At 69.7% G+C, this 56,951-nt stretch carries 48 protein-coding genes and 2 tRNA genes (2 of these 50 cut by a window edge); 19 read left to right on the top strand and 31 right to left on the bottom strand.

The features are described 5' to 3' along the window. Nucleotides 1-225: the 3' portion of a DUF4031 domain-containing protein gene (locus ABD212_RS15500; protein WP_344096277.1), read on the top strand. 51 nt of this gene lie to the left of the window's left edge; the window shows 225 of its 276 coding nt (coding positions 52-276); its start codon lies off the left edge, out of view; its stop codon occupies nucleotides 223-225. Nucleotides 226-237: 12 nt separating this feature from the next. Here ABD212_RS15500 and ABD212_RS15495 read toward each other — a convergent pair whose 3' ends face one another. Beyond that, a complete protein-coding gene (locus ABD212_RS15495; protein WP_344096275.1) occupies nucleotides 238-2,742 on the bottom strand; it encodes an Rne/Rng family ribonuclease in 2,505 nt (834 codons plus the stop codon). 306 nt (nucleotides 2,743-3,048) lie between these two features. On the opposite strand from ABD212_RS15495, the gene ABD212_RS15490 reads away from it, so the two are divergent. Next, nucleotides 3,049-3,651: a vitamin K epoxide reductase family protein gene (locus ABD212_RS15490; protein ID WP_344096273.1), complete on the top strand. Its 603-nt coding sequence runs from the start codon at nucleotides 3,049-3,051 to the stop codon at nucleotides 3,649-3,651. Between the two features lie 54 nt (nucleotides 3,652-3,705). Here ABD212_RS15490 and ndk read toward each other — a convergent pair whose 3' ends face one another. From ndk to ileS, 4 genes are read right to left on the bottom strand one after another with little or no spacing between them, the layout of a single operon-like run. Next, on the bottom strand, nucleotides 3,706-4,119 hold the full coding sequence (ndk, locus tag ABD212_RS15485; RefSeq protein WP_344096271.1) for a nucleoside-diphosphate kinase: 414 nt from the start codon (nucleotides 4,117-4,119) through the stop codon (nucleotides 3,706-3,708). Between the two features lies 1 nt (nucleotide 4,120). After that, on the bottom strand, nucleotides 4,121-4,552 hold the full coding sequence (locus ABD212_RS15480; protein ID WP_344096269.1) for a DUF4233 domain-containing protein: 432 nt from the start codon (nucleotides 4,550-4,552) through the stop codon (nucleotides 4,121-4,123). Further along, nucleotides 4,549-5,901 carry a bifunctional folylpolyglutamate synthase/dihydrofolate synthase gene (locus tag ABD212_RS15475; protein WP_344096267.1) on the bottom strand — a complete coding sequence of 451 codons (1,353 nt, stop codon included), beginning with the start codon at nucleotides 5,899-5,901 and terminating at the stop codon, nucleotides 4,549-4,551. The genes ABD212_RS15480 and ABD212_RS15475 overlap by 4 nt, the downstream gene beginning before the upstream one ends. Beyond that, the gene (ileS, locus tag ABD212_RS15470) at nucleotides 5,898-9,497 is read right to left on the bottom strand and encodes an isoleucine--tRNA ligase (protein ID WP_344096264.1); all 3,600 of its coding nucleotides are present in this window, start codon (nucleotides 9,495-9,497) and stop codon (nucleotides 5,898-5,900) included. The genes ABD212_RS15475 and ileS overlap by 4 nt, the downstream gene beginning before the upstream one ends. Before the next feature lie 277 nt (nucleotides 9,498-9,774). On the opposite strand from ileS, the gene ABD212_RS15465 reads away from it, so the two are divergent. From ABD212_RS15465 to ABD212_RS15455, 3 genes are all read left to right on the top strand, one after another. Continuing rightward, nucleotides 9,775-9,975, top strand: a complete 201-nt coding sequence (locus ABD212_RS15465) for a helix-turn-helix domain-containing protein (RefSeq protein WP_344096262.1) — start codon at nucleotides 9,775-9,777, stop codon at nucleotides 9,973-9,975. A gap of 66 nt (nucleotides 9,976-10,041) precedes the next feature. Then, complete coding sequence (locus ABD212_RS15460; protein ID WP_344096260.1) at nucleotides 10,042-11,382, top strand: MFS transporter; 1,341 nt, start codon at nucleotides 10,042-10,044, stop codon at nucleotides 11,380-11,382. 4 nt (nucleotides 11,383-11,386) lie between these two features. After that, the gene (locus ABD212_RS15455) at nucleotides 11,387-12,046 is read left to right on the top strand and encodes a pentapeptide repeat-containing protein (protein ID WP_344096258.1); all 660 of its coding nucleotides are present in this window, start codon (nucleotides 11,387-11,389) and stop codon (nucleotides 12,044-12,046) included. Nucleotides 12,047-12,335: 289 nt separating this feature from the next. Here ABD212_RS15455 and ABD212_RS15450 read toward each other — a convergent pair whose 3' ends face one another. Continuing rightward, complete coding sequence (locus ABD212_RS15450) at nucleotides 12,336-12,728, bottom strand: endonuclease domain-containing protein (protein WP_344096256.1); 393 nt, start codon at nucleotides 12,726-12,728, stop codon at nucleotides 12,336-12,338. Nucleotides 12,729-13,426: 698 nt separating this feature from the next. Between ABD212_RS15450 and valS the strand changes: the two genes are divergently transcribed. Beyond that, nucleotides 13,427-16,006: a valine--tRNA ligase gene (gene valS, locus ABD212_RS15445; protein ID WP_344096254.1), complete on the top strand. Its 2,580-nt coding sequence runs from the start codon at nucleotides 13,427-13,429 to the stop codon at nucleotides 16,004-16,006. Nucleotide 16,007: 1 nt separating this feature from the next. Next, nucleotides 16,008-16,256, top strand: coding sequence for a hypothetical protein (locus ABD212_RS15440; protein WP_344096251.1), 249 nt, complete (start codon nucleotides 16,008-16,010; stop codon nucleotides 16,254-16,256). On the opposite strand, the gene ABD212_RS15435 is transcribed toward ABD212_RS15440, so the two are convergent. From ABD212_RS15435 to ABD212_RS15425, 3 genes are read right to left on the bottom strand one after another with little or no spacing between them, the layout of a single operon-like run. Further along, nucleotides 16,253-17,557: an MFS transporter gene (locus ABD212_RS15435; protein WP_344096248.1), complete on the bottom strand. Its 1,305-nt coding sequence runs from the start codon at nucleotides 17,555-17,557 to the stop codon at nucleotides 16,253-16,255. The two genes, ABD212_RS15440 and ABD212_RS15435, sit on opposite strands and share 4 nt — an antisense overlap. Beyond that, nucleotides 17,557-17,769, bottom strand: a complete 213-nt coding sequence (locus tag ABD212_RS15430; protein WP_344096246.1) for a hypothetical protein — start codon at nucleotides 17,767-17,769, stop codon at nucleotides 17,557-17,559. Before ABD212_RS15430 ends, ABD212_RS15435 begins: the two co-directional genes overlap by 1 nt. 1 nt (nucleotide 17,770) lies before the next feature. Next, nucleotides 17,771-18,409, bottom strand: a complete 639-nt coding sequence (locus ABD212_RS15425; RefSeq protein WP_344096243.1) for an ArsR/SmtB family transcription factor — start codon at nucleotides 18,407-18,409, stop codon at nucleotides 17,771-17,773. Between the two features lie 105 nt (nucleotides 18,410-18,514). On the opposite strand from ABD212_RS15425, the gene ABD212_RS15420 reads away from it, so the two are divergent. Beyond that, nucleotides 18,515-20,566: a M3 family metallopeptidase gene (locus ABD212_RS15420; RefSeq protein ID WP_344096241.1), complete on the top strand. Its 2,052-nt coding sequence runs from the start codon at nucleotides 18,515-18,517 to the stop codon at nucleotides 20,564-20,566. 6 nt (nucleotides 20,567-20,572) lie between these two features. On the opposite strand, the gene ABD212_RS15415 is transcribed toward ABD212_RS15420, so the two are convergent. The 7 genes from ABD212_RS15415 to ABD212_RS15385 all read right to left on the bottom strand — a co-directional run bounded on the left by ABD212_RS15415 (nucleotide 20,573) and on the right by ABD212_RS15385 (nucleotide 26,780). Continuing rightward, the gene (locus tag ABD212_RS15415; RefSeq protein WP_344096239.1) at nucleotides 20,573-21,682 is read right to left on the bottom strand and encodes an epoxide hydrolase family protein; all 1,110 of its coding nucleotides are present in this window, start codon (nucleotides 21,680-21,682) and stop codon (nucleotides 20,573-20,575) included. 47 nt (nucleotides 21,683-21,729) lie between these two features. Next, on the bottom strand, nucleotides 21,730-22,998 hold the full coding sequence (gene clpX / locus ABD212_RS15410) for an ATP-dependent Clp protease ATP-binding subunit ClpX (protein WP_344096236.1): 1,269 nt from the start codon (nucleotides 22,996-22,998) through the stop codon (nucleotides 21,730-21,732). 209 nt (nucleotides 22,999-23,207) lie between these two features. Beyond that, entirely contained in the window at nucleotides 23,208-23,927 is a 720-nt protein-coding gene (locus ABD212_RS15405) for an ATP-dependent Clp protease proteolytic subunit (protein ID WP_344096234.1), read from the bottom strand. A 32-nt stretch (nucleotides 23,928-23,959) separates the two neighbouring features. Further along, nucleotides 23,960-24,544 (bottom strand): ATP-dependent Clp protease proteolytic subunit, encoded by a 585-nt coding sequence (locus ABD212_RS15400; RefSeq protein ID WP_344096232.1) that lies wholly within the window; start codon nucleotides 24,542-24,544, stop codon nucleotides 23,960-23,962. A gap of 90 nt (nucleotides 24,545-24,634) precedes the next feature. After that, nucleotides 24,635-25,120 (bottom strand): tetratricopeptide repeat protein, encoded by a 486-nt coding sequence (locus ABD212_RS15395; protein WP_344096230.1) that lies wholly within the window; start codon nucleotides 25,118-25,120, stop codon nucleotides 24,635-24,637. Between the two features lie 67 nt (nucleotides 25,121-25,187). Further along, nucleotides 25,188-26,621: a trigger factor gene (gene tig, locus ABD212_RS15390; RefSeq protein ID WP_344096228.1), complete on the bottom strand. Its 1,434-nt coding sequence runs from the start codon at nucleotides 26,619-26,621 to the stop codon at nucleotides 25,188-25,190. Between the two features lie 85 nt (nucleotides 26,622-26,706). Beyond that, nucleotides 26,707-26,780, bottom strand: a tRNA-Pro gene (locus tag ABD212_RS15385). A 234-nt stretch (nucleotides 26,781-27,014) separates the two neighbouring features. Between ABD212_RS15385 and ABD212_RS15380 the strand changes: the two genes are divergently transcribed. Further along, nucleotides 27,015-27,088, top strand: a tRNA-Gly gene (locus ABD212_RS15380). 168 nt (nucleotides 27,089-27,256) lie between these two features. Here the strand turns inward: ABD212_RS15380 and ABD212_RS15375 are convergent. The 4 genes from ABD212_RS15375 to ABD212_RS15360 are packed head-to-tail and all read right to left on the bottom strand — an operon-like array spanning nucleotide 27,257 to nucleotide 34,459. Next, on the bottom strand, nucleotides 27,257-27,928 hold the full coding sequence (locus ABD212_RS15375; protein ID WP_344096226.1) for an ABC transporter ATP-binding protein: 672 nt from the start codon (nucleotides 27,926-27,928) through the stop codon (nucleotides 27,257-27,259). Then, nucleotides 27,925-28,998: an ABC transporter ATP-binding protein gene (locus tag ABD212_RS15370; protein WP_344096224.1), complete on the bottom strand. Its 1,074-nt coding sequence runs from the start codon at nucleotides 28,996-28,998 to the stop codon at nucleotides 27,925-27,927. Before ABD212_RS15370 ends, ABD212_RS15375 begins: the two co-directional genes overlap by 4 nt. Beyond that, nucleotides 28,995-31,763 (bottom strand): FtsX-like permease family protein, encoded by a 2,769-nt coding sequence (locus ABD212_RS15365; RefSeq protein ID WP_344096222.1) that lies wholly within the window; start codon nucleotides 31,761-31,763, stop codon nucleotides 28,995-28,997. The genes ABD212_RS15370 and ABD212_RS15365 overlap by 4 nt, the downstream gene beginning before the upstream one ends. Then, nucleotides 31,760-34,459: an FtsX-like permease family protein gene (locus tag ABD212_RS15360; protein ID WP_344096220.1), complete on the bottom strand. Its 2,700-nt coding sequence runs from the start codon at nucleotides 34,457-34,459 to the stop codon at nucleotides 31,760-31,762. Before ABD212_RS15360 ends, ABD212_RS15365 begins: the two co-directional genes overlap by 4 nt. Nucleotides 34,460-34,625: 166 nt before the next feature. Here ABD212_RS15360 and ABD212_RS15355 point away from each other — a divergent pair, with 166 nt between their 5' ends. After that, entirely contained in the window at nucleotides 34,626-35,528 is a 903-nt protein-coding gene (locus tag ABD212_RS15355) for an alpha/beta fold hydrolase (RefSeq protein ID WP_344096218.1), read from the top strand. 3 nt (nucleotides 35,529-35,531) lie between these two features. On the opposite strand, the gene ABD212_RS15350 is transcribed toward ABD212_RS15355, so the two are convergent. Genes ABD212_RS15350 through ABD212_RS15340 form a run of 3 tightly spaced genes read right to left on the bottom strand, consistent with a single transcriptional unit; the run spans nucleotide 35,532 to nucleotide 38,586 of the window. Beyond that, nucleotides 35,532-35,891, bottom strand: coding sequence for an A1S_2505 family phage non-structural protein (locus ABD212_RS15350; RefSeq protein ID WP_344096216.1), 360 nt, complete (start codon nucleotides 35,889-35,891; stop codon nucleotides 35,532-35,534). Nucleotide 35,892: 1 nt separating this feature from the next. After that, the gene (locus tag ABD212_RS15345) at nucleotides 35,893-36,432 is read right to left on the bottom strand and encodes a gamma carbonic anhydrase family protein (RefSeq protein ID WP_344096214.1); all 540 of its coding nucleotides are present in this window, start codon (nucleotides 36,430-36,432) and stop codon (nucleotides 35,893-35,895) included. Between the two features lie 9 nt (nucleotides 36,433-36,441). Continuing rightward, nucleotides 36,442-38,586, bottom strand: coding sequence for an acyltransferase family protein (locus tag ABD212_RS15340; RefSeq protein ID WP_344096212.1), 2,145 nt, complete (start codon nucleotides 38,584-38,586; stop codon nucleotides 36,442-36,444). Nucleotides 38,587-38,758: 172 nt separating this feature from the next. Between ABD212_RS15340 and ABD212_RS15335 the strand changes: the two genes are divergently transcribed. Further along, a complete protein-coding gene (locus ABD212_RS15335; protein WP_344096209.1) occupies nucleotides 38,759-39,241 on the top strand; it encodes a Dps family protein in 483 nt (160 codons plus the stop codon). Nucleotides 39,242-39,296: 55 nt separating this feature from the next. On the opposite strand, the gene ABD212_RS15330 is transcribed toward ABD212_RS15335, so the two are convergent. Then, nucleotides 39,297-39,971, bottom strand: coding sequence for a response regulator transcription factor (locus ABD212_RS15330; RefSeq protein WP_344096206.1), 675 nt, complete (start codon nucleotides 39,969-39,971; stop codon nucleotides 39,297-39,299). Between the two features lie 20 nt (nucleotides 39,972-39,991). Next, nucleotides 39,992-41,398: a sensor histidine kinase gene (locus ABD212_RS15325; protein WP_344096204.1), complete on the bottom strand. Its 1,407-nt coding sequence runs from the start codon at nucleotides 41,396-41,398 to the stop codon at nucleotides 39,992-39,994. Nucleotides 41,399-41,659: 261 nt separating this feature from the next. On the opposite strand from ABD212_RS15325, the gene ABD212_RS15320 reads away from it, so the two are divergent. The 3 genes from ABD212_RS15320 to ABD212_RS15310 are packed head-to-tail and all read left to right on the top strand — an operon-like array spanning nucleotide 41,660 to nucleotide 44,762. Beyond that, a complete protein-coding gene (locus tag ABD212_RS15320) occupies nucleotides 41,660-43,144 on the top strand; it encodes a phytoene desaturase family protein (protein ID WP_344096201.1) in 1,485 nt (494 codons plus the stop codon). Further along, complete coding sequence (locus ABD212_RS15315) at nucleotides 43,141-43,638, top strand: hypothetical protein (protein ID WP_344096199.1); 498 nt, start codon at nucleotides 43,141-43,143, stop codon at nucleotides 43,636-43,638. Before ABD212_RS15320 ends, ABD212_RS15315 begins: the two co-directional genes overlap by 4 nt. 5 nt (nucleotides 43,639-43,643) lie before the next feature. Further along, the gene (locus ABD212_RS15310; protein WP_344096196.1) at nucleotides 43,644-44,762 is read left to right on the top strand and encodes an HTTM domain-containing protein; all 1,119 of its coding nucleotides are present in this window, start codon (nucleotides 43,644-43,646) and stop codon (nucleotides 44,760-44,762) included. Nucleotide 44,763: 1 nt separating this feature from the next. On the opposite strand, the gene ABD212_RS15305 is transcribed toward ABD212_RS15310, so the two are convergent. From ABD212_RS15305 to ABD212_RS15285, 5 genes are read right to left on the bottom strand one after another with little or no spacing between them, the layout of a single operon-like run. Further along, nucleotides 44,764-46,269 carry an amidohydrolase gene (locus ABD212_RS15305; RefSeq protein ID WP_344096194.1) on the bottom strand — a complete coding sequence of 502 codons (1,506 nt, stop codon included), beginning with the start codon at nucleotides 46,267-46,269 and terminating at the stop codon, nucleotides 44,764-44,766. After that, nucleotides 46,266-46,907 (bottom strand): FMN-binding negative transcriptional regulator, encoded by a 642-nt coding sequence (locus ABD212_RS15300; protein ID WP_344096191.1) that lies wholly within the window; start codon nucleotides 46,905-46,907, stop codon nucleotides 46,266-46,268. The genes ABD212_RS15305 and ABD212_RS15300 overlap by 4 nt, the downstream gene beginning before the upstream one ends. 9 nt (nucleotides 46,908-46,916) lie before the next feature. Next, a complete protein-coding gene (locus ABD212_RS15295; RefSeq protein ID WP_344096187.1) occupies nucleotides 46,917-47,930 on the bottom strand; it encodes an Fpg/Nei family DNA glycosylase in 1,014 nt (337 codons plus the stop codon). A 9-nt stretch (nucleotides 47,931-47,939) separates the two neighbouring features. Continuing rightward, the gene (locus tag ABD212_RS15290; protein WP_344096185.1) at nucleotides 47,940-48,485 is read right to left on the bottom strand and encodes a ribose-5-phosphate isomerase; all 546 of its coding nucleotides are present in this window, start codon (nucleotides 48,483-48,485) and stop codon (nucleotides 47,940-47,942) included. A 22-nt stretch (nucleotides 48,486-48,507) separates the two neighbouring features. Further along, nucleotides 48,508-49,722, bottom strand: a complete 1,215-nt coding sequence (locus ABD212_RS15285) for a ferrochelatase (RefSeq protein WP_344096183.1) — start codon at nucleotides 49,720-49,722, stop codon at nucleotides 48,508-48,510. A gap of 142 nt (nucleotides 49,723-49,864) precedes the next feature. Between ABD212_RS15285 and pepN the strand changes: the two genes are divergently transcribed. From pepN to ABD212_RS15265, 4 genes are all read left to right on the top strand, one after another. Further along, nucleotides 49,865-52,408 carry an aminopeptidase N gene (gene pepN, locus ABD212_RS15280; protein WP_344096181.1) on the top strand — a complete coding sequence of 848 codons (2,544 nt, stop codon included), beginning with the start codon at nucleotides 49,865-49,867 and terminating at the stop codon, nucleotides 52,406-52,408. Between the two features lie 66 nt (nucleotides 52,409-52,474). Continuing rightward, nucleotides 52,475-53,548, top strand: coding sequence for a mechanosensitive ion channel family protein (locus tag ABD212_RS15275; RefSeq protein WP_344096180.1), 1,074 nt, complete (start codon nucleotides 52,475-52,477; stop codon nucleotides 53,546-53,548). After that, a complete protein-coding gene (locus ABD212_RS15270) occupies nucleotides 53,545-54,033 on the top strand; it encodes a globin (RefSeq protein ID WP_344096177.1) in 489 nt (162 codons plus the stop codon). Before ABD212_RS15275 ends, ABD212_RS15270 begins: the two co-directional genes overlap by 4 nt. 30 nt (nucleotides 54,034-54,063) lie before the next feature. Continuing rightward, nucleotides 54,064-55,734 carry an FAD-binding dehydrogenase gene (locus ABD212_RS15265; RefSeq protein ID WP_344096175.1) on the top strand — a complete coding sequence of 557 codons (1,671 nt, stop codon included), beginning with the start codon at nucleotides 54,064-54,066 and terminating at the stop codon, nucleotides 55,732-55,734. Between the two features lie 8 nt (nucleotides 55,735-55,742). Here ABD212_RS15265 and ABD212_RS15260 read toward each other — a convergent pair whose 3' ends face one another. Further along, the gene (locus ABD212_RS15260) at nucleotides 55,743-56,321 is read right to left on the bottom strand and encodes a TetR/AcrR family transcriptional regulator (protein ID WP_344096173.1); all 579 of its coding nucleotides are present in this window, start codon (nucleotides 56,319-56,321) and stop codon (nucleotides 55,743-55,745) included. A gap of 66 nt (nucleotides 56,322-56,387) precedes the next feature. Between ABD212_RS15260 and ABD212_RS15255 the strand changes: the two genes are divergently transcribed. Then, a protein-coding gene (locus ABD212_RS15255) for a hypothetical protein (protein WP_344096171.1) crosses the window boundary here: on the top strand, nucleotides 56,388-56,951 show its 5' portion. It continues 555 nt past the right edge of the window; only the first 564 of its 1,119 coding nucleotides appear in the window; its start codon is at nucleotides 56,388-56,390; its stop codon lies off the right edge, out of view.

The raw sequence follows: 56,951 nt of genomic DNA, 5'->3' as shown, positions 1-56,951 counted from the left end.
GCGCATCTGGTCAGCGACAGCGACCTCGAGGAGCTGCATGAATTCGCGGCCGCCAACGGCATCCCGCGCCGCGGATTCGACCTCGACCACTACGACGTGCCCGAGGAGTCCCACGCTCGGCTCATCGCCGCCGGCGCCGTGCACGTCGACGGTCACGAGCTCGTCCGCCGTCTCATCGCCTCCGGACTGCGGGTGACCGCCAGGGAGCGCCGCGGCGCCCGCTGACGATCGTCCCGCTCAGTCCTCGCTGGGGACGTGCGCGACCGGGGTCCCGGTGAGCGCGGCCGTCGTCACGCGACGACGCGAGCGCCCCTGGCCCGGCGCCTTCGGCTCGGGAAGCGCGCTCAGCACGGAATCCAGCAGCAGGTCCGCCTCGGTCTTCGGCTTGGGTGCCGCCTCCGAGCGCTTCTTCCGCGGCTTCTTCGCGCGCTCGCCGGGCGCTGCCACCGGGACGTCGGCGACGGCTGCCGCCTCGTCGTGGTGGTGGATCGTGGATGCCGCGATCTGCGCGAGCGCCGACTTCACGCCCTCGGTGATCACATGGGTGCCGTTCGAGGTGCCCGCAGGCGACGGCGCGCCGCCGCGGGGCCGGCGGGCCGCGGGGGCGCTTCCGGTCAGGGGCACGCGATGCTTGACGACCGGGTCGTGGTGCACGACGACTCCGCGGCCCGCGCAGACCTCGCAGGGCTCGCTGAAGGTCTCGAGCAGGCCGAGGCCGAGCTTCTTCCGGGTCATCTGGACGAGTCCGAGCGAGGTCACCTCGGCGACCTGGTGCTTGGTGCGGTCACGACTCAGGCATTCCACGAGACGGCGCAGCACGAGGTCCCGGTTGGACTCCAGCACCATGTCGATGAAGTCGACGACGATGATGCCGCCGATGTCGCGCAGTCGCAGCTGGCGCACGATCTCCTCGGCGGCTTCGAGGTTGTTCTTCGTCACGGTCTCTTCGAGGTTGCCGCCCGAGCCGACGAACTTGCCGGTGTTGACGTCGACGACCGTCATCGCCTCGGTGCGGTCGATCACGAGAGACCCGCCAGAAGGCAGCCACACCTTGCGGTCGAGCGCCTTCTCGATCTGCTCCGTCACACGGAACTCGTCGAACGGGTCGTTCTCGCCCTCGTAGGCGATCACGCGCTCGAGCAGGTCGGGGGCGACGCTCTCGACGTATTTGGTGATCGTCTGATGCGCGTCCTCGCCCTGGATGAGCACCTTCGAGAAGTCCTCGTTGAAGACGTCCCTGACGATCTTCACGAGCAGGTCGGGCTCGGAGTGCAGCAGGGCGGGCGCCTGGATCGTCTCGATCTGGCGGCTGATGTGCTCCCACTGGCTGGTGAGCCGCTGGACGTCGAGGGTCAGCTGATCCTCGGTGGCGCCTTCGGCGGCGGTCCGGACGATGACACCCGACGACTCGGGCAGCACCTCCTTCAGGATCTTCTTCAGCCGTGCGCGCTCCGTGTCGGGGAGCTTGCGCGAGATGCCGTTCATCGCGCCGCCCGGGACGTACACCAGGTATCGCCCCGGAAGCGAGATCTGGCTCGTCAGGCGGGCGCCCTTGTGTCCGACGGGATCCTTCGTCACCTGCACGAGCACGCGGTCGCCCGACTTGAGTGCGAGCTCGATGCGGCGCGGCTGGTTGCCCGTCTCGACGGCATCCCAGTCCACCTCGCCGGAATACAGCACGGCGTTTCGTCCGCGCCCGATGTCGACGAACGCCGCCTCCATGCTGGGAAGGACGTTCTGCACGCGTCCCAGGTACACGTTGCCGATGAGCGACGCGTCCTGGTTGCGGGCGACGTAGTGCTCGACCAGCACGTTGTCCTCGAGGACCGCGATCTGGATGCGGCCGTTCTTGGAACGGACGATCATGACGCGGTCGACGGATTCCCGGCGCGCGAGGAACTCGGCCTCGGTGACGACCGCCCGGCGCCGGCCGGCTTCGCGTCCGTCGCGCCGGCGCTGCTTCTTGGCCTCGAGGCGGGTCGAGCCTTTGATGCGCTGCGGCTCGGTGATCAGCTCGACGGCCCGACGGCGCGGCGGCGGAGTCGGCTCGGGTTCTTCGGATGCCGCGTCCCGACCCTCGGGTCGGCGACTGCGGCTGCGGCGCCGGGCGGTGGCCGAGGGCGCATCGCTCTCGACGACCGGCCCGGGGCGAGCCGGAAGCGGGGCGATCTCGGGCGCATAGAAGACGAGCTGCGTCGAGACCTGCGAGACGAACGTCTCAGGAAGGAGTCCGAGGCTGACCGCTGTCACCGGACCGGAGTCGGCGGACGCGTCGGCGTCCACCGTCGCGTCGAGGTCATCGGTCGCGGAGCTTGTCGAAGCGTCCGGGGCGTCGGGCTCTTCCACAGCCTCAGGGACCGACTCGGGCTCGGCCGCCGCTACGGACTCGGAGACCGCCGCCGACTCCGGCTCGGAGACCGCCTCCGACTCGCCGTCGGGCTGCTCCACAGCCTCAGGGATCCACTCCGGCTCGGACACCGCCTCCGACTCGGCGTCGGGCTGTTCCACAGCCTCAGGGATCCACTCCGGCTCGGAGACCGCCTCCGTCTCGGGCGCCGTCCCGGGCTCTGGCGCCGTCCCGGACTCGAGCTCGGCGCCTGACCCTTCGACAGGTTCAGAGACCGAGTCGGACTCGGGGACCGACCCCTGCTCGGGCGCCGACGTCGGGTCGGCGGGACCCTGCGCTAGCGGGGCATCCGATTCTGTCTGGGGGTTGAATTCTGCATCTGTGTCATCGGCCATCACTGGCGTACTCCCTGCGGGGGCGACACCGCGCGTCGCCCGGCGAAATCTCGTGCGGCGCCGCACCTGCGGTGCCGCGAACTCACTCGGTCTGCAGCTGGTTCCGGCTCATGGCGGGGGAACTCGAACTGCCAGGGGCATTCGTTGCCCTGAAGTCTTCGGTTGATGTGTACGGCGGCGCGGCCGCGACGCATCGACCACCATTATCGCACTTTCACGCCTCGATTGCTCGCGAGCGCCACGGGGCGACATTCGGAGGGACGGGATCGCGGCATCCGAACAGCCCGGAATGTCATAATCCGAGGCATGCCATCGCCGCAGACTCACACCCGCCCGACCGTCATGGCCGTCTGGCTGATCATCGCCGGCGTGGTGGGGTGGTGGGCGGCATTCTGGCTCCTCATGGAGCGCCTGCACCTGCTGGCCGACCCGAACGCGATCGCATCGTGCGACTTCAGTCCTCTCGTGCAGTGCACGGCGAACCTGGAGTCGTGGCAGGGCCGCGTGTTCGGCTTCCCGAACCCGATCCTGGGGCTCGCCGGCTGGGTCGCTCCCATCGTCGTGGGCTTCGCGATCCTCGCGGGGGCGCGCTTCGCCCGGTGGTTCTGGTGGCTGTTCGAACTCGGCGTCACGCTGGCGTTCGTGTTCGTGATCTGGCTCATCAGCCAGAGCATCTTCGTGCTCGGCACCCTCTGCCCGTGGTGCATGGTCACTTGGGTGGTGACGATCCCGACCTTCTACGTCGTGACGCTGCACGTGCTGCGAGCGGGCCTGCTGCCCGCGCCGGCGGGCCTCCGCAAGGGTGCCGAGACGCTGATGGGATGGGTGCCGCTGCTCGCCGTGGTGAGCTACGCCGTCATCGCCGTCGTCGCGCAGCTCCGCCTCGACGTGCTCGGGCGGGTGTTCTGAGCACAGTCGATCCCGCCGATCCGGGTTTGGAGACGGTCGCCTTCGGCGTCCGACTCAGAACCAGATGTCGAGCTCCCGTGCGGCGGACTCGACGCTGTCCGACCCGTGCACGAGGTTCTGCTGCACCCTCAGACCCCAGTCGCGGCCGAGGTCGCCGCGGATCGTACCCGGCGCTGCGGTCGTCGGGTCGGTGATGCCGGCGAGTGAGCGGAAGCCCTCGATGACCCGGTTGCCCGCGACGCGGATCGCCACGGACGGCCCGGACATCATGAAGTCGAGCAGCGGCTCGTAGAAGGGCTTGCCCTCGTGCTCGGCGTAGTGACGCTCGAGCACGTCACGGTCGGGTTCGACGAGGCGGATGTCGACGAGGGAGTATCCCTTCGCCTCGATGCGGGCGAGGATCGCGCCGGTGAGGCCGCGGGCGACGCCGTCGGGCTTGATCAGGACGAGGGTCTCTTCGGTGGCCATGTCAATCTCCGTTCGCCATTCCTGGCTCGTTCGGGGGGTTTGCGGCGAGCTGCGCATTGCGCCGATCGAGGGCCGCTCCCTTGATCGTGGCATACCCGTACATGCCACCGAAAATGACGGCGACGATCGCGAGCGCGGGCACGAGGAACGCACCCAGCGCGACGATCACCTGCAGCAGCCATCCGACCCAGATTCCCCAGGGGTAGCGCAGCACGAGGGTCGTGAGCACCATCAGCAGCGCCACGACGACACCGGCGACGATCCCCCACCACGACGGGATCGATTCGGGGAGCACTTTGAGCCCGTAGATCACGAGGCCGCCGAGGAAGACGATGATCGACTCGAATCCGAGCACGATCGCGCCGAGCGATTCGGCGGCGCCTCGGGCGCGCCGCTGCCGGCGCGCCGGGTCGGGCGTCGGGGTCGCGGTCACGCTTCGTACCCTGCCTTCCAGTCCTGCGCGGTCGCGAGCGCGAGCGCTTCGCCGGCGAGGACGACCGAGCCGGCGACGATGACAGCGCGTCGATCGGATGCCGCGGCCCAGGCGCGCGCCGCTTCGGCGGCGTCGGCGACATCCCGGTGCACCGTCACCGCTACGTCGTGGGACTCCGCCAGGTCCGCGATGTGGTCGGCGTCGTCGGCGCGTTCCGAGTCGGGCGCTGTCGCGAACACGTGCGCGGCCACCGGCACGAGCTCGGCGACGATTCCTGCGGCATCCTTGTCGGCGAGGATGCCGAGGATGACGCCCCACTCGTCGAAGTCGAACGACTCGCGCAGGGCCGTGACGAGGGCGCGAGCGCCGTGAGGATTGTGCGCGGCATCCACCAGCACCGTCGGGCTGATGCCCACGAGCTGGAGTCTCCCGGGCGAGGTCGACTGCGAAAGCCCCTCGGCGAGTATGTCGCCGGGGATCGGGTGCGCCGCTGCGCCGATGAGCGATTCCACCGCGGCGATGGCGAGCGTCGCATTGAACCCCTGGTGCCCGCCGTACAGCGGCAGGTACTCGTCCTCGTACCTGCCGGCGAGCCCGCGAACCGAGATGAGCTGCCCTCCGACGGCGAGCCGCTGCGCCGTGAGCGCGAAGTCCGTGCCCTCGAAGGCGATCGTCGCACCGCGCTCGGCCGTGGCGGCTCGCAGCACCGCCTCCGCCGCGGCATCCTGTCTCGCCGACACGACGGCAGCGCCGTCCTTGATGATCCCGGCCTTGACGGTGGCGATCTCGCGGATGGTGTCGCCGAGCCGGTCGGCGTGGTCCACGTCGATGGGCGCGAATACGGCGACGTCGCCGTCGGCGGTGTTCGTCGAGTCCCAGGCTCCGCCCATGCCGACTTCGAGCACGAGCACGTCGATCGGCGCATCCGCGAAGGCGACGAAGGCGAGGACCGTGAGCAGCTCGAAGAAGGTCAGCGGCGCATCACCTGCCGCAACGAGTTCGGCGTCGACGATGTCGACGATCGGGGCGATCTCGTCCCAGGCGTCGGCGATCGCCTCGTCGGCGATCGGCTCGCCGTCGACCATGATCCGCTCGGTGAACCGCTCCAGGTGCGGGCTCGTGAACAGGCCGGTGCGCAGGCCGTGGGCGCGCACGAGGCTCTCGATGATGCGGCTCGTCGAGGTCTTGCCGTTCGTCCCGGTCACGTGCACCACCCGGTAGGTGCGCTGCGGGTCGTCGAGCAGCTCGAGCACTCGGCGGGTCCGCTCCACGCGCGGCTGCACCCACCGCTCGCCCTGGCGTTCGAGCAGAGCCGAGTAGACGGCGTCGGCCCGGTCCCGGTCGTTCATTTCGTCTCGCTCCGCGGTTCTTGAGCGAGGGGCGCGGCCCCGAGACGAAGGGCGCTCTGCTCATCGCGTGCCGGCGCCCCGATCCTGGTGACGGCGACGTGGAAGCCGCCGCGGTTCGCGTACGCGCCGGGTGCGACGTAGCCGACGTACTCCGGATCCGCGCCGAATACGAGCGGGTGCCACACGTCGGGCGGTGCGTCAGCCGGAATGTGCACCCCGTGGCCGTTGACGAGCACCGCGTGGTCGAGGGCGAGGGTCTCGCCGGCGACATCCGCGACGTCGAATGCCGCCGAGACGGCGCCGGCATCCTCGTGGTTCGTGAAGAGCAGCTGCAGCCGGATGCGGTCGCTCACGTCGAAGCCGGCGGCCTTGCGGGTGTCCTGCACCGAGCGGATCACATCGCGTGCGAGTCCCTCGGCCTCGAGCTCGGGTGTCGTGGTCGTGTCGAGCAGGACGAATCCACCGCCCGGCAGCAGCGCGAGAGCCTCGCCCGCGGGCCGGCCCGTCGTCTCGAGGATCAGTTCGTACTCCCCCGCCTCGAGGTCGATGGCGCCATCCGCAGTCTGCACCGCCACCGTCCCGTCGACCGTCGACCAGGCGCCGGACCTGGCCGCCTGGATCGCCTGCTGCACGCGCTTGCCGAGGCGAGGACCGGCCGCCCGCGCGTTCACCGAGAGCCGGTTCGTGATGCCGTAGGACGCTGCCGTCTCACCCTCGAACTCGACGAGCTCGACGGATTTGACGTTGAGCTCGTCCCGCAGGATGTCTTCGAACTGGGCGAGGGAGGCGGCATCCGGAATCACCACCGTGAGCCGCGCCAGCGGAAGGCGCACCCGCCTGCCCTCGCGCTTGCGCAGGGCGTTGGCGACCGACGAGACCTCGCGGACGGCGTCCATCGCGGTGCGGATGTCGTCTGCCGCGGGATATGCGGCCGCGTCGGGCCAGTCGGCGAGGTGGACGCTGCGACCGCCCGTGAGTCCCTGCCAGACACGGTCGGCGACGAGTGGCACGAGCGGCGCCGCGACGCGCGTGAGCGTCTCGAGCACCGCGTAGAGCGTGTCGAACGCCTCGCGACTGCGCGGGTCGTCGGAGACGCCCACCCAGAACCGGTCGCGCGAACGGCGGATGTACCAGTTCGTGAGCGCCTCGGTGAACTCGCGCAGCTTCGCGGCGGCCATCGTCGAGTCGAGCCCCTCCAGGTCCTCGGCGACGCCGCGCACCAGGTCGCCCGTCAGCGCCAGGATGTAGCGGTCGAGCACGTCGGTCGAGTCGGTCCGCCACGTGGCCTCATAGCCCTCCGGCGTTTCGTCTCGCCCGGGTCGCCCACCGAACGGGAGCGCGGCGTTGGAGTAGGTGGCGAAGAAGTACCACGCGTTCCACAGCGGCAGGAGGAACTCGCGCACTCCGGCGCGGATGCCCTCCTCGGTGACGATGAGGTTGCCGCCCCGAAGCACGGAGCTCGACATCAGGAACCACCGCATGGCGTCGGAGCCGTCCCGGTCGAACACCTCGGACACGTCGGGATAGTTGCGAAGCGACTTCGACATCTTCAGGCCGTCGCTGCCCAGGACGATGCCGTGACAGGACACCCCGGTGAACGCCGGGCGGTCGAACAGCGCGGTCGACAGCACGTGCATGAGGTAGAACCAGCCGCGCGTCTGGCCGATGTACTCCACGATGAAGTCCGCAGGCGAGTGCTCGTCGAACCACTCGCGGTTCTCGAACGGGTAGTGCACCTGCGCGAACGGCATCGAGCCGGAGTCGAACCACACATCCAGGACGTCCTCGATGCGGCGCATCGTGCTCTTCCCGGTCGGATCGTCGGGGTTCGGGCGGGTGAGATCGTCGATGTACGGGCGATGCAGGTCCACCTCGCCCTCGACGTTGCGCGGCAGACGGCCGAAGTCGCGCTCGAGGTCCGCGAGCGATCCGTAGGCGTCGACGCGGGGGTACTCCGGGTCGTCGCTCTTCCACACCGGGATCGGCGAGCCCCAGTAGCGATTGCGGCTGATCGACCAGTCGCGGGCGCCCTCGAGCCACTTGCCGAACTGGCCGTGCTTGACGTTCTCGGGCACCCACGTGATCTGCTCGTTGTTCTCGATCAGCCGGTCCTTGAACGCCGTCACCCGCACGAACCAGCTCGAGACCGCCTTGTAGATGAGGGGGTTCCGGCAGCGCCAGCAGTGCGGGTAGGAGTGCTCGTAGCTGGCCAGCCGCAGCAGGCGCCCCTCCTGCCGGAGGATGCGGACGAGCGGGGTGTTGGCGTCCATCCACAGCTCGCCGGCGACATCCGTCACCTGCGGCAGGAACCGTCCGCCGTCGTCGAGGCTCATGATGAGCGGGATGCCGGCGGCCTCGGTCACCCGCTGGTCGTCCTCACCGAAGGCCGGGGCCTGGTGGACGATGCCCGTGCCGTCCGCAGTGGTCACGTAGTCGTCGACGAGGATCCGCCAGGCGGTGGCGGTCCCCCAGGTCGCGGCATCCGCGTAGTAGTCGAACAGGCGGTCGTAGGTGACGTCCTCGAGCTCCGCACCGAGGATGGTCTGCACGACCGCGTCGCGCGCGGCATCCGCCGACTCGTACCCGAGGTCCTTCGCGTAGTTCGGCAGCAGCTCCTCGGCCAGCAGGTATCGGTGCGAGGTGGCCTCGAGGGGGTCGTCGGCGTGACCGCCCGCATCGCGATGCACGTCGGCGGCGCCTGCGGGACCGCCGGGAACGACGACATAGCGGATGCCGGGGCCCACCGCCAGCGCCAGGTTCGTCGGGAGGGTCCAGGGGGTGGTCGTCCAGGCCAGGGCGCGCACCGCGGTCAGGCCCAGGGCCTCGGCCTTTGCGCCGGTCAAGGGGAACGTGACGGTGACGGACGGGTCCTGGCGCATCTTGTAGACGTCGTCATCCATGCGCAGCTCATGGCTCGACAGCGGGGTCTCGTCGCGCCAGCAGTACGGCAGGACCCGATAGCCCTCGTATGCGAGTCCCTTGTCGTAGAGCGTCTTGAACGCCCAGAGCACGCTCTCCATGTAGCCCGTGTCGAGGGTCTTGTAGCCGCGCTCGAAGTCGACCCAGCGGGCCTGACGCGTGACGTAGTCCTCCCATTCGTGGGTGTAGGCGAGCACCGACTCGCGTGCCCTCGAGTTGAAGGAGTCGATGCCCATGGCCTCGATCTCGGCCTTCTCGGTGATGCCGAGCTGCTTCATGGCCTCGAGTTCGGCCGGGAGGCCGTGGGTGTCCCATCCGAAGACCCGGTCCACGCGCTTGCCCCGCATCGTCTGGAAGCGTGGGAAGAGGTCCTTGGCGTAGCCGGTCAGCAGGTGCCCGTAGTGCGGGAGGCCGTTGGCGAACGGCGGGCCGTCGTAGAACACCCACTCCTCGGCGCCGTCACGCTGCGCGATCGACGCGCGGAAGGTGTCGTCCTGCTTCCAGAATGCGAGCACCCCGCGCTCGATGTCGGGGAAGCGCGGGCTCGGGACGACGGCCTCGACACCGACGGCGGCTGAGCCGGGCTCGTCGGCGGGGCCTGAGCCGTTCTCGGCGTCGGCGCCGAAGGCGTTCGTCGACGGGGTGCCTGAGCTTGTCGAAGGGCGTGGATAGGTCATGTCACTCCAGCAGGTTGCGATGCTTCCTGCGAGGACGATCCCCCGATCGGGAACCGCGGTACCACCCCGCGTGCCTCGTGGTCCTCGACGAGCTCATGGACCGCGGGCCTCTCTCACTGCGGCTGTGACGGGCCTGACCCGTTCGGTTCTACTGACCGGACGCCGACGTGACTGGCATCCCGCGTTCTTCCGAAGACTCCCCGGTGATGGCCGGATCGCTGTCGATCGCCCCAGTCTATCGGCACGCCGGCGGCCCGCGGGGTACCACGCCACGGGCGTGCCCGCCGATCCGCTCAGTCCTCGCGAGCGCGAGGTGCTCTCGCTCGTCGCCGAGGGGATGGCCAACAAGCAGATCGCCCGCGCCCTGGGCATCACCGAGCGCACCGTCAAAGCGCACCTCGGCAGCGCCTACCGGCAGATCGGGGTCGGCGACCGGACCAGCGCGGCGATGTGGCTGCGCGATCATCCCGTCACCTGAGTCGCCCCGGGCCGGTGATTTCTGGATCGGATCCATCAAGCCCGAGTGGTGGCAGGATGGTTGCTCGTGTCCGCTGCTGCAATCCCGCAATCGCCGTCCCTCGTCCCCACCCGCCGCGTCGCCTGGGCGTCCATGGTCGGCACGTCCCTCGAGTCGTTCGACTTCTACGTCTTCGCCTACTTCGCGGCGTTCTTCGTCGGTCCGCTCTTCTTCGACCCACTGGGCGAGTTCGGCGGCACCCTCGCAGGATTCAGCACGATCGCGATCGCGTTCATCGTGCGCCCGATCGGCGCTGCGCTGTTCGGGCACATGGGAGACCGCCTCGGGCGCCGGACGACGCTGCTGTGGACCGTCGGCATCATGGGCATCGCAACCGGCGCGATCGGACTCCTGCCGACCTACGCCCAGGCGGGATGGCTCGGCGCAGTTCTCCTCGTGCTGCTGCGCATCGCGCAGGGACTGTCACTCGGCGGCGAATGGGGCGGCTCGATCCTCCTGGCCACGGAGCACTCCGGACCCGTGAAGCGTGCGTTCTACGCCTCGGTCCCCCAGCTCGGATCCCCCGTCGGCTCGATCCTGTCGGCCGCGGTGTACATCGCGATGACCGTGGCGCTGCCGGCCGACGCGCTGGCGGCGTGGGGCTGGCGCATCCCGTTCCTGCTCGCGCTTCCGCTGCTGGCCGTGTCGCTCTACCTCCGCTGGTCGATCACCGAGACGCCGGTGTTCGAGGAGGTCGTGGCGGAAGACCGCCGCGACCGGGTGCCGTTCCTCGCGATGTTCCGCTCGCGTCCGGCGGCCATCGCCATCGCGATCGGAGCAGCGCTGCTCGGCATCGGCTCGTACTCGCTCATGAACACCTACACCGTGAACTACGGCGTCGAGCAGCTCGGCTTCAGCTTCCAGGACCTCCTCGTCGCCACGACGATCGGAGGTCTTCTGCAGCTCGTGACCATTCCCCTCTTCGGCGCCTGGGCGACGCGGATCGGCTCGGCCCGGGTCGTCTTCTGGGGTGCGCTCGGGACGCTCCTCATCGCCTTCCCGATGTACTACCTCCTGCAGTTCGCCACGTTCCCGATCCTCGTCGCGACCATGATCATCGGGGGCATCCTGCCGACGATGGCGTGGGCGGCGCTCGGCGGCCTCATGAACGACCTCTTCCCCGACCATTTCCGGTATTCGGCCCTGTCGATCTCGTACGCGGTCGCGGCGACGGTCAGCGGATTCGTTCCCGCGGTGACACTCGTCATCGGCGGCGCGACCGACTTCGCCTGGTGGCACCCCGGGGTCGTGCTCGCGATCCTCTCCGCGATCACGCTCGTGGCGGCGTGGGCCGCTGCCCGTCGTCCGATGGAGCCCGAGTCCGGGCCAGAGTCGGCGCGCGCACCGGAGCGCGCACCGGTAGCCTGACCCGATGACACGTCGCGAGCAGGGGCCGGCCGCGCCGCGGGTTTCGGCTCCGGACCTTCCCCGGGAGCTCTCCGACGGCGGTCCCCCGACCCGGGGGGCGGAATCGTTCCAGGTCCGTTGGACGACGCTCGAAGCGGTGACGGATGCCGCGCACAGCGCGATTGCCGAGTGCGCGTTCGACGGGGTGACCGTCGATCGCCTCGACGTCGGCGGCGCGTCGCTGGTCGACGTCGAGCTCTCCGGGCTGCGGGCGACGGCCCTGGCGGGCCGGAGTGGCCGGCTGCGGCGAGTGCGGTTCACCGGCGGACGGATCGGGACCCTGGACCTCGCCGACGCCGAAGCCGACGAAGTCGAGCTGCGCGGCATCCGGATCGACTACCTCTCGCTCGCCGGCGCCCGCGTCGAGGACCTGATCGTCTCGGGTTGCACATTCGGCACGCTCGACATGCCGCAGGCGCGGCTGTCGCGGGTCGCGTTCCACGACTCGCGCGCCGACGAGGTCGACACCCGTGGCCTGCGGTGCGAGCACGTCGATCTGCGCGGGCTCGAGGCGGTCTCGTACCTCGATCCGGCGGGACTCCGCGGCGCGACGCTCTCGCCCGCCCAGATCGAGCAGCTCGCACCGTCGCTCGCGGCTGCGCTGGGCATCCGCGTGGAGCCCTGACCCGCGCGTTCGACGTTCGTCGGCGACACCCGGGCGGCTGCTCCTCGGGATGACGTGCGTCAGCGCCTACGACGCCGGCGGCTCCTCCGCTCGCCGGGGGTACGGCCGTGCGGAGGTCCGGCGCGCCGCCGGCCGTCCCTCCAGAGGCCTATGCCCCTCCGCCCGCCGGAGGGTGGCAAAGCTGCCAAGGGATGCAGGGCGCCACGGCTCGGCTGACGGCCGCGAATCGTGCCGCTCGGCGACGCTCGGCCGTCGCCCGACCTGGGCGCTTCTTCCACCAACGCCCCGGTCAGACCGCTCGATGCAGACCCTGGGCCACCGCCCGCGTGATGAGGTCCTGGACCGACGGCCAGTCGTTCACCATCTGGTCGAACCCGACTCGGATGACGTGGTACCCGAGCAGCATCAGCTGCGCGTCGTGCGTGATGTCAGACGTGCGCTGCGCTCCGACGTGATGCCCGCCATCGATCTGGAGCACAAGCCGCGCGCCGATCAGGAAGTCCACCCGATGACCCGCGATCCACGCCTGCGGCACGATGGAGATCTTCATCCAGCTCAGTCGCGGTACGTTCTCGACAGGATCCTCGAGCGAGTCCGGATGCCGCGGAACCGGCGGTTGCGCCCAGTGCACGGTCGTGCCCTTCGCGACCTTGATCCGGCCGGCGTGGGCTCGGGCACCCACGTGCACGCCGCCGCGCTTCAGAACCCAGAGATCGAGCCGACGTGCCTGCGTCGCACAGGTCAGTACGACCCCATCTCGGGCTGCCGCGATAAGGAGTGAGGATCGGCTCCGGGAGTCGAGATCCACCTTCGTCGGATGCGTACGAGCTCACCCGACGCGACGGCTTCTCGATGAGACCCGCTTTGACGCCCTCGCGGACGAGGCAGGCGCTGGGCACGATCGTTCCACGCGATCGCACGAGCTTCACGACATCCATCCCCGCATCCTGTGCAGGGTTACGCGCCCGGGCGACGGCTGCTCGACGGGTGGTGTATGAAATGCGCGGAGTGGTCGGTGGGGAGGACGGGTGATCTTGCCTTCCCTACACCGACCGCCCCTCCGCCGGACGGAGGGCTAGCGGCGGCGGGAGGGCGCACTGGGCCCTACCGGACCTCCGCCGACGCGAGACCCTCCGGTGGGCGGAGGATGGCAGAAGGAACCGGCGCCGGACACTCCCCAGCGGGCAGCCGACCCGAACCGATGCCCGACACTCCCGAGCGGAGACCCAACCCGACGGCCGACGCTCCCGCCCGGAGGGCACACCGCGCCTGCGGGTCCGATCCCTCACCGCGCCCACAGCCACCGCCGGGTAGAATCGAGCGACATCCCACACTCAGGCACGCTCACACAGTGCCGCACATATCGCCCCAGGAGATCCCATGGCCGACACGCTCATTCCCGACAAGCCCGCCCTCGAGGGTCTCGAAAGCAAGTGGGATGCCGCATGGACCGAGCAGGGGACCTACCTGTTCGACCGCATCCGCGCCGCCGAAACCGGCCGGGCGGGCGTCTACTCCGTCGACACGCCGCCGCCGACGGCCTCCGGCTCGCTGCACATCGGCCACGTCTTCTCGTTCACCCACACCGACCTCAAGGTGCGCTTCGAGCGGATGCGCGGCCAGACCGTGTTCTATCCGATGGGCTGGGACGACAACGGCCTGCCGACCGAACGCCGCGTGCAGAACTACTACGGCGTGCGGTGCGACCCCTCGCTGCCCTACGACCCCGACTTCACTCCCCCGCACGAGGGCGGTGACAACAAGAGCAGCAGGGCCGCCGACCAGGTGGCGATCAGCCGCCGCAACTTCATTGAGCTGTGCGAGAAGCTCACCGTCGAGGACGAGCAGCACTTCGAGGCGCTCTTCCGCCAGCTCGGCCTGAGCGTCGACTGGACCCAGACCTACCGGACGATCTCGGACGACACCATCCGCACCAGCCAGCTCGCCTTCCTGCGCAACCTCGAGCGCGGCGAGGCGTACCAGGCGCTCGCCCCCACGCTCTGGGACATCGACTTCCGCTCCGCGATCGCGCAGGCCGAGCTCGAGGATCGCGACCAGCCGGCGGCGTACCACCGTGTCGCCTTCCACAAGACCGATGGTTCCGGCGACGTGTTCATCGAGACCACGCGACCCGAGCTGCTGGCCGCCTGCGTCGCGCTGGTGGCGCATCCGGATGACGAGCGATACCAGCCCCTCTTCGGCTCGACGGTGCGAACCCCGCTCTTCGATGTCGAGGTGCCGGTGGTCGCCCACACCCTCGCCCAGCCCGACAAGGGAACGGGCATCGCCATGATCTGCACCTTCGGCGACGTCACCGACATCATCTGGTGGCGCGAGCTCGATCTGCCCAACCGCACGATCCTCGGTCAGGACGGCCGGATCATCGCCGACGCGCCGGATGCGATCGTGTCGGATGCCGCGCAGGCGGCGTACGCGGAACTCGCGGGCAAGACCGTCTTCAGCGCCAAGAAGCGCGTCGTCGAGCTGCTCCAGGAATCGGGAGAGCTGATCGGCGACCCGAAGCCCTTCACCCACGTCGTGAAGTTCTACGAGAAGGGCGATCGCCCCCTCGAGATCGTCTCGACGCGCCAGTGGTATGTGCGCAACGGCGCCCGTGAGGAGGCGTTGCGCGAGAAGCTCATCGCGCTCGGTCGCGAGGTGTCGTGGCATCCCGATTTCATGCGTGTGCGCTTCGAGAACTGGACGAACGGCCTCACCGGCGACTGGCTCGTGTCACGTCAGCGCTTCTTCGGCGTGCCCATCCCGATCTGGTACGGCCTCGACGAGAACGGCGAGCGGGATTACGCCCGAGTCCTCACACCCGAGCTCGACGCGCTGCCGATCGATCCCACGCACGATGTCCCGGCCGGATACACGCCCGACCAGCGCGGCGTGCCGGGTGGATTCGAGCCGGAGCTCGACATCTTCGACACCTGGGCGACCTCGTCGCTCACCCCGCAGCTCGCAGGCGGCTGGGAGCGCGACGCCGAGCTGTGGAGCCTCGTCGCGCCGTTCGACGTGCGTCCGCAGGGGCAGGACATCATCCGCACGTGGCTCTTCTCGACGATGCTGCGAAGCGCTCTCGAGGACGACCGAGCGCCGTGGTCGGATGCCGCCATCTCGGGCTTCATCGTCGATCCCGACCGCAAGAAGATGTCGAAGTCGAAGGGCAACGTCGTCACCCCCGCAGACATCCTGTCCCAGCACGGGTCGGATGCGGTGCGTTACTGGGCGGCCTCGAGCCGCCTCGGCACGGACGCCGCGTTCGACCCGCAGAACCCGACTCAGGTCAAGATCGGCCGCCGGCTCGCGATCAAGGTCCTCAACGCGGCGAAGTTCGTGCTGTCGTTCCCGGTGCCGGAGGGCGCCGAGATCACCCACGCCCTCGATGCCAGCATGCTCGCGACCCTCGACGGCGTCGTGCGCGAGGCGACGAAGGCGCTCGACGCGTATGACCACGCCCGCGCCCTCGAACTGACGGAGTCGTTCTTCTGGACGTTCTGCGACGACTACCTCGAGCTCGTGAAGGAGCGCGCTTACGACCGCACCGACGTCGGGCAGGCGTCGGCCGCCCTCGCGCTGCGGACCGCCCTCGCGACGCTGCTGCGGCTGTTCGCGCCGGTCCTCGCGTTCGCCTCGGAGGAGGCCTGGTCGTGGTTCAACGACGGCTCGGTGCACACCACGGCGTGGCCCGAACCGCTCGGCATCGACGGCGACCCTGCGGTGCTGGTGGCCGTCAGCGAGGCGCTGATCGGCATCCGGCGTGCCAAGACCGAGGCGAAGGCGTCGCAGAAGACGGCAGTGACCCGGATGACGATCGCGGCGACGGCCGAATCCGTCGCATCGCTCGTCCTCGCCGAGGGCGACCTGAAGGCTGTCGGGCGCATCCAGGAACTCGACTACGTGAACGCCGGCGCCACATCGGTCGCGAGCTTCGAACTCGCCCCGCAGGAGGCCTGACGTGCAGCTCGGCACTCGCTGGACCCTCGGCGCACAGCCGCCGTCATCGGTGCCCGAGGCGCTGCGCGATCAGATCGCCGCCGTCGAGTCATCGCTCGGTGTCGACCCGCTCGGGCAGCCGGCGCCGCGCTGGACTCTCACGTGGCTGGAGGGACGCCCGATCGCCGAGCTCGACACCGGTGTGATCGTCACACTCGATGCCGACGGCGAGGCGGTCGTCCGCCACGACGACGAGGACGAGTTCGCCTAGGAGGCTCGGGCGTCCACTTCGGCGCCGGCCTGCCGCGTGCCGACGAGGAGCAGGCGGATGGCGACGAGCGCCGCGATGAGGACCACCCCGGCGCCGATCAGCATCGGCAGCCGCAGGCTGTAGCGCGCCACCCAGCCGCCGAGGACGGTCGCGATGGGGAACAGTCCCCACGTGAACATGCGGATGATGCCGAGCACACGCCCGAACAGATGCGCGGGGACGATCTGCTGGCGGAGGGCTCCCCACGGCACGTTCCAGATCGAGATCGCGAAGGCGCTGAGGCCGAAGGCCGCGACGGCGGTGAACACCTCCGGGGCCAGACCGGTGAGCAGCATCCCGAGTGCGGCCACGAAGTTCGCGCCGAGCATGACGGCGCCGCGCCCGAACCGGCGCACGAGCCCCGACGCCGCGAGCGAACCGAGCAGCGCTCCGACGCCGACTCCCGCCGTGACGAAGCCGATCGCGGCGGGGGCGACGTGGACCTCGTCGAGGAAGAAGAGGATCAACGGCGCCTGGGCGAACGAGAACGCGGATCCGATGATCGAGGTGAAGATCACCATCGATCGCAGGTAGCGCGCGTGCCACAGGTAGGACACGGCCTCTCGGGCGGAGACGCGCGATCGGGCGGTCGGCGTCGCGGCCGTCGCGGCGCGCACCGGTCGCGCCGCGGCGATGGGCAGAAGGAGTGCGAGGACGATCGGCACGATGTACCCGAGTCCCCCGATCCACAGTGGCAGGGCGAGCGATACGGCGAAGAGCACGCCGGCGATCGGCGTCGCGATGAAGTTGTCGATCGTGATCTGTGCAGCCTGCATCCAGCCGTTCGCGCGGTCGAGCTGCGGGCGGTTGACGACGCCGGGGATGACGGCGTTGGTGGCGTTGTCGAATAGGGTCTCGCCGAGGCCGAAGATGAGCGTACCCAGGAAGAGGGCCCAGATGTCGATGCGCCCCGTCACCGTGAGGATCGCCAGCCACAGCGCCACCCCGCCCCGGATGCCGTTCGCGATCGCCATGATGATCCGCCGGTCGTAGCGATCGACGAGCATGCCTGCAGGCAGTCCGAAGATCAGCCAGGGCACGAAGGCGAGGGCTCCGATCACCGAGATCGCGAGCGGATCCTTCGTGAGGGTCGTGGCGATCAGCGGTACCGCCGTGCGCCCTAGCCCGTCCGCGAGGTTGCTGAACATCGCGGCGGTCCACAGCTTGCCGAAGTCGCGGCCGAGCGGATCCTTGCCGCTCCGCTCGGCCGCGGGCTGCGGCTCGACGGCATCCTGTGACGGATCAGTCGTCGACACGCTCATCAGGGCAGCATCCCGATGCCGCCGCGCGCCTGCGCATCGCGACGGGCATCGGCGTAGTCGGTCTGCACCTGGATCGTGCGGCGGCGCTCGACGGCGGCGCGGCCCTCGAGGCGCGACGTTACGAAGTGATCCAGAGCCGTCGACGTCCACAGCAGTGAACGCTCGAAAGCGGTCGTGTGTGCATACCCGCGGGGTGCGGAGATGGCGGTCATTTCAGTCTCCTATCTTGGGCAGCGGGAAGACGTCGGCCCGGATGGTGACGGGCCGCACGTTCTCGCCGGTCTGGTTGCGGTGGTTGTCCACGGCCTCGTCGATCAGGGCCATGATCTTCAGTGCAAGCTCTTTACTCTGCTCGGGAGTGAGGCGCGCGGTAGCGGTGGAGACGAGTGTGCCGTCCTGCCACATCTCGTCCTCGGCGCCGATGCCGCGGTTCACGAAATCCAGCAGCTGCTCGTTGCGATTGCGCAGGAACTCGTTCATGACCACCTGCGTCGCTGCGCGGCCCGCGGGCGTGGTCATGGCGGCGGGGCTGCCGAACGAGACGCCGCCGATGGGGCGCTCCCACCACCGCTCACGGCCGGTTCCGCGATCGGTCGCCTCGCGGATGAGGTCGTGCTTGGCGAGGGCACGCAGGTGATAGCTGGTCGAGCCGCTCGACTCCCCCAGGCGCTCGGCGAGCGAGCTGGCCGTCTGGGGTCCGTACTGGCTGAGGATGTCGTAGATCTTGACCCGCAGGGGATGCGCAAGCGCCCGGAGCGCGCTGGGTTCGAGGATGCGATCCTGGCTGTGGCGCAGCTCGGCGCGAGCCGAGGCATCCATCGGCTCCACGTTCTCGGGCGACTGTTCTTCCATGACCCCAAGATAGCGATGCAAAGGAATCTTTGCAAGTACTTCTTTGCAATCAATCTTTTGCAAACGTTCTTCTGCATAAACCTGCCGTCCCATTAGGCTGGCGTCATGCCGACTGAGAACCCGCTTCTGTCCCCCTCGACGCTGCCCTACGGGCTTCCCGACTACTCCGCGATCCGCCCGGAGCACTATCTGCCGGCCTTCGAAGCGGCGTTCGCCGAGCACAAGCAGGAGGTCGCCGCGATCACGCGGGTACGCTCGATGCCGACTTTCGAGAACACGCTCGTCAGCCTCGAGGAGGCCGGCAAGCTGCTCGGCGAGATCTCCCGCACGTTCTACACGGTGTCATCGGCCGACGCGACGCCCGAGATCCAGGAGATCGAAGAGACGCTCGCCCCACTGATGTCGGCTCATCAGGACTCGATCCAGCTCGACGCCCAGCTGTACTGGCGGATCAAGACCATCCACGATCAGCTGGATGATCTGGGCCTCGAGCCCGAGCAGCGCTACCTCGTCGAGCGCCATTATCGCGAGATGTCGCACGCCGGCGCCGGACTCGATGACGCTGCGAAAGAGAAGCTGACCGCGCTCAACCAGCGGCTGTCGACCCTCACCACGACGTTCGAGAAGAACCTCCTCAACGACACGAACGACCTCGCCGTCGTCTTCGACGATGCCGCCGACCTCGACGGACTGACCGAGGGCGAGCTGTCCGCTGCCGCCCAGGCAGCGGCCGACCGCGGGTTCGAGGGCAAGTGGGTGGTGACGCTCACCCTGTTCACCGGGCATCCTTACCTCTCGTCCCTCACGAACCGCGCGAGCCGCAAGCGGATCATCGATGCGTCGCGCTCCCGGGGCTCGCGGTCGAACGAATACGACAACCGCGCGGTGCTGCTCGAGATCGTGCGGCTGCGTGCCGAGCGCGCGGCCCTGCTCGGCTACGACAGCCACGCCGCGTACATCACCTCGGACGAGACTGCGGGCTCTCCGGAAGCCGTTCACGACCTGCTGCGCCGTCTTGCCGTGCCGGCGGCTCGGAACGCGCGCCGCGAGCAGGCCGCCCTGCAGGCGATCATCGATGCCGAGGCCGATCCGTTCCCCCTCGAGGCGCACGACTGGGCGTTCTACACCGAGAAGGTGCGTGCGGCGGAGTACGACCTCGATCGCAGCGCGCTGCGCCCGTGGTTCGAGGCCGAGCGCGTGCTGCAGGACGGCGTCTTCCGCGCGGCGACCGATCTCTACGGGATCACGTTCACCGAGCGCACGGACCTGTCGGCGTATCACCCCGACGCCCGCGTGTTCGAGCTGCGCAACGCGGACTGCACCGAGCTGGGACTGTTCATCCTGGACCTGTACACCCGCGACACCAAGCGCGGCGGCGCATGGATGAACTCGATCGTCTCGCAGTCGCGGCTGCGGGGCACGAAGCCGGTGGTCGTCAACAACCTGAACGTACCCAAGCCGGCGCCCGGCATGCCGGCGCTGCTCACCCTCGACGAGGTGACGACCCTCTTCCACGAGTTCGGCCACGCCCTGCACGGGCTGTTCGCGACCGTCACCTACCCGCACTTCGCGGGGACGAATGTGTTCCGCGACTTCGTCGAATTCCCGAGCCAGGTCAACGAGATGTGGATCTACTGGCCCGAGATCCTCGGCTCGTATGCCCGCCACGTCGAGACCGGCGATCCGCTGCCGGACGACGTGGTCGACAAGCTCCACGCTTCCGAGGCCTTCAATCAGGGCTTCGGGACGAGCGAGTATCTCGCGGCGTCGTGGCTCGACCAGGCGTGGCACTCGCTCGACGCGGGGCACGCGGCATCCGACATCGACGTCGCCGAGTTCGAAGCGGCCGCCCTCACCGGCATCGGACTCGACAACCCTGTGGTGCCGACGCGATATTCGTCGACGTACTTCGCGCACGTGTTCTCGGGCGGCTACAGCGCCGGGTACTACTCGTACATCTGGAGCGAGGTGCTTGATGCGGACACGGTGCAGTGGTTCCACGAGAACGGCGGGCTCACCCGCGCAAACGGCGATCGGTTCCGCGACCGGCTGCTCGGAGTCGGCGGCTCCAAGGACCCGCTCGAGGCCTACCGCGACTTCCGGGGGCGGGATGCCGACATCCAGCCGCTGCTCGAACGTCGAGGCCTCGCGGGCTGAGGCCACTCACAGCAGGCCGAGCTCGCGCGCGAATGCGCGCGTGCGCTCGGCGAGGGCCGCGGGGACCTCGCCGGCTGTGAAGTGCCCGCCTTCGGCCAGGCGCTCGAAGACGCGCAGGTCGCGATAGTACCCGCGAGCGATGGACTCGGGGTACGTGCCTTCGTGTCGCTGGATGAACACCGCTGCCGGAACCTCGACGGGTGGGATCTCACCTGGCTGGTCGGCGCCCTCGTAGTACGGGCGGAACGACGTGCCGATCGATTCGGTGACCCAGTAGATCATCGCCTCGGTGAGGACGCGCTCTCTCGAGATCCGCCGCTCGACGGCGACAGGGTCGCCCGGCGGAGTGTCGCTCCACTCGACGAGCTTCTCGGCGAGCCACGCGACCAGTCCCGCGGGCGAGTCGTTCAGGGCCGCGGCGGCGGTGTCGGGGCGCGTGCCCTGGATGTGCCCGTATGCGCCGTTCGGGCCGCCGGCCGCCTCGAGGTCGTCGAAGAACGCCCGCTCCTCGGGGTCCGTGAGCACGGCGCGCTCCTCACGGGAGGGAAAGTGCGAGTGCGTCACGATGACCCCCGCGACAGTGTCGGCGTAGGTGGCGGCGATCAGGTCGTTCACGTTCGCGGAGACGTCTTCGCCGTACGTGAGGTATCGGTCGTAGCCGAGCACGTCGGTCATCAGCGCATGCATCGTGGCAGCGAGCCGCACCTCGGTGATGGGGCTGTGCGCGTACGGCGTCGAGAAGGCGAAGCCGGGCAGGCTCGGCACCACGACGTGGAAGTCGCTCAGCAGATCCGCGAAGTCCAGCTGCAGGCTGAACAGGTGAGGCCAGCCGTGCATGATCAGCAGCGCCGGCGCATCGGCGCGCGGCGCTCGGCGATGGACGAAGTGCAGCGTGGTGTCCCCCACGTCGGCGAGGAACTGCGGATGCGAGTTGAGCCACGCCTGGCGCTGCGGCCAGTCGAACTCGCGCCACGAGCCGACGAGGTCGCGCAGATACCCCGCTGACATCCCGGATGCCGGACGACGCGGCGAGTCGGGAAGCAGCCGAGTGCGATCCAGTCGATCGCGCAGATCCTGCAGGACGGTGTCGGGTACGTCGATCTGGAAGGGCCGCATGGCTGTCACGCTAGGCGGGACCGCCGACATCCGCCCTCCGCGGAGGATTACGCGCTCTTGCGCTTCTCTCGGAGCACGAACGTGGGTGCCGCGCCGTCCTCGACGGCGGCGCGCGTCACGATGACCTTGTCGACATCGTCGGTGGACGGGATCTCGAACATGATCGGACCGAGCACGTCCTCGAGGATCGCGCGCAATCCGCGGGCACCGGTCTTGCGCTCGACCGCGAGGTCGGCGATCGAGCCGAGCGCCTCGGCGTCGAATTCGAGCGTCACCCCGTCGAGCTCGAACATGCGGTGATACTGCTTGACGAGGGCGTTCTTGGGCTCGGTGAGGATCTCCATCAGGGCGTCGCGATCGAGGGGTGAGACCGATGCCACCACCGGGAGGCGCCCGATGAATTCGGGGATCAGGCCGAACTTGTGGAGGTCTTCTGGGCGGACCTCGCTGAACAGGCTGAGGTCGTCGCCTTTGTTGTGCAGCGGTGCGCCGAAGCCGATGCCGTGCTTGCCCACGCGGGACGAGATGATGTCTTCGAGTCCCGCGAATGCCCCGGCCACGATGAACAGGACGTTGGTCGTGTCGATCTGGATGAACTCCTGGTGAGGATGCTTGCGGCCGCCCTGCGGCGGAACCGAGGCGATCGTGCCCTCGAGGATCTTCAGCAGGGCCTGCTGCACGCCCTCGCCCGAGACGTCACGGGTTATGGACGGGTTCTCGGCCTTGCGGGCGATCTTGTCGACCTCGTCGATGTAGATGATGCCGGTCTCTGCGCGCTTGACGTCGAAGTCCGCTGCCTGAAGAAGCTTGAGCAGGATGTTCTCGACGTCCTCGCCGACGTATCCGGCCTCGGTGAGAGCCGTCGCGTCGGCGACGGCGAACGGCACGTTGAGACGTTTGGCGAGTGTCTGGGCGAGGTAGGTCTTGCCGCAGCCGGTGGGCCCGAGCAGAAGGATGTTGCTCTTGGCGATCTCGATCTCGTCGGCGCGCTGCTCGGCGGATTGGATCGTGCCGTGGGCGCGCACGCGCTTGTAGTGGTTGTAGACGGCCACCGACAGCGCTCGCTTGGCCGCGTGCTGGCCGACGACGTATTCCTCGAGGAAGCCGAAGATCTCACGCGGCTTCGGCAGATCGAAGTCGGTGACCACGCCCGAGGCGGATTCCGCCATCCGCTCTTCGATGATCTCGTTGCAGAGCTCCACGCACTCGTCGCAGATGTAGACGCCCGGCCCTGCGATGAGCTGCTGCACCTGCTTCTGGCTCTTTCCGCAGAAGGAGCATTTGAACAAGTCGGCGCTCTCACCGATGCGTGCCATGGGCTCCTCCTCGTCGGGTCGGGGGCAGCCCCCCGGCTGACTTCGAGCCTAACCGCTGGCGAGGACAGGCGGTGGGATTGCGACGCCGATTGTGGAGGATGCGGCGTCCGCCGTCAGCAGAACCGCGCGCAGCCGCTCACGCGGCGACACCCCGCCGCCGGAAGAACCGGGCGACGGGGTGTCGATGGATCCGCCGAGCCTGCCGAGCGCTACTTGGCCAGTGCGGCCGGGGTGCGCTTGCGGGTCGTGAGCACCTGGTCGATGAGGCCGTACGTGAGGGCCTCCTCAGCCGAGAGGATCTTGTCGCGGTCGATGTCCTTGTTGACCTCTTCCTGCGACTTGGCCGAGTGCTTGGACAGCGTCTCCTCCAGCCACGTGCGCATGCGCAGGATCTCGGCGGCCTGGATCTCGATGTCCGATGCCTGGCCGTGGCCGGCCTCGCCCATCGCGGGCTGGTGGATGAGGATGCGGGCGTTGGGCAGCGCGAGGCGCTTGCCCGGCGCGCCCGCTGCCAGGAGCACCGCCGCGGCGGACGCTGCCTGGCCGAGCACCACCGTCTGGATGCTCGGCGAGACGTACTGCATGGTGTCGTAGATCGCCGTCATGGCCGTGAACGAGCCGCCGGGCGAGTTGATGTACATGATGATGTCGCGGTCGGGATCCTGGCTCTCGAGCACGAGCAGCTGCGCCATGACGTCATCCGCCGACGCGTCGTCGACCTGGACGCCCAGGAAGATCACGCGATCCTCGAAGAGCTTGTTGTAGGGGTCCTGGCGCTTGTAGCCGTACGCCGTGCGCTCTTCGAACTGAGGCAGGATGTACCGGCTGTTGGGGACCTGGAGTCCCTGGGCGCGCGCGCCCGCGGGCCGGGGGTCTGGGGCGGAGCCCCAGAGAGCGCCGTCCGGGATGCCGAAGGTGGGGGTGTTCATCGTTTCGGGTTTCTCTCTCTTCGCCTTCGGACTCAGTTCGCGGTTCCGCCGCCGCCGATGACGTCGACCGCCGACTCGCGGATGTGGTCGACGAAGCCGTACTCCAGCGCCTCGTGGGCGTTGAACCAGCGGTCGCGGTCGCCGTCGGAGTTGATCTGCTCGACCGACTTGCCCGTCTGCGCAGCCGTGATCTCGGCCAGCCGCTTCTTCATGTCGAGGATCAGCTGCGCCTGCGTCTGGATGTCGCTCGCGGTGCCGCCGAAGCCGCCGTGGGGCTGGTGCAGCAGCACGCGGGCGTTCGGCGTGATGTAGCGCTTGCCCTTGGTGCCCGCCGTCAGCAGCAGCTGGCCCATCGAGGCGGCCATCCCGATGCCGACGGTGACGATGTCGTTCGGCACGAACTGCATCGTGTCGTAGATCGCCATGCCGGCGGTGATGGAGCCGCCCGGCGAGTTGACGTAGAGGTAGATGTCCTTCTGCTGGTCTTCGGCGGCGAGCAGCAGGATCTTCGCGCAGATCTCGTTCGCGTTGTCATCGCGCACCTCCGACCCCAGCCAGATGATGCGGTCCTTCAACAGCCTGTCGAAGACGCTGGTCGCGACAAGTGGTTCGGCCATTAGTACTCCTGATTCCGTGGTCGTCGCATCGAATCTACCGGGGCGCCACCGGCGACCCGCCCGTGTTCGCCCTGGGCAGAGAGAGGCGGATTAGTCGCGGTCCCTCAGCAGGTCGTTGGCGTACGCGGCGACGGAGCGGCTGTAGCGCGGCAGATGCGGCGCGAGGGCTTTCAGGGCGATGGATGCCGCGGCCACGGCATCCCCGCCCGACACGAGCGCAAGGACGTAGAACGCGGCCGCCGCATCGTGCAGCGGAGCGCTGGGACCCCGCTCGTACTCGGCGCGCAGCATCCCGAGCGCCTCCTCGGTGCGTCCGAGGTTGCGCAGCGTGCTCGCCAGCTGGATCACCGCCTGGGTGCGATGCTCGTCGTCGAGCCCCGCCGCCAGCGCCTGCCGGTAGAGCGGCTCGCCCTCGGTCTCGACACCCGCGGAGTCGCGCGCGCCGGCGCGCTCGAAGAGGGCGCGCGCGTCGTCGCCGCGCTCAGCTGCCAGCGCGTCGATCCGCTCGATGCGCTCCAGGTCGGTCAATGACCCGTCTCGCCAGACCGCGTCGATGCGCTCATCCCACGTCAGCACAGGGTCCTCCTTCGACGGCAGAGGGGCGGATGCCGCAGCATCCGCCCCTCCCCTGAATCCACGTGTCCTACTCGGCGTCCGCGGCCTTCTTGGTGCGGCGAGCCGGCTTCTTGGCAGGCTCCTGCTCAGCCTCTTCGGCCTCGATGATCTCGTCGGCCTCGGCCGCGGCATCCGCGATCTCCTGGGCCTCTTCGACGACCTCGTCCTCGGCGTCGGCCTCATCCTCGACGGCCACGAAGCCGGTCAGGTCGACTGGGTTGCCGTTCGTGTCGACGACCGTGACCTTGCCGAGCGCGACGGCGAGCGCCTTGTTGCGCGCCACCTCTCCGACGATGGCGGGCAGCTGGTTGTTCTCCTGCAGGGCGTTGACGAAGTCCTGCGGAGCCATGCCGTACTGCGAGGCGGACTGCACCAGGTACTGCGTGAGCTCGTCCTGCGAGACCGAGACGTTCACGCTCTCGGCGATCGCGTCGAGGAGCATCTGCGTCTTGAACTGCTTCTCGCTGGCCTCGGTGACCTCGGCGCGGTGCACGTCGTCTTCGAGGCGGCCCTCACCCTCGAGGTGGCTGTGGACCTCGTCCTCGACGAGCTGCGGCGGAACGGGGATGTCGACCTGCTCGAGCAGCTGCTCGATGAGCTTGTCGCGCGCGGCCGAGCCCTGCGCGAACACGGACTGCTGGGCGACGCGCTCCTTGAGGCTGTCGCGCAGCTCGGCGATCGTGTCGAACTCGCTCGCGATCTGGGCGAAGTCGTCGTCGGCCTCGGGAAGCTCTCGCTCCTTGACGGCCGTGACCGTCACCGCGACCTCGGCCTCTTCGCCGGCGTGGTCGCCGCCGACGAGGGTCGAGCGGAACGTGGTGTCCTCACCGGCGGTGAGCGAGTCGATCGCCTCGTCGATGCCCTCGAGCAGCTCGCCCGAGCCCACCTCGTACGAGACCCCCTCGGCGCGGTCGATCTCGGCGTCGTCGATGGTCGCCACCAGGTCGAGCTCCACGAAGTCACCCGTCGTGGCCGGGCGGTCCACCGTAACGAGCGTGCCGAAGCGCGCGCGCAGGCGGTCGAGCTCCTCGTCGATCGCCGCCTCGTCGACCTCGGCTGCGTCGATCTCGACGGTGGTGCCCTCGAATGCGGGCAGTTCGAACTCGGGACGGACGTCCACCTCGACCTCGACGAGCAGGTCGCCCGAGAAGTCCTTCTCGTTCGGCCACTCCACCACGTCGGCGCTGGGGCGTCCGAGGACGCGGAGCTCGTTGGCCTCGACGGCCTGGCGGTAGAACGTGTCGAGCCCTTCGCTGACGGCGTGCTCGAGCACGGCGCCGCGGCCGATGCGCTGGTCGATGATGGGCGCAGGGACCTTGCCCTTGCGGAAGCCGGGGATCTGCACGTCCTGCGCGATGTGCTCGTACGCGTGCGCGATGCTCGGCTTGAGCTCGTCGGGCGAAACCGTGATGTGCAGCTTCACCCGGGTCGGCGTGAGCTTCTCGACGGTGCTGTTGACCATGCCTGTTCGTTCTCCTCGTGATCGACCGCGCGCCATGCGGGCGCTGAGGGTCTGGGTCGTGAATGTCGTGGGGATGGGCCGTACGTCGGGGCGACAGGATTTGAACCTGCGGCCTCCCGCTCCCAAAGCGGGCGCTCTACCAAGCTGAGCTACGCCCCGGGCGGGTGTGCACGCATGTACGTGCTGATCGGCCCAAAGAAGTCTAGCCGACGCGCCCGAACTCCTCGGCCGGGTGTGGGTGCGGCATCCGGAACAGGTGATTCGGCGACATCAGGACGATTCGGTCTGCGACCGTCCCGCGTCGGCCGACTCGCCCGAACCGGCGACGGCGGCGCGTGACAGGGGCAGGCGGGAGGGTCCAGTAGACTGTCGGATGCCGCGGCTCGCCGCTGCGGGGATGTAGCTCAATGGTAGAGCCTCAGTCTTCCAAACTGATGGTGCGGGTTCGATTCCCGTCATCCCCTCCAATGCCCTGACGCGCGGCCGAAGGCCGTGCGGCAGGGCAATTCGTGCGGATGCCGCAGGAACCGATCGCGTTCGGGCGGGCCCCACCGCCCGGAGGCTCCGCCCGCCGACGCAGTCGGCGAGTGGAGTGGGCGGAGGGACGATTCCCGTCATCCCCTCCACCGCCCTCACTACTCGAGACGGCCCGCGCGCATCCCGAGCACCCGGTCGGCATGGTCGGCGATCTTCGGATCGTGGGTCGAGACGATGGCGGCGACGCCCTGCCCCCGCACGATGTCGGAGATCAGCATCATCATCTGCTCAGCGGTGCCGGAGTCGAGCTGACCGGTGGGCTCGTCGGCGACGAGCACCCGCGGGCTGGCGGCCAGTGCCCGGGCGATGCCCACTCGCTGCTGCTGCCCGCCGGAGAGTTCGTACGGGCGCTGATTGCGGTGCTCGGCAAGACCGACGAGCTGCAGGAGCTCGTCGACGCGAGCGGCGCGCTCCGCCGACGGCGTGCGCCGGATGCGGAGCGGCACCTCGATGTTCTCGGCCGCCGAGAGCACGGGAAGGAGGGCGAACGACTGGAACACGAACCCGACATCGCGCTGACGCACCAGCGAGAGCTCGGTCTCACTCGCCGTGGCCAGCTCGGTCCCCCCCACGCTCACGGTGCCGGCCGTGGGTCGGTCCAGCCCGCCGAGCAGGTTGAGGAGCGTCGTCTTCCCCGATCCGCTCGGGCCGCGCAGCACGACGAGCTCCGCGGGCCGCAGCTCGAGCGACACCCCGGCGACGGCGTGCACCTCGGTCTCGCCCGAGCCGTACGTGCGCACCAGGCCGTGTGCCTCGACCACGGCGCTCATGCGATGTCTCCCTCGTCCATCGGGGTGACCGCAGGCGGGTCGTGCGGACGCAGGTCGCGCCGCAGCAGCGGACGCTCGCCCCCTGCAGAGGGGGCGGACACCCGGTCCGCGCCGCCACGCTCGACTCCAGCCGGCTCGACCGGCCCCTGCTCCGCGGCAGTCGGCTCCGCCGCCACCGGCTCGGCCGCCGCCGCGCCGGCATTCGCCGGAGCGTCGGAGCGGAACACCTCGACGTGATCCGGCGCGAGGTCGAGCCGCACACGGTCGCGCAGCTCCAGCGCGCGCACGTAGTCGGCGGGCAGCTGCATCCGTCCCACGCGGTCGAGCACGGCGAACTCCTCGGCGACGTGGTGCTCCTCGCCGGTGTCCGAGACCGCGGTGCGCCGAAGCGTCTCGGTGGAGGTGCGGCCGTCACGGATCTGCACCACCCGGCGAACGTGCCCCGACACGCCGGGGTCGTGGGTGACGATCAGCACGGTGACCCCCAGGCGTTCGTTGACGTCGCGCATGGTCTCGAGGACGAGAGCGGAGTTCGCCTCGTCGAGCTCGCCGGTGGGCTCGTCGGCCAGCAGCACCTTCGGCGCGTTCGCGAGCGCCACGGCGATCGCGACACGCTGCTGCTGTCCGCCGGACAGCTGCGACGGCATCCGTTCGCCGATCTCGCCGATGTCGAGCATGTCGAGCAGCTCCGCCGCACGCGCACCCCGCCCATTGCGCGGTGCACCCGCGACGGCCAGCGTGAGCGAGATGTTCTCGGCGGCCGAGAGATACGGGATGAGGTTGCGCCCGGTCTGCTGCCACACGAAGCCCACGGTGTGGCGGCGGTACTGGATGCGGTCGCGCTCTTTCATGGCGAGCAGATCGTGGCCTTCGACGGATGCCGCGCCCGCCGTCGGGACGTCGAGGCCGCTGAGGATGTTGAGCAGCGTCGACTTGCCCGATCCGGACGCGCCCACGATCGCGGTCAGCTCGCCGGGCTGGACCTCGAGGGTCAGCCCCTGCAGCGCCTGCACCTCGACCCCCTCCGCCGAGAAGATGCGCACCAGGTCACGGCATACGATCGCGCTCATTCCGCTCCCATCTTGACGGTCGTCGCAGGCGCCGCACGCCGCGCGGTGAGCACGGCGACGAGCGTCGCAACAGCGGTGACCGCGAGGAATGCCAGCAGCACCAGCGCGAGCTGGGCCGCATCGGCACTCACCGCCGGAGCCGAGGCGCCGCCGGTGAATCCCGACAGATCCGTGGTCGCCACGACCAGCGACGGCATCGCGAGCCCCAGGGCCGTGCCGACGATCGTGGCGACTGCGACCACGGGCACGATCTCCCACGCCACCAATCCGAGCGACTGGCGGGCGGACAGCCCCATGGTCCGCAGCATCCCGATCGACATGTTGCGTGAAGCGGATGCCGTCACCGAGCCGGCGAACACCGCGAGCGCGGCGAGCAGGGCGCCGGCGAACACGGCCGCGATCAGGGTCGCCCGAAGGCCTGCCGCGGTCGGCACCGCCTGCACGGCGGCGAGCTCGGATGCCACGTCGTCGACGACGGCCGTCGGCATCCCTTCTCGCACGGCCGACGCGACGCGCGCGGCATCCGCCCCGGGCCTCACCTCGATGAGGAGCGTCGCGGGTGTGAAGGAGGACATGCCGACATCCGTCGCGAAAGCCTCGTCTGCGAGCACCCACGGGGCATCGACGCCGAATCCGGAGTCGTCTGGAAGGATCCCGGCCACGCGGACTTCGAGCAACCCGAGGGTGAGATCGTCGCCCACCTGGGTGTCATCGCCGACATCACTCGAGACGAGGACCGGGATGCGCCCGTCGGACTTCGTCGCCAGGTCGAGGGGCACCTCGGGACGCTGGACGTGCAGGCTCTGCGCGTTCGTCAGCACGACGGCCACGGCGTCGGTGCGGTCGCGGTGCCCGAGCGAGAGCTGTCCTGCAGATGCTACGGGGGCAACGCTCGCGACGCCGTCGATGCCGGCGACCGCCCGCTGCTGCGCGGCGGTGAAGATCGTCCCCGAGGCGCGCACGTCCGCTCCGACCGCCGCCTGGGCCTGCGCCCGGGCTGACGACTCGACGGTGGCGAGCACGACCGACGAGAACACCGCGACCGAGATGCCGACCACGACCGCCAGTGCGGCCGCCACCCCGAGAGCCGGATCGCGCAGCGCCCGCGCCGAGCCCACGAAGGCGACGGGGCCTCGTCCGCGTCGCGCGATGGTGGCCGCCGCGTGCAGCGCGGGGGGCAGCACCCACAGCACGATCACGCTCGCCGCGAGGGCGAGGAGCAGCGGTGTCAGCGCGAGCAGCGGATCCACTCCCGGCGCGCTGATGCGGCCGCGGCGAACGAGGAGGAAGGCCGCGAGTCCCGCCATCACGATCAGCCCCACGGCGACAGCCGTGCGGATGCCGCCCCTCGTTCGCGCCGACAGGTCGCGGCGGGTCGTGCGGAACGCGCGGCGACCGCCCAACGCGGCGAACAGCGCGGCGGGGACGCAGCCGAACACGAGAGGCACGATCCAAGCCGCCGCCCCGCCGGCATCCGGCAGGAGGAGGGCGGCGATCACGGCGCCGGCGAGCGCGGCGGGGAGCCCGATCGCCAGACCTTCCGCGGCGGCCGTCCCGCGAAGCTGCAACGGGCTCGCGCCCCGCGCGCTCGCGAGGGCGATGGGGGCGGCGCGTCGTTCCACGACCGCTCGCACAGCCAGCGCGAAGACGGCGAGCACGACCCCGATCGGTCCCGACACGCAGATGGACAGCAGGGCGACCGTCGCCGCGACCCTCGACAGCGAGGCATCGATCGCCTCGTCGAGGTGCGAGCGCATCGTCACGAGCGCGGTGACTCCCGGCATCCGCGACGGGACGCTGAGCTGGTTCTGATTGACACCCCGGATGCCGGCAGCCACTGCCCGGGCGGTGCCGGCTGTCACCGCGCCGGCAGCCACGGGGTACCACATGGTCGTGGTCAGCTCGGCGCCGGAGTCGATGATCTGAGCCAGCGCGACGGGGTCGATGAAGCCGGTGCCGGTGAAGTCGGGAGTGCGATTGCCGTCGTCGAAGACCTCGGCGTCGGTCATCGACGGCGTGTTGCTCCAGTAGTCTCCGCCTGCATCCTTCGGCTCGAACAGCCCGCTGATGCGAACGTCGCCGAGCACCTCGGTCGCGAGGACATCGCCCACCGCGATGCCCATCGTCTTCGCCGTGGCGACCGAGACCACCATCTGCAGCGGCGGCCTGTGTTCCGCGGGGGCGCCGATGCGGGCGTCGTCACCCGCGGCGGCGTCGTCGGCGGCTGGAGTCGCCGGCGCCTTCGGCGCGGCACCCTCGACGATCGCGATGTGCTTCAGGTAGCCGGGGTCGACCGCCGCCCGCAGCCACAGGTTGCCCTGCGGCGTGGCCCCCGCGGGAGCCTTCGCCGGTGTGCGCTCCGCCATGCGTACGACATAGAGCGGCTGCTGCAGGATGCCGCGCAAGGGCTGCCGCTGCGACGAGCGCCAGTCCGCGAGGGCCGCGTCCAGGCGCCCGTAGATGTGCTGCAGGGCGTCCTGTGAGCTCTCGCTGTAACCAGGATCCGACCCGCCGGGAAACGTCTGCAGCACGCCTTTGACGTCACGGAGAGGATCGGAGAGCTCTGCGCCGGCGTAGTGCAGGTCGGAGGCGGCGAGCTGATCCATCGCCCGGGGGACGATGCCCGCGACCACCGCCACCAGGAGCGTGAGGACTGCGACGAGCATCGACACCGAGGCATCCGCCCGCACCGTTCGCAGCAGCAGCCGCGGGGCGGAGGGGCTCCGTGGCTCCGAGCCCGCGATCGCGGCGCCTCCCCGGCTCATCGGGGTGCCTCGGAGGCGGTCAGCGTGACGGCCTGCCTTCGCACGCGCGCGCCGTAAACGAACAGGATGACGGCGGTCGCCGCGACCATGGCGGCGAGTGCCGCCACGAGCCACAGCGGGTCGATCCGCAGCGGCGCGGTCGACTCTGCGAACGGTTCGAGGACCGCCGAGCGTGCGAGTCCCGGGACCGTGAGCAGGCTCGTCAGAGCGCCGCCGATCAGCGCGACCACGACGGCCGCGGCGATCACGAGGGCGAGCTCGAGCCGCCGCATCGCGGCCAGTGCGGGCGGCGGCATCCCGAGCGCCCGGAGCACGACCACCTCATCGGCGCGCAGGCGCAGCAGCTCGCCAGCCACGGCGCCGAGGGCGATGAGGGCCAGGGCAGCGCCGCCGATCATGCCCGCCCACAGCGCGCGCGGCACCGCGCCGAGCATCTCGGCCGAGGCGTCCAGGCCGGGTCCGGTGACGCGGCTTCCGTCGACGGTGGTGCGGATGCCGTGGGCGGTCGCCGCCGGATCGGGGCTCTTCACCCACACCGCGTCGATCGTCGCCGGCTTCCATCCCGCGCGCAGCTGGGCGACCTGCAGCGCCGCCAGGTCGACGAGCACCCCTCGGCTTCCCGGCGAGCCCGGCACCTGCTCGACGATGTCGGCGACCCTGACGGGGAACGACCCCGGTACGACACCGATGTCGAGGTTCGGGGTGTCGCCGACCTTCGCCGAGATCGCGCGTGCGAAGGCGCGCGAGAGCACCACCGGCGTCGCGGGGTTCGCCACCGGCTGCAGCCGGAGGTCCGTCCTCGAGAAGACCTGACCGCTGTATCCGAGGTCGCCCGCCGCGAACGCCTGCCCGTTCACCGTCGTACCGGGCGCGAGCGTCCACGCGTCGACGGGGTCGATCGGATGCACGCCGTCCGGGGCGTCCGCGCTCAGCCCGGTGAGGGATCCGATGATGACGATCGGCTCGAACACGGCGTCGCTCGACGGCGGATCCAGGTGTGCGTCGATGGCGATGAGCGAGCGGTCCACGCCGTCGGCAGGGAGGCGGGCACGCACGACCGCGGGCGAGGCGGTCCCCACCTCGGCGAACCCGACCTCGGTGACCAGCCCGGACGGGTCCATCACGAAGGCGGTGAGCGCGGGCGCGAGACCGCTCCAGGTCACCGTGGCGGTGAGGGCGGTCGTGCCCTCGGGAAGGGCCACCACCGGGGGCTGGAAGGTGATGTCGTCGGCGAGCCGTGCGACGTCGACGGTGCCTCGCGCGGTGCTTCCCGCCTCCCTCAGACCGGCCGCGGGGACGGCCGAGACATGCACGGTCGTCTCGTCTTGCAGCGTTCCGGTTGCCGACGACACCGGGGCCGCGGCTGTCACCCCCGGCACCGCGGCGATGTTCGCCGTGTCGGTCGCGCCCGAGACGATGAGATCGGCTCCGGCGTGCAGGTCCGCCGTGACCGCCGCAGCGGTCGCCCAGGTCGGCTGGTAGGCCGCGGCCAGCACGATGCCGCCGCCGGCGAGGGCGATCACCACGAACGGCGAGGCGATCATCCGGACGCGACGGGCGACCTCTCGCGAGACCATGGTGGCTCGCACACCCGGGCCGCGAGCGGCGAGGCGCTCGATCCCGGCTGCGAGTGCCGGAAGCACCGCGAGCCCGAGCACCGCGACGGCAGCGAGGCACAGGGCCGGGGCCAGCACCGCAAGCGGGTCGACCTCGACGCCCGCCTCGGTGGGCGAGAGCGCCGAGCCGAACTGCAGGAACCGCCACAGCGACAGGGCTGCCGCCGCGACGAGGAGCAGCACGAGCGCGGGGGCCGCGAGCCGGCGCGCCCTGCCGGAGTCGTCGGCGGCGCCGCGACGGAAGGTGCGCCGCGCGGACGAGAACGTGATCCCCGCCACGAGCAGGACGGCGACCAGGATCACGGCCACGGCGACAGCCGCGACCGGGGCCGCGCGGGTCGCCGGCGACCCGATCGCGGCGAGCAGTGCGAGTGCGGCGCCCACGCCGGCCGCCGCGCCGACGCCGGCCACGACGACGGTCTCGAGCGCGGTGACCGCCCCGACCCGTGCGGCGGATTCGCCGCGGGAGCGCAGGAGGGAGGTCTCACGGGTGCGGACGCTGTCCAAGAGCCGCCCCAGCTCGGCGAGCGTCACCAGGCCGATGACGGCGACCAGCATCAGCGGCACGGGCTCGACCGCCGCGAGCGGAGCGATCTTCCGCTGCAGGGTGGCGGCATGTTCGTCGAGCGTTCCCGACTTCTCGACGCCCTGCACCGCGACACCCGGATCATTCAGCAGCGCCGTCTCGATGCGCTCGCCGACGACCGCGAGCCCCGGGAGGTCGGCGGGCTCGACGAGGTCGACGACGGGTGTGATCGTCCACACCGTGTCGTCGCCGGATGCGGCATCCGCCGTCGTCACGTCGACCGGCATGCCGGCGCCCCCGGCCCTCGTCAGCTCGCGGTGGATGATCGCAAGCGCTCGGATGCTCTGCGCCGCAGGGTCGTCGGACTTGGGGGCCTCGAACCTCAGCACGCGCGAGTCGGCCTGCAGCGAGCCGAGTTCCTGCGACACCGCGTGGCGGGCCTGGGCGTCGAGATACCCGACGAGCCCGGTGCCGAGGGCGGCGAGCAGCAGGCAGACGCCGAACAGCGCAGCGAACAGAGCGCTATGGGCGCGGACGCGGCGGACGGCGAGCACGACCGCCACCCTAACCGACGCGCCGACCCATTCCGCGCGCGGTCGGCGGCACGCATCCTCCCCCGTCCCGACCAGCTCGATCACCGCACCGGCACGTGCACGGTCAGGGCTATTGCGAGCCTGCGCATCGAGGCAGGAAGATGGCCCCGAAGGACGGGGGTCTGGGATGTCGCTGAGTCCGGAATCGGCGAAGCACCGCGTCAGGCGCACACCACGCAGACCCGCCTCTTCGCTGGCCGAGAAGTGGACGACCATCGACGGAATCGATGTCTTCTACCGGGAGTCGCCACGCCCGCCCGCAGACGCCCGGGTCATGGCGCACATCCACGGCTTCGGGCTGTCCGGGCGCTACCTTCTTCCCACGGCCGAGCAGCTGGCGGACGAGTTCCACACCTACGTGCCCGACCTGCCGGGCTTCGGCCGCAGCGGCAAGCGCAGGGACATGCTCGACATCCCCGATCTCGCTCACGCCACCGCCGATTTCCTGGACGATCGCGGTGTCGAGCGGGCATCGCTCGTCGGCAACTCGATGGGGTGCCCGGTGATCATCGAGTTCGCACACCACTATCCGGATCGGATCGACCGCGCCGTCCTCGTCTCCCCCGCGGGCGGCCTGTTCAACCAGCCGCTGCGACGCGCGATCGGGCAGCTCTCCCGCGACACTCCGCGCGAGCCGACCCGCATGGCCCGGGTCGCGGTGCCCGACTACGTGAGGTTCGGCGTGCCCAGCACGGCGCGCCTGTTCCGGGCGCTGACCCAGTATCCGTCGCTGCAGCGCCTGCTGGAGCTGCGGATCCCGACCCTCGTGGTGCTCGGCGAACGCGATCCCCTGCTGCCCGGACCCCATCGGATCGACGAGATCGCGAGCCAGACCGACAGTCACGTGCTGGTGGTCCTGCTCGAGGGGGCCGCACACGCCATCAACTTCAGTCATCCGGGCCAGCTCGCGCACGTCATCCGTCTCTTCATGGACGACCAGCCCATCGTGAGCGACCCGGACTGGCCGGGCGATGTGCGGGTGTACGAGGTCCACCGCGGCAAGCACCACCCGCCCCCGAAGTCGGACTAGGGCTCAGCCGCGGAGCACCCGCACGAACGATTCCGGCAGGACGACGTTTTCCGGTGCACCGCGGAAGAAGCCCGCGACCTGCTCGGGCGTGTAGCCAGCGATCCCGCAGCCGACCTCGGTCACGAGGAATCGGAGTTCGGGATGCTCGCGCGCGAACCCGACGAACCGTCCGGCCTGCTCCGCGAAGACGGCCAGCCCCGACATCGTGTCGATGCCGTAAGACTGCCCCTGCAGCCCCTCGGACTGCCCCCAGACCGCGCCGAAGCGATCGAGGGCGAACTTCGCCGCTCCGCCGCCGTGCGCGCCCGATCCGTTCGACCCGAAGACGAAGATCTCGCCGGGCTGCAACGAGTCGACGCGCACGTCACCGCTCCTCTTCAGCGGCGAGGTGCGCGGCGACGTGGCCGCGGTAGATCACTGCGTTCTGCCGGATGCCGGCTCGCTCCGCGTTCGTGAGCTCGCGGCGGACCTTCGCGGGCACGCCGGCCACCAGCGAGCCCGCCGGGACGACGGTGCCTTCGAGCACCACTGCGCCTGCCGCGATGAGGCTGCCCTCTCCGATGACCGCGCCGGTCAGCACCGTCGCTCCCATGCCGACCAGCGAGGCGTCGCCGATCGTGCAGCCGTGAACCACCGCGTTGTGCCCGACCGACACGTTCGCGCCGATCACGACCGGATGCCCGGCATCCACGTGGACCGATACGTTGTCCTGCAGATTGCTCCCCGCGCCCACCGTGATCGAGTCGCTGTCCGCGCGGAGCACGGCGTTGTACCAGACGCTGGATCCCGCGTGGAGGGTCACAGCCCCGATCACGCGTGCCCCACCGGCGACGAAGGCCGAAGGGTCGACATCCGGCGCTCGCCCATGAAGGGACAGGACCGAGGCGGATGCGGAGATCGTCATGCTCCGAGCCTATTGACCCCGCGAGCCCAGGGCACTTCCGATCGCCTGCGCGTACCAAGGTTTGAGCGTGTCGGTGAAGGTCACCGTGAGGTGGTCCTGATCGCGGTAGATGTTCGCGCCGCCGACGACCGGGCGGCAGACCTCTGCTCCGCAGAACACGTCGGTGAAGTCGAGCAGGGTGGCGCGGTCGAGACCGGATGCCGCATCCCGCAGCGGATCGTTCGCGACGAGGACTGCCGACCGCTCGCCGTCGCACGCCGTCATCTCGTGCGTGCGCAGGCACTTGTTGGGATCGGTCTCCCAGACCGGGTTGTCGACCACGGTGATGACCGGGATGCCGCGATCGAGCATCTCGCTCCACGCCTTGCGATATCCGGCCACGGCGGCGTCATGAGCCGACGGATAGCCGTCGGACGAATACGGGGTCGTCGCGAGCGCCGCGGTGAACACGGCGTCGATATGGGCCGTCTTGAGCTCGGCGGTCACGCTGTCGCGCCACTGGGTGCACGCCGCGCCGAACGCGCCAGGCGTGGCCAGGGGCGTCGTGTTCCACGGACAGGCGCCCTTGAAGTACGTGACGAGCTGCCAGCCGTTCTCGTCGGCCATGGCCTGGAAGGTCGAGAGCAGCTGGTAGGCGTGGCTGTCGCCGATGAGTGCCACGCGGGGGGCGTTCGGGTCGTTCGACCCGAACGTGCACGACACCGGCCGCGCGTCGTTCAGCTGGACGAAGCACTCCGGGCTCGTCGGGCGGTCCACGCCCGCGAATCCCGGCGCCGGAAGGATCGTGTCGCCGAAGTCGGTTCCCGCACAGGACTTGTCGAGCACGACGGCTGCGCCGAAGCACGGCGGCGGGTTGTGGCGAAGGTCCTGCAGCGCCTTGACGCCCGCGGTGTAGGCCGGGGCGTTGACGGCCCACGCCAGTCCCGCGACTGAGGCGACGACCACCATGGCCGCCAGCGATGACCACAGAGTGACGCGGGCTGGCCGCGAAGTGAGCACTTTCCAGCCCCGCGCAGGGTCCTCCACGAACCGCTTGGTCAGCCACGCGAGGACGAAGCACAGCGCGAGGAGCGCCAGACGATGGTAGATCGTCAGTCCCCAGAACGGCACCGACGGCGCGATGATGATGAGCGGCCAGTGCCAGAGGTACAGCGAGTACGAGATGTCTCCCACGAACTGCGCGGGACGGATGGCGAGCACTCGGGTCGGGTACCACCACCTCTCGTGGTTCGATGCCATGATCACCGCGGCCGCGCCGAGCGTCGGCAATGCGGCCGCATACCCGGGGAACGGAGTCTGCGCGTCGAACGTGAAGATCGTGAACAGCAGGACGGCGATCCCGCCCCACCCCAGCACGAAGCTGCCGATCGCGTTGCGGATCCGCAGCATCGGGACGAGGGCGACCATGGCGCCGACCCCGAACTGCCACATGCGCCCGAACGTGACGAAATACGCCGGCGCGGGGTTGGTCATCGTGAAGACGACGCAGAACACGAACGACAGCACAGATGCGACCGCGAGGGTGGTGATGACGCTGCGGCGTCGCGCGCCGCGGAACCACTTCACCCCGAGCCATGCCGCGAGCAGCATGAGCAGCGGCCACATCACGTAGAACTGCTCCTCGAGCGACAGCGACCAGTAATGCTGCACGGTGGTCGGGTCGCCCGAGTGGTTGAGGTAGTCGGCCGAGTTGAGTGCGAGGTACCAGTTCTCGACGTAGAAGGTCGAGGCCAGGATCTCCCGCACCTCGTTCGGCAACGCGGACGTCGGCGTGAGATACGGCGACATGGCCACGAGCGCGCAGAACAGCAGCACCAGGAGGGAGGCCGGCAGCAGGCGCCGCGCGCGCCGCGCCCAGAACTGACCGAGCCGCAGCGACCCGCTGGCGGTCAGCTCGCGCATCAGGTGCGAGGTGATGAGGAAGCCCGAGATCACGAAGAAGATGTCGACGCCGACGTATCCGCCCGAGAAGCGCGCCGGCCAGAAGTGGTAGAGGACTACCGCCAGCACGGCGATCGCTCGCAGTCCCTGCACGTGCGGGATGAAGCGCGACGGCTCGGCGTGCTCGGGTGACCGGTCCTGCGGCTCGGCCGTCACCGTGAGCGCCGGCACGCCCAGGTGCTGAGGCTCGAGGGCGTCATCTGCGGAAGGCACGCAACGACGTTAGCCGCTGGCACGCCGGAATCGTGCACCGACCGGGGTGTGACGCGAGCCCGGGTTAGCGGAGCCTTGTCTTGGTTGCGGAATGTTCGCGGCTGAGTACCGTTGAAATCCTGAGGCGGAGCCGCACCGGCCGGTGCGCGATCCGCCCGAGATGGAGGCGACCATGTCCAAGACGCAGACCACCCCGGCAACCGCTGCAGATCCGACCGCTGCCGCCGCTGCCGCGCAGTTCCTCACCCCCGTCGTGCTCGGCCTGCAGGCACTGGCCGTCAACGGCAAGCAGGCGCACTGGAACGTGCGCGGCGCGAACTTCATCGCGATCCACGAACTCCTAGACACGCTCGTCGACCACGCTCAGGACGGTGCCGACCTCGCGGCGGAGCGGATCGTCGCGCTCGGTCTTCCGATCGACGCGCGGGTGTCGACCGTGGCGGCCAAGACGACGACCGCGGTCCCCGCGGGCTTCACGCAGTGGGAGGACATGATCCGCGACGTGATCGCCGACATGGATGCGGTGATCGTCGACGTGAAGGCCGCGATCGACGGCCTCGACGAGATCGACCTGTCGAGCCAGGACGTCGCCATCAACATCGCCGAGTCCCTCGAGAAGGACCGCTGGTTCCTGTTCGCGCACCTCGCCGAGTGACACGCTCGTAGAAACGGCCTCCGGCGTTCGCCGGAGGCCGTTCGCGTGTGAGCGCTCAGTCCCGCTGCAGCCAGGCGAGGACGGCGAGCACACGGCGGTGCTCGGTGCCGGATTCCTCGAGGCCGAGCTTCGCGAAGATCGCGCTGATGTTCTTCTCCACCGCGCCGACGCCGATGTAGAGCCGTTCGGCGATACTCGCGTTGCTGCGCCCCTCCGCCATCAGCTCGAGCACATCGCGCTCGCGAGGCGTCAGCGCGGCGAGCGGATCCGGCCGTGCCGCGAGCAGACCGCGCACCACCAGCGGATCGAGCACCGTGCCGCGCTCGTGGACGCGGCGGACGGCATCCGTGAACTCCTCGAGCGATGTCACCCGATCCTTGAGCAGGTAGCCGATGCCGCCGTCTCCGCCGGCCAGCAGCTCGCGGGCGTACACGCCCTCGACGTACTGGCTGAGGACCAGGATGCCGGTCTTCGGCAGCGCCGCGCGAAGCTGCAGCGCGGCGCGGATGCCCTCGTCGCGGAAGGAGGGAGGGAGGCGCACGTCGAGGATCGCGACATCCGCCTCTGCCATCGCCACGCGCGCGACGATGTCGTCGGCGTCGCCCCACGCGCCGGCCGTCACGTATCCGGCCTCGTCGAACAGGCGCACGAGTCCCTCGCGCAGCAGCACCGAGTCTTCGACGAGCACCACGCGCAGCGGAACGGATCGTGTGCCCGGCGACGCGCTCATGTGCTCAGGATAGGCCGCGCTCACGCGGGTACCGGCGAGAGCGGGATGTGGGCGCCCACGGTCGTCGGTCCGCCGACGGCGCTGTCCACGACAAGCACCCCGCGGAGTCCGGCAACCCGGTCGCGAAGGCCCTCGAGACCGTGGCCCGACCGGAAGTCGGCACCGCCGTGTCCGTTGTCGACGACCCAGACGTCGAGCATGGCGGGCTGCGCGCCGAACGCGGGTCGGACGGATGCCTTGAGCCGCGCCGCCGATGCTCCGGAGTGCTTCACGGCGTTGGTCAGCAGCTCGGCCACGACGAAGTAGACCGTGCGGGCGATCTCGGGGCTCACCATGGTGTCCACCTCCGGGTCCACCTCCACGCCGACCGGCAGCGCGGTCCCTGCCGCCACCGCGCCGAGGGCTGCCGCAAGGCCGCGGTCCTGCAGCAGCGGCGGCGCGACGCCTGCCGAGAGGGCGCGCAGCTCGTCGAGGGCGGCCTTGGCGTGCACCTGCGACTCGCGGGCGAGCTGGACGGCGGCATCCGCGTCGCCCGCGGCCGCACGCCGCTCGAGCGCCGCGAGATCCAGCTGCAGGCGCACCAGGCGCTGCTGCGGCCCGTCATGGATGTCGCGCTCGAGGCGCCGCAGTGCCGCGTCTTCGGCCTGCACCGCAGCGCCGCGTGCGGCGGCCTCGGCCCTGACCTCGGCGGCGAGGTCGTCCGACGGCCAGCGACCGAGCATCCCGCGCGCGATCGCGTGGTGCAGTCGGGCGAATCCGCCGACCGCCCACGGCAGGGTGATCGCAAAGAGGACGCCGGCGATCAGGTACAGGACGACCTCCACGGTCCAGCTCGTCCAGCCGCCGAGCAGCCACGGCATTGCGGCCGAGACGTACTGGCCCCAGTCGTTCCCGTCGTTGCGCGGAAGGAACGATCCCCAGAACCAGTAGGTCAGACCGCCGAGGCTGACGCTCAGCCAGACGGTGGTCAGCGTGAAGGTGGCGATGCTGACGATCGGACTCACGATCATGCCGTGCACGAGGTAGACCCAGTAGTGGCCGTTGCGGATCGGCCGGGTCAGCGTCAGCCAGAACCCCTCCCGGTCAGAGGTGTCCTTGTTCCAGGTCGGCTCGGCGATGGCAGGGAGTCCCGTCACCTGCAGAAGCCAGCGGTAGGCGATGCCGAATCCCCGGGCGACGACGAGCGCCAGGACGATCAGCGGCAGGCCGATCACCAGCACGATGAGTCCGCCGCCGGTCGACAGCAGCGTGATCAGCACCGTCAGCGACACCATCGCGAGCACGAAGACCGTGAGGAGGTACAGGGCGCTGCCGGGCGCGAGCAGCCACCACCGGCCGTAGGTCGCCCACGCGGAGCGCGGTCGGGTGTCGGTCGTCGTGGTGGTCATCGGTGTTCCCTCGTACATCTTCGAGGCTGAAGCGGTCATGCATCCAGCTTCGTGACGCGCACCGGATGACGGCATCCGACCGTCACCCGCATCGGAAGGGGGGCTGGCCCCCCTGAGAGTCTCGCGACCCATGCCGCTCGGTGATCTCAGGGACTCTGACGATCACACGGCCGAAACCTCACGGCAATAGCGCGCCCGTACGATGCCCTCAGATGCATCGCGCCCTCAGGGGCCGTACGTGCGACCAATCTGTCCGCATTCCATCCGACCCTCAGGTCCCGAGTCATTGGAAACACGCAGGTGGTTGAACTGGACGTCGTCGTGGTCGGAAGCGGTCCCAATGGACTAGCGGCTGCCGTGACGTTCGCGCGTGCGGGCCTGTCCGTCCGGGTGTTCGAGCAGGGCACGACCATCGGCGGTGGAGCACGGACGGACTCGCTGCCCGAGACCGGCTATCGCTACGACCGCTGCTCTGCCGTTCACCCGATGGCACTGGCGTCGCCCTTCTTCACTCAGTTCGAGCTGAGTCGAAGAGTGCGCTTCGTCGTGCCCGAGATCTCGTACGCGCATGCTGTCACCGCGGAGGTGGCGGGAGTGGCCTATCGCGACCTGCAGGCGACTGCTGAGCATCTGGGCAGAGACGGCAAGGCCTGGCAGCGGATGTTCGCGCCGCTCGTCCGCTATGTCGACGACATCGTAGGACTGACCACGGACTCGCTCTTTCGCGTACCGCCACACCCGCTGCGATTGGCGCGGTTCGCGCTCCGAGCCGCCGAACAGGGCTCGCCGCTGTGGAACGTCCCTTTCCGCGACCAGGTCGCGCCGGCCCTGCTGACGGGGGTGAACGCCCATTCGGTCGGCCGCATGCCGAGTCTCGTCACCGCGGGAGCGGGATTGATGCTCGCCACGCTCGCTCATTCGGGGGGCTGGCCCATAGCCGTGGGGGGCTCGCAGTCGATCGTCGAAGCGCTGGCGGATGATCTCAGGCGTCACGGCGGCGAGATCACCACAGACTTCACCGTGACGACACTGGCCGATCTGCCATCGTCCCGCGTGACGCTGCTCGACACCTCCGCCCGTGCGATGAGCCGCATCGCGCAGGATGTGCTGCCGAGCCCGTACCGACGTCACCTCGCGCAGTTCACGTACGGAAACAGTGCGTCGAAGGTGGACTTCGCGCTGTCGGAACCGGTTCCGTGGCGCAGTGCTGCGCTCCGCGGGAGCCCCACCATCCATGTGGGAGGCACGCGAGCGGAGATCGCCCAGGCCGAACGAGACGTCGACGGCGGACGCCATCCCGCGCAGCCGTATGTGCTCGTCTCGCAGCCGACCCTGTTCGACTCGACGCGCACGCCGGCCGGCGGGCACGTGCTGTGGTCTTACACACACGTTCCGCGCGGGTCCGAAAGGGATATGACCGAGGCAGTGACGAGGCGGATCGAGGAGTTCGCGCCGGGCTTCCGCGACACCATCGTGGAAACCCGGGCGACCTCCGCCCGAGAGCTTGAAACCTACAATCCGAACTACGTGGGCGGGGACTTCAGCGCCGGAGCCATGACGCTGGCGCAATTGGTCAGGCGACCCGTCCTGTCTTCTCGACCATGGGGGACCCCCGTGCGCGGTCTGTACATCTGCTCGTCGTCCACGCCCCCCGGACCCGGGGTGCACGGGATGTCCGGATGGCACGCGGCGACCCTCGCGCTGCGTGAGTGCTTCGGCATCGGGCAGCCGTCATTGGGTCTGGATGCTGCACGATCGACAGAGGCGGAGGATTCACGAGCATGAGCGTGAAACATCGCGGGAGAGGTTCGCAGGCATGGAACCGGCGAGTCGGGTTGCGGATCGCGTTCGCGGCCCTCCTGCTGGTGCTGCCGGTCCAACTGGCCGTCCGCAACGCGATCTCGGACGAGCCGTACCCTGGCCTGTTCCTGCCGAATTTCGGCCCAGTGCCGGAGCAGGCAGGGTCTGTCGAGTTCCAGACCAGGTCCGTGACGGCGGAATTGACGGACGACACCGTGATCGTGCTCGACGGGGGCGAACTCCTGACGGGTTCGGGAGGCGGCGCGCTGCCGTTCACAAGGCTCCTGTCGGACCCGGCCCACGTGGATGAGAAGACCGTGAAGTGGCTCGGGGAGCGGCTGCGGGTGGTGTACCCGCGATTGGACGTCCAATCGCTCTCGATCGTCGCCAACAGCTGGAAGTTCGATGAATCGACCGGCGAACGATCGCTCCGGGGCACGCATGTACTGAACCGGATCGAGATCGGCGGCACAGAGTGAGGCTCGTGAGCCGGTTCGATTCGTGGGTGAACACGGGGCCGTTCTCGGCGCGTGACGTGGGGCTCTTCCGAATCGTCTTCACGCTGCTGCTCATCCCCTATCTCCCTCGGCTGAGCGGGCTGGGCGCCTACCCGAGCGGACTGCTGGACCCTCCCGCGGGGCCGTTCGCGATGTTGAGGGAATTCCCTCCCGTCCCGGTACTGGTCGTGATGGAACTGGTGATCGCCGTCGCGGTCGTGGCCACCCTGTGCGGCCTGTACACGCGAGTGGCGTCCATCCTGCTGACGGTCATGCTCGTCATCGCGTACGGCCTGGTGTTCAGTCTGGGAAAGGTCGACCATGTCGCCGTCATGATCTCGGTGCCCGCGATCATGTCGTTTGCACGGTGGGGCGATACCTTCTCACTCGATGCGCTGCGGCGGAGGCCCAGGCGTGGGCGAGGCAGTGCGACCGGCGACCCGACCACGATTCATCCGACCAGGAGTCAGCCGCAATGGCCGCTGCGGTTCCTCGCTATTGCAATCGGGATCGCGTTCGTCACCGCTGCGATTCCCAAGGTGTCGAATGGATGGCTGGACTTCTCGACACAGGCGAGCTACGGCTACCAGGTCAGGCAGAACTTCATCGCCGAGTCCCCCGGCCTGCTGGCCGGCGTGCTGGCACACTTCCCGAGCGCCCCGCTGTGGGAGATGTTGGACTGGGTCACGGTGCTCCTCGAACTCGGAGTTCTCGTCAGCGTTCTCTCGTGGACGACGTGGCGGACGGTGCTCTCGCTGCTGACCCTGTTCCACCTCGCCATCGCGCTGTCTTTGGGCATCTTCTTCGTCGGCAACGTCCTCGCGTATGGCGCCTTCGTGTCATGGGGCAGGGTCCGGCTGCCCGCTTGGCATCTCTCCGTTCGCACGAGCGAGGCGCTCGCGAGATTCGGACCCGCGGGGGTCTTGATCGTCGGCGCCATCGTGTGGATCGCCGGGGACGCGCTGTGGTCTGTGAGATTGGATGTCGGCGTCATCATCCTGGTGGCCGGCGCGGGGACCGGCGCCGGGTACCTCATCCGACTGGCACGGGCGCTGTTGCGGCGGTTCGTGACCGCGCGAAGCGAGCGGGCCGCCCCGGTCGCCTGAGTCAGACCAGGTGCGTCAGCCGACCCCCCAGCAGCGTCGCCCAGACGCCCATCCCGCGCAGTTCGCCCTCCGACGCCGCGAGCGGATCGGCGGCGCACAGCGCGAGATCGGCCCCTGCGCCGGGCTCGATCCGTGCACCGTCGGCGGAGCCGCCATGGGTCGAGGCGGCCAGCGCGGTCGCGGCATCCACCCGCTCGCTCGGCTGCCACGGCTCGCGTCCGTCGCGAGTGCGGAAGACGGCCGCAGCCATCGCCGCCCACGGATCGAGGGGCGAGACCGGGGCATCGGAGCCGAAGAGCAGGTTGGCGCCGGTGTCGGCGAGCCCGCGCAGCGGAAACGGCTGCGCCGTCTGCCCCGCCCAGATCGAATCCGTCAGGTCGCGGTCGTCGATCGCGTGCTCTGGCTGCACCGAGGCGCCGACCCCGAGGCGGCCGAATCTCGGGATGTCGGCGTGCGCGACCAGCTGCGCGTGCTCGATCGTGCCCCAGGCGCCGGTCATCGCGAACGCGTCGAGCGCGTAGGTGTTCGCCACGTCGCCGATGGCGTGGATCGCCGATGCGAGCCCTGCGCCGGTCCCCCGCGTCATGAGCTCGACGAGGGTCACAGGGTCCACGGTCAGCTGCCCGTGGTTGTGCGGATCGCCGGGGTAGGCGTGCGAGCTGGCCGCCGTCCGCGTGCCGAGCGATCCGTCGGTGATCACCTTGAGCGGGCCGACGTGCACGAGGTCGGATGCCGCGCCGCGGACCGGGTCCCCCGACTGCAGCCCCTCGGCGATCGCACGGTCGAGATGGTGCGGGTAGATCCCGAACTCGACGCGCAGGGTGTCGAACCCCGTCGCGAGGCGCCGGGCCCAGGCATCCTCGTTCCAGGCCATGTCGAGGTCCACGAGGCCCACGACGCCTCGGGATGCCGCGTCCTGCGCCATCCGCGTCACCAGCGGATCGGAGACCTGGGCATCGGTGTCGTTGAGGCGGCGCGAGACTTCGAACGCGGGCTCCTCGCGGAGGATCCCCACGCCGTCCGCTGCGAAGCCTTCGCGTCGCAGGGCCGCGGAGTTCAGCCACACGCTGTGCACATCGGCGTTGACGAGGTAGGTCGGCACGTCGCCCGTCGCGGCATCCAGCATCTCGAGGGTGGGGACGTCCGGCCAGAGGGCATCCCGGAACCCGGCGCCGATGCGCCGCCCATCGACGAGCACGGGCGCAGCGCCCATGATCGCCGCCGCGTGCGCGGCCGAGAGCGCCCGGTCGAGCGGTTCGCGCTGGGCAGACAGCGCCCATTGCACGACGTGGACGTGGTGATCCCAGAGCCCGGGGATCAGCCACCCGCCGTCGCCGTCGAGGACGCGTCCCCGGCGTTTCAGGGCGCCTGCGGGGGCGATGTCGGCGATCCGCGCGCCGGTCAGGTGCACGTCGACCGGGTCGTCGCCGAACGGGTCCATCCGCTCCCCGCCGGTGAGGCGGACGTTCGCCACCACATCGACCGATTCGCCTCGGGCGAGGCTCATCGCGCGGCCTTGCGCGCGTCGAGGTCGCGCTGCATCTCTCCGGCCAGCCGTGGATCCGCGTACGGGCTCGCGCCGGCTCCGAGTTCGGCGATGATCGTCTCGACGACCTCGTCCGGCCGGTTCTGACTGAGCTTGCGCTTGGCGACCACCCGGGTCGGCGTGAGCCGGAAGCCGATGGTTCCGCGCTCGAGCTTGGTGACGTACTCGGGATCGTTGGGCGGCTGCCAGAGCAGGCGCGGCTGCGGCATCCCGCCTTCGAATCGTGCGACGAGCCGCTCCAGCACCCGCAGGTTCTCGTCGGGCGAGAGCAGTTCCGGGATGCCGCTGAGGTGCGCGGAGACGAAGTTCCAGGTCGGCACGTTCGCGGCGTCGCCGTACCAGCCGGGCGAGATGTACCCGTGCGGACCCTGCACGACCACGAGCAGCTCACGTTCGCCGAGGCCGTGGATCAGGTCGTCGGGGCGGCCGACGTGGCCCACGATCGTGAGGTCGTCGCGGCCTTCGTCGAGCAGCACTGCGTAATGCGAAGCGACGAGTCCCTCGTCCGTCGCGCTGACGAGCGTCATCCACGGATTCGCGTCGATCAGCCGGCGCAGTTCGGCGACATCGGTCATCGCGAAGCTGGGGTTCTGGCGCATGGTGTCAGCCTACTTTTGGCAGGACGGGCACCAGTACAGCTTGCGGGTGGCGACCTCTTCCACGACGATCGCCGTGCCGCAGATCCGGCACGGCAGCCCGGCTCGGCGATAGACCCAGTGCCGATCGTCGCGGCTCGCCATCGCGGCGCGGTACGACGCGGGATCGAGGTCGTCCATCGTCATCATCTGGCCGGTCTCGACGCCGATCCGCAGCAGCCGGACCCAGTCCCGCCAGAGGTCGCGGACGACCTCCTCGCGCACCTCGCGCCCGGGTGTGTGCGGGTTCTGACGGGCGCGGAAGAGCAGCTCGGCGCGGTACACGTTGCCGATCCCGCTCACGACCGCCTGATCCATCAGCAGCAGTCCGATCGCGGTCGGCTTGCGCCGCACGACCGACGTGAACCGCTCCTCGCCCTCGGCCACATCGTCCACGAGCGGGTCGGGTCCGAGCTTCGCGATCGTCGCGGCCACCTCTTCGGGAGCCTGCACCTCGCACGCGGTCGGCCCGCGCAGATCGGCGCAGGTCAGCGCCGTCATGAGCCGCAGGCGCACCTGTCCGACGATCGGCGGCGGCCAGTCGTCTCCCTCGTCCGCGAGCCCCGTCGTCTGCTCCGACATCCGCACGTGGACTCGCGCGCGGCGCGGTGCGCCGATCGAAGTCAGCGAGTTCTCGCCGGCGGCATCCATGATCGGGTCATCGGCATCGCCTTCGGGCAGCATCGTCCCGCGCTGGTTCGTCTGTCCCATCCGCCCGTTCGCGGAGGCGATCGTCGGATCGACGAGGATCTCGCCGGCGAAGTCCCACGCGCCGTACATGCCGAGATGGACGCGCAGCCAGAGGTCGTCGTCGAACTCGAGGAACATCTGCTTGCCCACGGCGCGGACGGCTGTCGCAGTGCGTCCGTCGAGCACGGCGGCACCCTGCGCGAACCGCCCCTGCGGACTCGTGGCAGCCACCGTACGGCCCACGAAGTTGCGATCGAACTGCCGCGCGATGCGATGGACGGAATGGCCCTCGGGCATGGATGCGACTCAGCCGGCCTCGGGGTCGAAGGAGCTGTCGTCGGCGAGCAGGACGTCCGGGCCGCCGGAGCCGGCACGCGGGTCCGGCTCGAGGGTGCCCTCTGCCTCGAACGCCGCGATCTGCCCGATGCGGCGGGCATGCCGCTCCTCGCGCGAGAACGGGGTCGCGATGAACCGGTCGATGAAGATCGTGACCTCGTCGAAGGTGTGCTGGCGCGCGCCGATCGCGATCACGTTGGCGTCGTTGTGCTCGCGGGCGAGCTCGGCCGTCGCGATGCTCCACACCAGAGCCGCCCGGATGCCGCGCACCTTGTTCGCGGAAATCTGCTCGCCGTTGCCGGATCCGCCGAAGACGACGCCCAGTGCATCGACGCCCGCCTCCTGGTCGCGCACGACCGCCTGCGCCGCGCGGATGCAGAACGCCGGATAGTCATCCAGCGGCTCGTAGTCGACGGGGCCGTGATCGATCACCTCGTGCCCCTGTTCGGCGAGGTGATGCACCAGCTGGGTCGAGAACTCGAGGCCGGCATGGTCGGTCGCGATGTGGATGCGCATGCGTCAATCCTAAGGAGGGTCCTCAGGGGACGAGGCCGGCCGCGGCCGGCTTGAACCCGGCGCGCACGTTCTCGCAGCACCCAGGGCGGCACACGTCGAACCACGGCCCGAGCGGGGTCTCATGGGGGCGGCGCTCCATCGGGATGCCGGCGCGGCGCTCCTCGATGAGGTCCACGAGCCCCGCGACGTAGGCGGGGTCGACGCCGGGCGTCGGCGTGCGCACGGCCCGCAGACCCGCTGCGGCTGCGGCATCCATCGCCTCGGTGTCGAGGTCCCAGAGCACCTCCATGTGATCCGACACGAACCCGAGCGGAACGATCACGACGGCCGTCGCGCCGGCGCCTGGGAGGCCCTCGATCACCTTGCACACATCGGGTTCGAGCCATGGCTGCGACGGCGGGCCCGAGCGGGACTGGTAGACGAGCTGCCACGGGACCTCCGCGGCGGCGGGTAGCTGCGCGGCGATCCGCTCCATCACGCGGGCGCCGACCGCCAGGTGCTGCGCGGCGTACGCGCCCCCCGGGCCGAAGTCCGCGTCACGCGGGCCCGAACGCTCGGCGTCCGCGACGGGGATGCTGTGGGTCGAGAACAGCACGTGCACGGAATCCGGTGCGATACCCTCGTCCAGGAACGCCTCGATCGCCGTGCGGACACCCTCGTAGAACGGCTCGACGAAGCCCGGATGGTCGAAGAACTGGCGCACCTTGTCGATCGTCACCCGGCCCGCGAGCCCGGTGCCGATGAGCACCCGGGCGAAGTCCTCGCGATACTGACGGCAGCTCGAGAACGAGGAGTACGCGCTCGTGGACAGTGCCAGAAGGGTGGTGTCTCCGGATGCCGCGGCCTCGCGGACCGCATCCTCGAGATAGGGCGCCCAGTTGCGGTTGCCCCAGTACACGGGCAGGTCGATGCCGCGCCGGGTCAGCTCGACCTCGAGGGCGGCCTTCAGCGCGCGATTCTGCGCGTTGATCGGGCTGACCCCGCCGAAGTGCCGGTAGTGGTGGGCGACCTCCTCGAGGCGCTCGTCGGGAATCCCGCGACCGCGCGTCACATTCCGAAGGAACGGGATGACGTCATCCTGCCCTTCGGGTCCGCCGAAGCCCGCGAGCAGGATCGCGTCGTACGCCACCGGCACCTCGACGAACGGGGGTCCCGATGCCGCGGCATCCGATGCGAACAGGACCGGATGCCGCGCCTCGATGTCGTCCGCGAGGTCATTCGCGCTCGTGTCGCTCATTCCTCCATCCTGACACCGCGCCGCGCCCGCTCCGTTCTCCGGCCCCGCAGCGGCGGCGAGCCTGACGTAGGCTGGAGCGGTTGTCGTCGGCGCCAGCAGCGCCTGTCCACGACAGCTCACCTCACCCCACGGGAGCATCGCAGTGCCTGGAGAGAACCTGACCCGCATCGAAGCGCAGGAGCGCCGTGCGGTCGTCGACACGAAGTCCTACGAGGTCGGGCTCGACCTCACGAGAGGCCCCGAGGTCTTCGGGTCGAGGACCGTCGTACGGTTCACCGCGACCGCGGGAGCGGACACGTTCATCGACCTCATCGCGCGCGAGGTGCGCTCCATCACCCTCAACGGCGCAGACCTCCCGGCGTCGGCGTTCGCCGACTCGCGCATCGCGCTGACCGGCCTGGCCGCCGAGAACGAGCTGATCGTGGATGCCGACTGCCTGTACACCAACACCGGCGAGGGTCTGCACAGGTTCGTCGATCCGGTCGACGGTGAGGTCTACCTCTACTCGCAGTTCGAGGTTCCGGATTCGCGTCGCGTCTTCGTCGTGTTCGAGCAGCCCGACCTGAAGGCCACGTTCCAGTTCACCGTGACGGCCCCCGAGCCGTGGGCGATCGTGTCGAACTCGCCGACGCCGGAGCCGAAGAAGCACGGCGACGGCACCGCGACCTGGACGTTCGAAGCCACCCCGCGCATCTCGTCCTACATCACGGCCCTCATCGCCGGCCCCTACGAGTCGACGTTCTCGGAGCTCACCAGTGCGTCGGGCCGCGTCATCCCGCTCGGCGTGTACGGCCGCAAGAGCCTCTGGCAGTACCTCGACGCCGACTACATCTTCGACAAGACCCGCCAGGGCTTCGCATACTTCGAGGAGAAGTTCGACTACGCGTACCCGTTCGCGAAGTACGACCAGCTCTTCGTCCCCGAGTTCAACGCCGGGGCGATGGAGAACGCGGGAGCGGTGACCTTCACCGAGTCCTACGTCTTCCGCAGCAAGGTGACCGACGCGATCAAGGAGCGCCGCGTCGTCACGGTGCTGCACGAGCTCGCCCACATGTGGTTCGGCGACCTCGTGACGATGAAGTGGTGGAACGACCTGTGGCTGAACGAGTCGTTCGCCGAATGGGCGTCGACGATCGCCACGGCCGAGGCCACCGAGTGGACCGAGGCGTGGACGACCTTCGCCGCCATGGAGAAGACCTGGGCGTACCGCCAGGACCAGCTGCCCTCCACGCACCCCGTCGTCGCCGAGATCAACGACCTCGAGGACGTGCAGGTCAACTTCGACGGCATCACCTACGCGAAGGGCGGCTCGGTGCTCAAGCAGCTCGCCGCATGGGTCGGCATCGACGAGTTCTTCGCCGGCGTCTCGCGGTACTTCAAGAAGCACGAGTGGCAGAACACCGAGCTCGGCGACCTGCTCTCGGAGCTCGAGCAGACGAGCGGCCGCGAACTCGGCACCTGGTCGAAGAAGTGGCTCGAGACGGCAGGAGTCAACACGCTGTCGCCCGAGATCGCGACCGACGTCGACGGCAGGATCACGCGGTTCGCGATCGTGCAGACCGCCCCGGCGGACTACCCCACCATCCGCCCGCACCGCCTCGGCGTCGGGTTCTACAGCCTGCAGGCCGACGCGCTCGTGCGCATGCACCACGTCGAGCTCGACGTCGACGGCGACCTGACCGAGGTGGCGGAGCTCAAGGGGATCGCCCAGCCCGACCTCGTGCTGCTCAACGACGAGGACCTCGCCTACGCGAAGATCCGCCTCGACCCCCGGTCGCTGCAGACGGCGATCGCGCATCTCGGGAAGATCTCCGACCCGCTCGCGCGCTCGCTGGTGTGGGGTGCCGCGTGGGATCAGACGCGGGATGCCGAGGCCTCGGCATCCGACTACGTCGACCTGGTGCTGCGCAACATCGGCGCCGAGACCGAGTCGACCACCGTCCGCACCACGCTCGGCCAGCTCCAGCTCGCGGCGAACTCGTACGTCGCACCCGAGAAGCGGGATGCCACTCGCAAGCGGGTCGCCGACGCGCTGTGGCACCTCGCCGAGGCGGCAGAAGCCGGCAGCGACAACCAGCTTCAGTTCGTGACGGCGTTCGCCACCGCCGCCTCGACTCCCGAGCAGTGGCAGCAGGTCCGCAGGGTGCGCGACGGCGAGGTGGACTTCGCGGGCCTGGACATCGACACCGACCTGTCCTGGCAGCTGCTTGTATCGCTCGCGGCGGGAGGCGTCGTCACCGCCGCCGAGATCGACGATGCACTCGCAGCCGACAACACCGCGAAGGGCGGCGAGTTCGCGGCACAGGCCAAAGCCGCGCTGCCCGACCTCGACGCGCGCAGGACGGCCTGGGCTTCGCTCATCGACAACGACGACCTGCCGAACACGATCGTGCGCTCGTCGGCGCTGGGATTCACCAACCCCGCCGGCGTCGCCCTGCTCGGCGAGTTCGTCCAGCCCTACTTCGACATGCTGCTGCCGATCTGGGACTCGCGCACCTACCAGATCGCCCAGTACCTGATCGTGGGCCTCTACCCGGCAGCCCTGGCGAACCTCTCGCTGCGCGACGCGACGCGCGCGTGGCTGTCGGCCAACGCGGACGCGCCCGCCGCCCTCCGCCGCCTCGTCAACGAGAACCTCGCCGGGGTCGAGCGCGCCCTCGCCGTACAGGAGCGCGACGCGCAGTAGTCGACCGGGATGCCTTGACCCGCCGCTCAGGTGGGGCCAAGGCATGCCTCGTTAGGATCGTGCGAGATGAACATCGCCCCCTTCGCCGCAGCCCCTGCCCCTTCCACCTGGTGGGAAGGGATCGTCGGCGTGCTCGTGCAGATCGGCTGGAACATCCTCAGCGTCGCCGGCATCATCCTCGGCGCCTTCATCCTCAGCTGGATCCTCAAGCTCGTCATCCGGCGTGTCGTGAACCGCATCGTCTCGGGCGCCAAGAACAAGGCGAACGTCGACGACACCCAGGCGCTGGAGCGCTCGCCGCTGGCCGCCGTCCGCGTCGTCCAGCGGACGCGGACGCTCGGCTCGATCCTGCAGAACATCGTGAACGTGACCATCGTGATCATCGCGCTGGTCATGATCGCCTCGCTGCTGGCGCCGAACGCCCTGGGCTCGCTCACACTGCTCTCGGCCGCGATCGGCGCGGGCCTGGGCTTCGGTGCGCAGAACATCGTCAAGGACGTGCTCAACGGCATGTTCATCGTGGCCGAGGACCAGGTCGGCATCGGAGACGTCGTCGACCTCGGCCTGGCCACCGGCATCGTCGAGTACGTGAGCGTCCGGGTCACGCATGTGCGCGACGTCAACGGAACGCTCTGGTACGTCCGCAACGGCGAGGTCCTGCGCATCGGCAACATGTCGCAGGGCTGGTCACGCGTGATCATCGATCTGGCGGTGCCCGTCGACGCCGACATCGGCGAGGTCGAGGCCGCGCTGCTGGCGACCGCCACCGAGCTCGCGAACGACGCGAAGTGGCGCACCCGGGTCATCGAGAAGCCCGAGGTATGGGGCCTCGAATCCGTCTCAGGCGACGCCCTCGTCATCCGGCTCGTCATGAAGACCCGTGCGAACGCCAAGGACGACGTCGCCAGAGAGCTCCGGATGCGGGTCAAGCACGCGATCGATCACCTCGGCCTGTCGCTCCCCCAGCTGAACTCCATCACGCTCAGCGGCCTCGAAGGCGCGCAGCGGGTGCGGGGAGCGAATCCGCCGAAGACGAAGCCGACCCCGGTGCCCACCGCCACCGACCGCCCGGTGTGGAAGCCGAAGAAGGGCGAGGCGAAGCCCGCCGCGGTCGCGCCCCCCGAGGAGCCCGCGCCATGAGCGATCAGCCGGATGCCGCACTGCTGAGCTTCTACGATCAGGTCGGCGGCCACGCCACCTTCGTGCGTCTGGTGGATGCCTTCTACCGCGGCGTCGCGGCGGACGAGGTGCTCCGCCCGATGTATCCCGAAGAGGACCTCGAACCCGCGAAGGAGCGTCTCACGCTCTTCCTCGAGCAGTACTGGGGCGGCCCGACGACCTACAGCCGCGAGCGGGGCCACCCGCGCCTGCGCATGCGGCATGCAGGTTTCCACGTCAATCCCGACGCCCGAGACCACTGGCTCGGCCACATGCGCCACGCCGTCGGCGAACTCGACCTGCTCCCGCTTCAGGAGGCGACGCTGTGGGACTACCTCCAGCGCGCGGCGCACGCGATGGTGAACACCTTCGAGCCCAGCGGCATCGGGCCCGCCGCCGAAGGCCGCAGCGGCGCCGCGTCGATCCCGCTCACCGCTCGCACGCCGACGCGCGACGCCGGCGCCTGATCCACCCCTCCCACCGACGAAGGAGTCGCTATGCCCGCAGCCCCCACCACCCACTCCGCTGACGTCCTCGTCATCGGCTGGGGCCTTGCCGGCCTCGTCGCGGCGAGCGAAGCGGTCGCGGCGGGCAAACGGGTCGTCATCGTGGATCAGGAGCCCCGCACGAACCTCGGCGGCCAGGCGTGGTGGTCGTTCGGCGGGCTGTTCTTCATCGACTCCCCCGAGCAGCGGCGCATGGGCATCACGGACTCGCTGGATCTCGCGCGGCAGGACTGGTTCGGCACCGCGAGCTTCGACCGCGAGGAGGATGCCTGGCCCCGGCGGTGGGCCGAGGCGTACCTGCAGTTCGCACACCAGGAGAAGCGCGCGTGGCTGCGGGAGAAGGGCGTCGGGTTCTTCCCGGTCGTGGGATGGGCAGAGCGCGGTGGCTACACCGCGCTCGGACCCGGCAACTCGGTTCCGCGCTTCCACATCACGTGGGGCACCGGACCGGGCATCGTCGCGCCGTTCCAGTCCGAGGTGGAAGCGGGCGAGTCGCAGGGGCGCGTGACGATCCTGGGCCGTCACCGGGTCATTTCACTCACCACCGTGGATGGCGCCGTCACCGGCGCGGCAGGCGACATCCTGGCGCCCTCGGGCGCCGCACGCGGCGTGGCGTCGTCGAGAGAGGTCGTCGGCGCGTTCGAGATCACCGCAGCCGCGACGATCGTCTCGTCAGGCGGGATCGGCGGCAACCACGACCTCGTCCGGAAGAACTGGCCCGCACGCCTGGGAACCCCGCCCGCCACGATGGTGACGGGTGTCCCGGCCTACGTGGACGGCTCGATGCTGGCGATCTCCGAGGAAGCCGGCGCCCGGCTCATCAACGGAGACCGGATGTGGCACTACGTCGAGGGGATCCAGAACTGGGATCCGGTGTGGCCGGATCACGGCATCCGGATCCTGCCGGGTCCTTCGTCGATCTGGCTCGATGCCACCGGCGAGCGCCTCCCCGTGCCGCTGTTCCCCGGCTTCGACACGCTGGGCACGCTCGCGCACCTGCGCGCGACCGGACACGATCACTCCTGGTTCGTGCTGTCGCAGAAGATCATCGAGAAGGAGTTCACCCTCTCGGGCAGCGAGCAGAATCCCGACCTCACGGGCAAGGATGTGCGCCTTCTGGCCAAGTCCCGGCTGGGCAAGGGCGCAGCGGGGCCGGTCCAGGCGTTCATGGACAAGGGCGCGGACTTCGTCGTGCGCGACACGCTCGACGAACTCATCGCCGGCATGCAGGCGCTCCCCGGCGGCGATGCGCTCGACCCGGAGCGGGTGCGTCTCGAGGTCGAGGCCCGGGACCGCGAGATGGACAACGACTTCACCAAGGATGCCCAGATCGCGATGCTGCGCTCTGCCCGCGACTATCGCGGCGACAAGCTGATCCGCACGGCCAGCCCGCACCGCATCCTGGATCCGAAATCCGGCCCCCTCATCGCCGTGAAGCTGCACGTGCTCACCCGCAAGTCGCTGGGTGGGATCGAGACCGACCTGTCGGCGCGGGCACTCGCGCCCGGGGGCGAGCCGATCCCCGGACTCTACGCCGCGGGTGAGGCGAGCGGCTTCGGCGGCGGCGGTGTGCACGGGTATCGGGCGCTCGAAGGCACGTTCGTCGGCGGATGCCTGTTCTCGGGGCGCGCCGCGGGGCGGGCGGCCGCCGCGGGTGTGTAGCGGAGTGCCTATGCGAGGATCTGCTCGACCGCCGTCAGATACTCCTGCGGGCTGCGGGTGCCGAAGATCGCCTCGTTCGAGATGAACCCCTGGGCCACCGCGGCGACGTCGACGGTGCGGGCGTAGGCGAGCGCCGCCGCCTCCTCCTCATCGGCGGTGCGCTGGCGAGCCCAGGGCAGCAGGGCCGCAGCCAGGGCGCTGCGCAGCTTCACGATCGTGCGCAGGAGCTCATCGCGGATCTCGCCCGGCATCGATCCCTCCGCCCAGAACTGCAGGATCACGGCAGGACTGATGCCGTTCTCGATCGTGGCCGCGAGCATGAGCTCGATGATCTGGCGCGGGGCGCGCACTTCGGCTGAGGCCGCGATGGCGTCGAGACGAGGAAGCATGAACTCCGAGACGATGTACCTCGCGAGCTCTCCCTTGTTGGTGAAGTGCGAGTAGATCGCGCCCGTCGACAGACCCGACTCCGCGACGATGTCGGCGATCGACGTGTCACGGACCCCCTTGCGCTCGAGCACCCGCAATGCCGCGCGCGCGATCTCGTCGCGACGCGCCTGTCGATATTCGGCGCTGACTCTGGGCATGGAAAAAGAATAGCGGTTCTGTTATGGTTGCCGAAAGAGAACAGTCATTCTCTAATAGGAGTCATCATGTCCCTCCCTTCGCCCATCCATCCCCGCACTCGCTGGCGCTTCGCCATCGCCTTCGGGCTCGTCGGATCCCTGCTCGTCGCCGTCCTGGTCACCGCGTTCATCTGGCCGGCCGCCACCTCCAGTCCCAAGAACCTCCCTGTCGGGATCAGCGGTCCGGCCGACCGTGTCGCGGCCGTCACCGACGTCCTCGCCAAGCAGGATCCGTCACCCCTCGACCTCGTCACGGTCACCTCGCGCGACGAGGCGATCGACAAGATCCACCACCGCGAGATCTACGGCGCGATCCTGCTCGACCAGCCCGAGGTGCTCATCGCCACCGCGTCGAGCCCTGCTGCCGCGCAAGCGCTGCGCGGCGTCGCCACCCAGCTGCAGTCCCAGCTCGACACCACGGTCCAGGCCGCTCTCGTCGCCCAGCTCAAGGCCATCGGCGAAGCCCTCGCCGCCGGCCGGCCACCGACCCTTCCGCCGGCTGGACAGGCAGGCGGCGAACTGCCGAAGGTCACGGTGACGGATGTCGTGCCACTCGCCGACACCGATCCCACGGGCGCCGGCATCGCCGCC

Source organism: Microbacterium deminutum (genome assembly GCF_039530205.1).
In the GTDB taxonomy this organism is placed as follows: domain Bacteria; phylum Actinomycetota; class Actinomycetes; order Actinomycetales; family Microbacteriaceae; genus Microbacterium; species Microbacterium deminutum.
The sequence above is the reverse complement of the archived record's forward strand: the minus strand, read 5'-3'. Positions and strand labels throughout refer to the sequence as shown.

What these genes read in the sequence shown, in the direction of transcription:
- ABD212_RS15495 (WP_344096275.1), bottom strand. Translation starts at nt 2,742, where the DNA reads ATGGCCGATGACACAGATGCAGAATTCAACCCCCAGACAGAATCGGAT.
- ABD212_RS15490 (WP_344096273.1), top strand. Translation starts at nt 3,049, where the DNA reads ATGCCATCGCCGCAGACTCACACCCGCCCGACCGTCATGGCCGTCTGG.
- ndk (WP_344096271.1), bottom strand. Translation starts at nt 4,119, where the DNA reads ATGGCCACCGAAGAGACCCTCGTCCTGATCAAGCCCGACGGCGTCGCC.
- ABD212_RS15475 (WP_344096267.1), bottom strand. Translation starts at nt 5,901, where the DNA reads ATGAACGACCGGGACCGGGCCGACGCCGTCTACTCGGCTCTGCTCGAA.
- ileS (WP_344096264.1), bottom strand. Translation starts at nt 9,497, where the DNA reads ATGACCTATCCACGCCCTTCGACAAGCTCAGGCACCCCGTCGACGAAC.
- ABD212_RS15455 (WP_344096258.1), top strand. Translation starts at nt 11,387, where the DNA reads ATGACACGTCGCGAGCAGGGGCCGGCCGCGCCGCGGGTTTCGGCTCCG.
- valS (WP_344096254.1), top strand. Translation starts at nt 13,427, where the DNA reads ATGGCCGACACGCTCATTCCCGACAAGCCCGCCCTCGAGGGTCTCGAA.
- ABD212_RS15435 (WP_344096248.1), bottom strand. Translation starts at nt 17,557, where the DNA reads ATGAGCGTGTCGACGACTGATCCGTCACAGGATGCCGTCGAGCCGCAG.
- ABD212_RS15430 (WP_344096246.1), bottom strand. Translation starts at nt 17,769, where the DNA reads ATGACCGCCATCTCCGCACCCCGCGGGTATGCACACACGACCGCTTTC.
- ABD212_RS15425 (WP_344096243.1), bottom strand. Translation starts at nt 18,409, where the DNA reads ATGGAAGAACAGTCGCCCGAGAACGTGGAGCCGATGGATGCCTCGGCT.
- ABD212_RS15420 (WP_344096241.1), top strand. Translation starts at nt 18,515, where the DNA reads ATGCCGACTGAGAACCCGCTTCTGTCCCCCTCGACGCTGCCCTACGGG.
- ABD212_RS15415 (WP_344096239.1), bottom strand. Translation starts at nt 21,682, where the DNA reads ATGCGGCCCTTCCAGATCGACGTACCCGACACCGTCCTGCAGGATCTG.
- clpX (WP_344096236.1), bottom strand. Translation starts at nt 22,998, where the DNA reads ATGGCACGCATCGGTGAGAGCGCCGACTTGTTCAAATGCTCCTTCTGC.
- ABD212_RS15405 (WP_344096234.1), bottom strand. Translation starts at nt 23,927, where the DNA reads ATGAACACCCCCACCTTCGGCATCCCGGACGGCGCTCTCTGGGGCTCC.
- ABD212_RS15400 (WP_344096232.1), bottom strand. Translation starts at nt 24,544, where the DNA reads ATGGCCGAACCACTTGTCGCGACCAGCGTCTTCGACAGGCTGTTGAAG.
- tig (WP_344096228.1), bottom strand. Translation starts at nt 26,621, where the DNA reads ATGGTCAACAGCACCGTCGAGAAGCTCACGCCGACCCGGGTGAAGCTG.
- ABD212_RS15375 (WP_344096226.1), bottom strand. Translation starts at nt 27,928, where the DNA reads ATGAGCGCCGTGGTCGAGGCACACGGCCTGGTGCGCACGTACGGCTCG.
- ABD212_RS15370 (WP_344096224.1), bottom strand. Translation starts at nt 28,998, where the DNA reads ATGAGCGCGATCGTATGCCGTGACCTGGTGCGCATCTTCTCGGCGGAG.
- ABD212_RS15365 (WP_344096222.1), bottom strand. Translation starts at nt 31,763, where the DNA reads ATGAGCCGGGGAGGCGCCGCGATCGCGGGCTCGGAGCCACGGAGCCCC.
- ABD212_RS15355 (WP_344096218.1), top strand. Translation starts at nt 34,626, where the DNA reads ATGTCGCTGAGTCCGGAATCGGCGAAGCACCGCGTCAGGCGCACACCA.
- ABD212_RS15345 (WP_344096214.1), bottom strand. Translation starts at nt 36,432, where the DNA reads ATGACGATCTCCGCATCCGCCTCGGTCCTGTCCCTTCATGGGCGAGCG.
- ABD212_RS15335 (WP_344096209.1), top strand. Translation starts at nt 38,759, where the DNA reads ATGTCCAAGACGCAGACCACCCCGGCAACCGCTGCAGATCCGACCGCT.
- ABD212_RS15330 (WP_344096206.1), bottom strand. Translation starts at nt 39,971, where the DNA reads ATGAGCGCGTCGCCGGGCACACGATCCGTTCCGCTGCGCGTGGTGCTC.
- ABD212_RS15325 (WP_344096204.1), bottom strand. Translation starts at nt 41,398, where the DNA reads ATGACCGCTTCAGCCTCGAAGATGTACGAGGGAACACCGATGACCACC.
- ABD212_RS15315 (WP_344096199.1), top strand. Translation starts at nt 43,141, where the DNA reads ATGAGCGTGAAACATCGCGGGAGAGGTTCGCAGGCATGGAACCGGCGA.
- ABD212_RS15305 (WP_344096194.1), bottom strand. Translation starts at nt 46,269, where the DNA reads ATGAGCCTCGCCCGAGGCGAATCGGTCGATGTGGTGGCGAACGTCCGC.
- ABD212_RS15300 (WP_344096191.1), bottom strand. Translation starts at nt 46,907, where the DNA reads ATGCGCCAGAACCCCAGCTTCGCGATGACCGATGTCGCCGAACTGCGC.
- ABD212_RS15295 (WP_344096187.1), bottom strand. Translation starts at nt 47,930, where the DNA reads ATGCCCGAGGGCCATTCCGTCCATCGCATCGCGCGGCAGTTCGATCGC.
- ABD212_RS15290 (WP_344096185.1), bottom strand. Translation starts at nt 48,485, where the DNA reads ATGCGCATCCACATCGCGACCGACCATGCCGGCCTCGAGTTCTCGACC.
- ABD212_RS15285 (WP_344096183.1), bottom strand. Translation starts at nt 49,722, where the DNA reads ATGAGCGACACGAGCGCGAATGACCTCGCGGACGACATCGAGGCGCGG.
- ABD212_RS15275 (WP_344096180.1), top strand. Translation starts at nt 52,475, where the DNA reads ATGAACATCGCCCCCTTCGCCGCAGCCCCTGCCCCTTCCACCTGGTGG.
- ABD212_RS15270 (WP_344096177.1), top strand. Translation starts at nt 53,545, where the DNA reads ATGAGCGATCAGCCGGATGCCGCACTGCTGAGCTTCTACGATCAGGTC.
- ABD212_RS15265 (WP_344096175.1), top strand. Translation starts at nt 54,064, where the DNA reads ATGCCCGCAGCCCCCACCACCCACTCCGCTGACGTCCTCGTCATCGGC.
- ABD212_RS15260 (WP_344096173.1), bottom strand. Translation starts at nt 56,321, where the DNA reads ATGCCCAGAGTCAGCGCCGAATATCGACAGGCGCGTCGCGACGAGATC.